The sequence below is a fragment of the Helicobacter cetorum MIT 00-7128 genome, from assembly GCF_000259255.1.
Taxonomy (GTDB): domain Bacteria; phylum Campylobacterota; class Campylobacteria; order Campylobacterales; family Helicobacteraceae; genus Helicobacter; species Helicobacter cetorum_B.
Genome location: NC_017737.1, coordinates 921,103 through 978,773 on the forward strand (window position 1 = coordinate 921,103; position 57,671 = coordinate 978,773).

Annotated in this window: 48 protein-coding genes and 4 pseudogenes (2 of these 52 only partly in view); 8 read left to right on the forward strand and 44 right to left on the reverse strand. The window is 33.8% G+C overall.

Annotation, left to right across the window (positions count from 1 at the left end; genetic code table 11):
* Positions 1–1,065 carry the 5' portion of a type IV secretion system protein gene (locus HCW_RS04285; protein WP_014660994.1) on the reverse strand. The gene continues 171 nt to the left of window position 1, outside the view, so 1,065 of the gene's 1,236 nt are visible here — the first part of the coding sequence; the start codon lies at positions 1,063–1,065; its stop codon lies off the left edge, out of view.
* Between the two features lie 3 nt (positions 1,066–1,068).
* Positions 1,069–1,944, reverse strand: coding sequence for a hypothetical protein (locus HCW_RS04290; protein WP_014660995.1), 876 nt, complete (start codon positions 1,942–1,944; stop codon positions 1,069–1,071).
* 114 nt (positions 1,945–2,058) lie between these two features.
* Here HCW_RS04290 and HCW_RS04295 point away from each other — a divergent pair, with 114 nt between their 5' ends.
* A complete protein-coding gene (locus HCW_RS04295) occupies positions 2,059–3,399 on the forward strand; it encodes a HipA domain-containing protein (protein WP_014660996.1) in 1,341 nt (446 codons plus the stop codon).
* 12 nt (positions 3,400–3,411) lie between these two features.
* On the opposite strand, the gene HCW_RS04300 is transcribed toward HCW_RS04295, so the two are convergent.
* From HCW_RS04300 to HCW_RS04425, 29 genes and pseudogenes are all read right to left on the reverse strand, one after another.
* The gene (locus HCW_RS04300) at positions 3,412–4,746 is read right to left on the reverse strand and encodes a hypothetical protein (RefSeq protein ID WP_014660997.1); all 1,335 of its coding nucleotides are present in this window, start codon (positions 4,744–4,746) and stop codon (positions 3,412–3,414) included.
* Positions 4,747–4,797: 51 nt separating this feature from the next.
* Positions 4,798–6,546: a type IV secretory system conjugative DNA transfer family protein gene (locus HCW_RS04305; RefSeq protein WP_014660998.1), complete on the reverse strand. Its 1,749-nt coding sequence runs from the start codon at positions 6,544–6,546 to the stop codon at positions 4,798–4,800.
* On the reverse strand, positions 6,543–7,076 hold the full coding sequence (locus HCW_RS04310) for a hypothetical protein (RefSeq protein WP_014660999.1): 534 nt from the start codon (positions 7,074–7,076) through the stop codon (positions 6,543–6,545). The genes HCW_RS04305 and HCW_RS04310 overlap by 4 nt, the downstream gene beginning before the upstream one ends.
* A 976-nt stretch (positions 7,077–8,052) precedes the next feature.
* Positions 8,053–9,283, reverse strand: a pseudogene (locus tag HCW_RS09735) (hypothetical protein); the annotation flags it as partial.
* Positions 9,284–9,286: 3 nt separating this feature from the next.
* Entirely contained in the window at positions 9,287–9,505 is a 219-nt protein-coding gene (locus tag HCW_RS04320; protein ID WP_014661001.1) for a hypothetical protein, read from the reverse strand.
* A 12-nt stretch (positions 9,506–9,517) separates the two neighbouring features.
* On the reverse strand, positions 9,518–11,527 hold the full coding sequence (locus HCW_RS04325; protein WP_014661002.1) for a hypothetical protein: 2,010 nt from the start codon (positions 11,525–11,527) through the stop codon (positions 9,518–9,520).
* Between the two features lie 121 nt (positions 11,528–11,648).
* Positions 11,649–13,460 (reverse strand): hypothetical protein, encoded by a 1,812-nt coding sequence (locus HCW_RS04330; RefSeq protein WP_014661003.1) that lies wholly within the window; start codon positions 13,458–13,460, stop codon positions 11,649–11,651.
* Between the two features lie 30 nt (positions 13,461–13,490).
* Positions 13,491–14,639, reverse strand: a complete 1,149-nt coding sequence (locus tag HCW_RS04335; protein ID WP_014661004.1) for an ArdC-like ssDNA-binding domain-containing protein — start codon at positions 14,637–14,639, stop codon at positions 13,491–13,493.
* Positions 14,640–14,654: 15 nt separating this feature from the next.
* On the reverse strand, positions 14,655–14,813 hold the full coding sequence (locus tag HCW_RS09445; RefSeq protein ID WP_155802235.1) for a hypothetical protein: 159 nt from the start codon (positions 14,811–14,813) through the stop codon (positions 14,655–14,657).
* A gap of 133 nt (positions 14,814–14,946) precedes the next feature.
* On the reverse strand, positions 14,947–16,869 hold the full coding sequence (locus tag HCW_RS04340; protein ID WP_014661005.1) for a type IA DNA topoisomerase: 1,923 nt from the start codon (positions 16,867–16,869) through the stop codon (positions 14,947–14,949).
* A 112-nt stretch (positions 16,870–16,981) separates the two neighbouring features.
* Entirely contained in the window at positions 16,982–17,188 is a 207-nt protein-coding gene (locus HCW_RS04345) for a hypothetical protein (protein WP_014661006.1), read from the reverse strand.
* A 6-nt stretch (positions 17,189–17,194) separates the two neighbouring features.
* Positions 17,195–17,953: a hypothetical protein gene (locus HCW_RS04350; RefSeq protein WP_014661007.1), complete on the reverse strand. Its 759-nt coding sequence runs from the start codon at positions 17,951–17,953 to the stop codon at positions 17,195–17,197.
* Positions 17,953–18,159, reverse strand: coding sequence for a hypothetical protein (locus tag HCW_RS04355; protein ID WP_014661008.1), 207 nt, complete (start codon positions 18,157–18,159; stop codon positions 17,953–17,955). Before HCW_RS04355 ends, HCW_RS04350 begins: the two co-directional genes overlap by 1 nt.
* Positions 18,160–18,171: 12 nt before the next feature.
* The gene (locus HCW_RS09450) at positions 18,172–18,348 is read right to left on the reverse strand and encodes a hypothetical protein (protein ID WP_155802237.1); all 177 of its coding nucleotides are present in this window, start codon (positions 18,346–18,348) and stop codon (positions 18,172–18,174) included.
* Entirely contained in the window at positions 18,345–18,626 is a 282-nt protein-coding gene (locus HCW_RS04360) for a hypothetical protein (RefSeq protein ID WP_014661009.1), read from the reverse strand. Before HCW_RS04360 ends, HCW_RS09450 begins: the two co-directional genes overlap by 4 nt.
* 19 nt (positions 18,627–18,645) lie before the next feature.
* A complete protein-coding gene (locus tag HCW_RS04365; RefSeq protein ID WP_014661010.1) occupies positions 18,646–19,092 on the reverse strand; it encodes a hypothetical protein in 447 nt (148 codons plus the stop codon).
* Positions 19,093–19,101: 9 nt separating this feature from the next.
* Complete coding sequence (locus HCW_RS04370) at positions 19,102–19,620, reverse strand: hypothetical protein (RefSeq protein WP_014661011.1); 519 nt, start codon at positions 19,618–19,620, stop codon at positions 19,102–19,104.
* A 106-nt stretch (positions 19,621–19,726) separates the two neighbouring features.
* Positions 19,727–20,251: a hypothetical protein gene (locus tag HCW_RS04375; RefSeq protein ID WP_014661012.1), complete on the reverse strand. Its 525-nt coding sequence runs from the start codon at positions 20,249–20,251 to the stop codon at positions 19,727–19,729.
* Between the two features lie 2 nt (positions 20,252–20,253).
* Entirely contained in the window at positions 20,254–21,195 is a 942-nt protein-coding gene (locus HCW_RS04380) for an ATPase, T2SS/T4P/T4SS family (RefSeq protein ID WP_014661013.1), read from the reverse strand.
* A gap of 1 nt (position 21,196) precedes the next feature.
* The gene (locus HCW_RS04385) at positions 21,197–21,406 is read right to left on the reverse strand and encodes a hypothetical protein (RefSeq protein ID WP_014661014.1); all 210 of its coding nucleotides are present in this window, start codon (positions 21,404–21,406) and stop codon (positions 21,197–21,199) included.
* 21 nt (positions 21,407–21,427) lie between these two features.
* Entirely contained in the window at positions 21,428–22,753 is a 1,326-nt protein-coding gene (locus tag HCW_RS04390; protein ID WP_014661015.1) for a DNA type IV secretion system protein ComB10, read from the reverse strand.
* Positions 22,750–24,240, reverse strand: coding sequence for a TrbG/VirB9 family P-type conjugative transfer protein (locus HCW_RS04395; protein WP_014661016.1), 1,491 nt, complete (start codon positions 24,238–24,240; stop codon positions 22,750–22,752). The genes HCW_RS04390 and HCW_RS04395 overlap by 4 nt, the downstream gene beginning before the upstream one ends.
* Entirely contained in the window at positions 24,237–25,538 is a 1,302-nt protein-coding gene (locus HCW_RS04400) for a type IV secretion system protein (protein ID WP_014661017.1), read from the reverse strand. The genes HCW_RS04395 and HCW_RS04400 overlap by 4 nt, the downstream gene beginning before the upstream one ends.
* Before the next feature lie 15 nt (positions 25,539–25,553).
* Complete coding sequence (locus HCW_RS04405; protein ID WP_014661018.1) at positions 25,554–26,129, reverse strand: hypothetical protein; 576 nt, start codon at positions 26,127–26,129, stop codon at positions 25,554–25,556.
* Entirely contained in the window at positions 26,122–26,286 is a 165-nt protein-coding gene (locus tag HCW_RS09590) for a hypothetical protein (RefSeq protein ID WP_196794371.1), read from the reverse strand. The genes HCW_RS04405 and HCW_RS09590 overlap by 8 nt, the downstream gene beginning before the upstream one ends.
* Positions 26,279–28,855: a DNA transfer protein gene (locus tag HCW_RS04410; protein WP_014661019.1), complete on the reverse strand. Its 2,577-nt coding sequence runs from the start codon at positions 28,853–28,855 to the stop codon at positions 26,279–26,281. The genes HCW_RS09590 and HCW_RS04410 overlap by 8 nt, the downstream gene beginning before the upstream one ends.
* 87 nt (positions 28,856–28,942) lie before the next feature.
* Positions 28,943–29,218 (reverse strand): hypothetical protein, encoded by a 276-nt coding sequence (locus tag HCW_RS04415; RefSeq protein ID WP_014661020.1) that lies wholly within the window; start codon positions 29,216–29,218, stop codon positions 28,943–28,945.
* Positions 29,219–29,554 carry a TrbC/VirB2 family protein gene (locus HCW_RS04420; RefSeq protein ID WP_014661021.1) on the reverse strand — a complete coding sequence of 112 codons (336 nt, stop codon included), beginning with the start codon at positions 29,552–29,554 and terminating at the stop codon, positions 29,219–29,221. It lies immediately after the preceding gene.
* A gap of 25 nt (positions 29,555–29,579) precedes the next feature.
* Positions 29,580–30,293 carry a hypothetical protein gene (locus HCW_RS04425; RefSeq protein ID WP_014661022.1) on the reverse strand — a complete coding sequence of 238 codons (714 nt, stop codon included), beginning with the start codon at positions 30,291–30,293 and terminating at the stop codon, positions 29,580–29,582.
* 241 nt (positions 30,294–30,534) lie between these two features.
* Here HCW_RS04425 and HCW_RS04430 point away from each other — a divergent pair, with 241 nt between their 5' ends.
* Together HCW_RS04430 and HCW_RS04435 are read left to right on the forward strand one after the other, a co-directional pair.
* Positions 30,535–30,876 (forward strand): hypothetical protein, encoded by a 342-nt coding sequence (locus HCW_RS04430; protein ID WP_014661023.1) that lies wholly within the window; start codon positions 30,535–30,537, stop codon positions 30,874–30,876.
* A 129-nt stretch (positions 30,877–31,005) separates the two neighbouring features.
* Positions 31,006–32,206: pseudogene (locus tag HCW_RS04435) on the forward strand (glycosyltransferase family 10 domain-containing protein).
* A 780-nt stretch (positions 32,207–32,986) separates the two neighbouring features.
* Here HCW_RS04435 and HCW_RS04440 read toward each other — a convergent pair.
* The 13 genes and pseudogenes from HCW_RS04440 to HCW_RS04500 all read right to left on the reverse strand — a co-directional run bounded on the left by HCW_RS04440 (position 32,987) and on the right by HCW_RS04500 (position 48,214).
* A pseudogene (locus HCW_RS04440) lies at positions 32,987–33,207 on the reverse strand (type II toxin-antitoxin system YafQ family toxin).
* 42 nt (positions 33,208–33,249) lie between these two features.
* Positions 33,250–33,597 carry a hypothetical protein gene (locus tag HCW_RS04445; RefSeq protein ID WP_014661027.1) on the reverse strand — a complete coding sequence of 116 codons (348 nt, stop codon included), beginning with the start codon at positions 33,595–33,597 and terminating at the stop codon, positions 33,250–33,252.
* Between the two features lie 400 nt (positions 33,598–33,997).
* The gene (locus HCW_RS04450; RefSeq protein WP_014661028.1) at positions 33,998–35,452 is read right to left on the reverse strand and encodes an outer membrane protein; all 1,455 of its coding nucleotides are present in this window, start codon (positions 35,450–35,452) and stop codon (positions 33,998–34,000) included.
* A gap of 17 nt (positions 35,453–35,469) precedes the next feature.
* Positions 35,470–37,098: pseudogene (locus HCW_RS09260) on the reverse strand (outer membrane protein).
* Positions 37,099–37,770: 672 nt separating this feature from the next.
* A complete protein-coding gene (locus HCW_RS04460) occupies positions 37,771–38,460 on the reverse strand; it encodes a hypothetical protein (protein ID WP_014661029.1) in 690 nt (229 codons plus the stop codon).
* A 109-nt stretch (positions 38,461–38,569) separates the two neighbouring features.
* On the reverse strand, positions 38,570–39,721 hold the full coding sequence (locus HCW_RS04465; protein ID WP_014661030.1) for a sigma-54-dependent transcriptional regulator: 1,152 nt from the start codon (positions 39,719–39,721) through the stop codon (positions 38,570–38,572).
* Complete coding sequence (locus tag HCW_RS04470; RefSeq protein ID WP_014661031.1) at positions 39,718–40,185, reverse strand: hypothetical protein; 468 nt, start codon at positions 40,183–40,185, stop codon at positions 39,718–39,720. Before HCW_RS04470 ends, HCW_RS04465 begins: the two co-directional genes overlap by 4 nt.
* The gene (gene gyrA, locus HCW_RS04475; RefSeq protein ID WP_014661032.1) at positions 40,185–42,671 is read right to left on the reverse strand and encodes a DNA topoisomerase (ATP-hydrolyzing) subunit A; all 2,487 of its coding nucleotides are present in this window, start codon (positions 42,669–42,671) and stop codon (positions 40,185–40,187) included. Before gyrA ends, HCW_RS04470 begins: the two co-directional genes overlap by 1 nt.
* A gap of 19 nt (positions 42,672–42,690) precedes the next feature.
* A complete protein-coding gene (locus HCW_RS04480) occupies positions 42,691–43,083 on the reverse strand; it encodes a diacylglycerol kinase (protein ID WP_014661033.1) in 393 nt (130 codons plus the stop codon).
* 4 nt (positions 43,084–43,087) lie between these two features.
* Positions 43,088–44,086: a hypothetical protein gene (locus HCW_RS04485; RefSeq protein WP_014661034.1), complete on the reverse strand. Its 999-nt coding sequence runs from the start codon at positions 44,084–44,086 to the stop codon at positions 43,088–43,090.
* 80 nt (positions 44,087–44,166) lie between these two features.
* On the reverse strand, positions 44,167–45,192 hold the full coding sequence (locus tag HCW_RS04490) for a lipid A deacylase LpxR family protein (protein WP_081478680.1): 1,026 nt from the start codon (positions 45,190–45,192) through the stop codon (positions 44,167–44,169).
* Between the two features lie 34 nt (positions 45,193–45,226).
* Positions 45,227–47,407, reverse strand: a complete 2,181-nt coding sequence (purL, locus tag HCW_RS04495) for a phosphoribosylformylglycinamidine synthase subunit PurL (RefSeq protein ID WP_014661036.1) — start codon at positions 47,405–47,407, stop codon at positions 45,227–45,229.
* On the reverse strand, positions 47,408–48,214 hold the full coding sequence (locus HCW_RS04500; protein WP_014661037.1) for a 3'-5' exonuclease: 807 nt from the start codon (positions 48,212–48,214) through the stop codon (positions 47,408–47,410).
* A 137-nt stretch (positions 48,215–48,351) separates the two neighbouring features.
* Here HCW_RS04500 and feoB point away from each other — a divergent pair, with 137 nt between their 5' ends.
* From feoB to HCW_RS04525, 5 genes are all read left to right on the forward strand, one after another.
* On the forward strand, positions 48,352–50,280 hold the full coding sequence (gene feoB / locus HCW_RS04505) for a ferrous iron transport protein B (protein WP_014661038.1): 1,929 nt from the start codon (positions 48,352–48,354) through the stop codon (positions 50,278–50,280).
* 212 nt (positions 50,281–50,492) lie between these two features.
* Complete coding sequence (locus tag HCW_RS04510) at positions 50,493–52,775, forward strand: TonB-dependent receptor family protein (RefSeq protein WP_014661039.1); 2,283 nt, start codon at positions 50,493–50,495, stop codon at positions 52,773–52,775.
* A 310-nt stretch (positions 52,776–53,085) separates the two neighbouring features.
* Positions 53,086–54,213 carry an outer membrane beta-barrel protein gene (locus HCW_RS09105; RefSeq protein WP_014661040.1) on the forward strand — a complete coding sequence of 376 codons (1,128 nt, stop codon included), beginning with the start codon at positions 53,086–53,088 and terminating at the stop codon, positions 54,211–54,213.
* A 67-nt stretch (positions 54,214–54,280) separates the two neighbouring features.
* Entirely contained in the window at positions 54,281–55,333 is a 1,053-nt protein-coding gene (locus tag HCW_RS09110) for an outer membrane protein (protein WP_014661041.1), read from the forward strand.
* A 269-nt stretch (positions 55,334–55,602) separates the two neighbouring features.
* Positions 55,603–57,671 carry the 5' portion of a TonB-dependent receptor family protein gene (locus tag HCW_RS04525; RefSeq protein ID WP_014661042.1) on the forward strand. 478 nt of this gene lie beyond the right edge of the window, so only the first 2,069 of its 2,547 coding nucleotides appear in the window; it begins with the start codon at positions 55,603–55,605; the stop codon falls past the right edge of the window.

The window sequence follows — 57,671 nt, forward strand, 5'->3', positions numbered from 1 at the left end:
ACCACCTTGCCCTCCACTTGCATTCACATAACCTCTCTTAGCCATACCAGCAACCGCTGCTCCTACCATACCACCAGTTTGAACGATATTAGAAATCATATTGCCTGCATCAGCTATTGTGCCTTGTGTGCCAAAGATAGCGTTAATAACATCTGGGATTTTTTTGGCAAGTAAAATTAAAATGATTGTAAGAATAATGGCAAAAACACAATGCATAAGGATACTAGCAATGTTGGCATGATTATTGTTAACGAACGCAGTTAAATCTAAATTCCCCAAAGCATAATCAATTCCTACCATATTAAAACTTGACACTACCATAATCAACGGCATGTAAAAAGTCAAAGACACTAATTTTTTTACATAAGTCCAAGCAAAACCTCTTGTTTGTTGGAAAAAGACTAAGGGGATAAACAGCACATAGAAAAGCTTGTAAATAGTATATTCTAGGAAACTAATCACAATGTAAAGCATGATAAAAACAAAAAGTGCAACATTGGCAATCAAATATGAACCAATAAATAAAAAACAAATTAAGGGTTTTAAGATATTGTTAATACCAATTTTTATATCCCACATCTTATCAACTATTTGAGAAAAACTTTCCCATGTTTTTTGAATATTCCTTTCTACAATAAAACTTCTATTCTTTAAACTGCTATTAATATTGCCAATATAACCATTAATCTTTCTATCAGCTTTTTGAACAATAGAACTAACCATATTTGCTGGAGTTTCAATTAAAGTAAAAAATTCTTGTTGTGATTGTGTTGGGTTTCTAATGCTCCAATTATAAAATATTAAATATCCTAAAAAGACAGCAATCATAACTAAGTGTTTGCGTTCAACTAAATCTTGATTTTTTACCCTATTGACAATATATAAGACAATAAGAAAGGCAAAAAGACTATTCATGGCGGTATGAACCATACCGCCCAATTCTTTTGAAAAAGTTTCAAGAAGAGTATTAAAAAAAGTTTCTACTTCGCCTATAAAGGCTTTATACCAATTTACATCATTTGCTAGTGGTGTAGATTGAACCCCTAATGGATTACTGCTATCCATGTTTTACTTCTCTTGTGGGACAAAAATAGCGCTTTTGCATTTTATATTATCATCTTTAAGCATAATGCCACTTGATAAAAGATTGTCTGCAATTTGTTTGTAACAGGTGCTGAGAGTATTCTTTCTCAAGGTAGCATCTTTTTTAAAGCTTTCATAATAACTCAGCTCTTTGTCCTTTTCAATTTCTGTTTTTAAATCGTTTTTTAAATCTTGAAGTGCTAATTCATCGTTTTTTAGGTCATAACTATGCTTTAAGATTTCTTCTTGGTCTTTTATGTCTTGTTTGATAGACTTTATTTTTCTTTGTTGTTCTTTAATCTTGTATTTGTAATTTTCTAAATCAATATTTTCGCCATTATAATAATTGCCATAAACATAATCAGCCAATGAAACCAACAAAGCGCATCGTTTATCGCTTTTTAAACCATCATCACCATTCTTAGCTAGGTTTTCGCTCATTTTGGCATAGCAAGGGGCAATTCTTTTGTTAAGCTCAATTACATAACTACGACTACTGCTATTAAAACCTCGCACGCTGTTTTTTATCATCTCTTTGTCTTTTTCGCTGAAAGGTTGTCCTAAAGTGAGTTGTTTATCTAGGTCTGCAAAAAATGCTTTTTTCTTTGTCAATTCTGCTTTTTGAGCTGTAGCGATTTGTGCATTCTCACAATTGCTTTGATAATTAGGGTGTGCCTTGACATAAGCAATTGCTTTTTCTGGGTTCATTTTGTCTAGCATAGCATCAACATTTTTGCACTCCGCAATAGTCTTTTCCCTTTCCTTATCATTTTTTACAAAATAATCCACGCTTTTAGCACTTTCAGCATAGCTCACACCCATTAGACCTACTAAACACAACGAAATGAATTTCAAACGCATTAAATATCCTTTATCACTAATTTTACATTGATTTTCTAAAGTCTTATTTTAGTATAATCTAGCTAATAATGTAGCAAATAGCAGATAAGGGAGTAGAAGAAAAAAGGATTTTTTATGACTATCAAAATCTATAAGAATAAGCAAATGTTTGGGGAGATTGTGGGGGACAATCTCTACTTACTCAATACGCAAGGTGTTTTAGAACTAAATAACAATGCTTGGTATTTATTTGAAGAGCTTTTGCCTGAGGGCATAGATTTAAAGATTATGCGCAAGCGTTTTAGAACAAGCGATAAAGAAATGCTTACTCTTTTAACCAACACTATCGGTGATTTTAGTTTTAATTGCATTAAAGATGAAATTATTCTTTCTCATATAAATACTTCTACTCTTAAATTCCCTACCATTTTAGATTACTCCCTAAATATTGAAAAAGAAAAGCTTGAGATTAAAGAGGATACGATTTTAGAAACAAATATCCCCACACAAAAACTATCCATTAGCGGACACCAACATAAATTGCAAGTCCTACTAAAAGATAAGACCATTACAGAAGGTTATTCTAACTTTATTTTAAAACCTGCGAATGTTGGAGTTTGCTCCATATTGAGCATCAATGAGCATATGCACATGTGCTTTATGAAAGAATTTGGTTTTGAAGTGCCTTTTAACGCCCTGATATATGATGAAAGATTGCAAGATTATCATTATGTAATTCAAAGATTTGATATAGATAATAAGGGGGAAAAATACGCTCAAATAAGTTTAAATACACTTATGCAACATAGAAACAATCAAAAATATCAAGGCTCTATGGAAAATATCTCAAAATTTTTAGCCAACAAATTAAATGAAAAGCAAAAACTAGATTTTTTAAGCTATGTTTATGCGAATGTATTATTAAATAATGGAGATTTGCATAAAAAAAATATTTCTTTCAAACAAAACTTGGATTTAACCCCTGCTTATGATGTGATTAATTGTGCTTTGCTTAATAAGGGTTTTGATAGAAATGCGAGTTGTTTGAGCGTTAAGGGCAAGCTTAATGGTATCAATATCAATAGTTTTAAGGATAGCATTACTAATCTTGGGCTTGATGTTGCAAAAACTTTTGAAAAATTGCAGAGTTTATATGCAATATATAAAGAAAAATATCCTTTGTATATCCAAACTTTTGCTGAACATTTTGATAATGCTAAAATGAAAAATATCATGATAGAAACTTTTTGTAAAAATATTAAAGCCCAAGAAAATATAAAAATCAATGACAAGTTAAAAGAGCGATTTGGCTTTAAAGAGCCTAGCGTTCAACCGATTTTGCCAGCAAATAAGCCTACCAATGCACCTATCCTTAATAACAGATATCGCACAACCAACCCCAAATACCCCTATAACAACCGATTTGCCAACAATAAAAACAAAGGGAGCAGAGATGATGATAGGTTTGGTTTGTAGGCAATTATCTAATTACATTTCCATTCCGCCATTGCTTTTACTATTCTTTTGGTATTTGTTGTATGGCGTGTTGTTTGGGTATCTTGGCGTGTTAGAGTGATTAGTTAAAGGCGTATTGTCATTCTTGTTGTGGCTTAAATCAAGTTTGTTTTCTAGTTTATTTTCTATCACTTTAATGATTTCTAAACTTCTTTGTTGGATAAATTTTTCTCCAGACTTTAGCCACTCTTCAGGTAAATTGTATTTTTCATGGCGTTTAAAGGTAAAATTAGAGAGCTTGCTTAGATTTTTGATGTGGCGTTGTTGTCCAAATAAAGAGGCTTGTTGCTTAAAAGAAAAGTCTAACTGACTCCTACTTGTGCTATTTTTTAAATCAAAAACTTGCAACATTTCATTGAGCTGGTTATAACAAATAATGTTAAAAAAAGAAAATCCATTATCAAAAATAGGGGCAGGTTTTACTAGCTTATTGGTATCATTATCTATGAGCATACCATAATTACCTAGATGTCTGTCGGTATTACAAATGAGAGCATCAAATAATAATAAATCATCTAATTTATCAGGGTTATAAATGGTTTTAATCTTTTCAATTAAGCTAAAACCATCGCTAATTAAATCTTCTCTGTCTAAACAATAATATATTGGCAAGTAGCCATATTGTTCATCGGTAAAAATTTCACAAGAACTCACTAATTGCTTGTGAAATTGTTTTAAATCATAAGTGATATGTTCAAACTCTAAAGCTTGTGCGATTTGAGCCATATAAAATTCAGCATAAGCCTCTTTGCCACCATTAGCATATTCTTGGGTTTGCCCTTTTAATAGTTCAATTTTATTGTTCTCTTTATTTCTATGCCAACATTTTTTAAGCATTCCATTAGTGGTGAGTTCAGGGCTAGTAATAAGACCCTTAATGGTTGTAGAATAACCTGTGAAAGCTACTAAAGCTAAAGTTTCATTAAAAGAGTTGGTATAAAGATTGTAATCTTGCCATTGATAATTGTTATCGCTTGGGATTATCCAAAAAGTATCATTTAGAGATAGGGCTAATGTTATATCTACATAAGACATAAAATTTGATTCATCTAAGCATAAAGAATTAACAATGTCTTCTACAAAGGCTCTGTTTTTGGGGATTTTTCGTTGTTTTATCCATTTTTCTAAGCTTTTTTCTAAACGCATTTCTTTGTCTAAAGATAATGGCAATAAATCTTGTCTAATAACTTGAATATTGTTTAAGCCATAAGATACCGCCTTAATGTTATTACTCAAGTGTGTTTTTTCTACTAGCTCAAATTTTAGCACCTCTACATCTTTATTCTTTAAAACATATTGCTTATTCATTGTTTTCTCTTTGGCTCAAATTTTAATTATTATACTCAAACCTATCTAACCTTAACTCACCTTTCTTAATCCCTTAAACACTTCTTCATTAGGTTTTAAAGGGATGTTTAAACATTTAAGCAATCTTTTGTTTTTGAAATAATAGTTGGCTTTGAGCTTTAAAGGCGTTGCATAATGCCCACTTACTAGAATAATCACTTCATCTTTGTTGATATTCATAATATCTTGCACAGAGACTAATTCATAACCCTCTTCAGAATAAGAGCTTGTGCCACCAAAAATCACTTGATTTTTCTCAGTAGAGCGATTTCGTTTTTCTCGTGTGTATTTGCCTATTTCTTCGCTAAGCTGTTTAGCGTAATCTAAGTCATTCATTTTAAAAACTACTCTATAAGCTACTGTGTTATTAACAATTCTAGCGTCTTCTTTGCTATAGTATTTTTCTATGAGCGCATTAGATTGCGTGATAAACATAATTACTACGCCATAACTCCTACTTAATGCTGGCATTTCTAATAAAAAAGGAAGTTTTCCAAATCTCACAAACTCATCTAAAATGAAATACACTCTTTCATTAAATTTTTTGCTTTCTCTTAGTAAGAGATTTTTACCTATGCTTTCTAAAAGAACTCTAATTAAGGGGGCTAGAATATCAATGTCAGTTTGAGCAATTTTAATATAAAGGCTGATATTTTTACGCCTTAAATCTTCATATTCAAAGCTCATAGAAGAAGTGGCTTCTTTGATAGGATAGCTAGTGAATACTTGTGTGAATTTTGAATACATATTTCTAATGCTTGCAAATTCTTTTTCGTTAGAATTAGCCCATTTATTCGCCTCATTTCTAACAATAGGATCTAACATGCCCTCTTCCACTATAATGTTACCTTTTTTATCTCTTTGTAATCTATTGACTGTGCCATCATAATTTCTTGGGTCATTGACATCTAAATAGACTTGTTCGCTTACTTGCCTATACCATAAATTCTCTGGGTTAGCTTGTGTGTTTAAGATAGGATTTCCACTGCTATCTCTTTCTAGCATAGGCTCATTATTGTCATCTAATATAAAATTACCATCTTGGTCAACTTTATGGATATAAAGTTCTCTATAATAAGGGCTTTTAGGGTGGATTAAGGGAACAAAGTTTTGAATAGGCGCAAAAGCCAAATCAAACAAAAAGCTTTCTTGCTTAACGCATAAATCATAAAGAGCATAAAAGGCAAATAAGTTTCCAGCCTGCTCCCTCCAATAAGAATCGCCCTCTTTGCCATCAATGCTGGTAAAAATAGTTTTACTGACTTCTTCTGCCAATCTTCTTTTTCTGTCAAAATTTAGTTTTTCTACAATGCGCTTATCAAAAGGGTTGAATTTTAAGGAATTGTCATCGCCTAGTGGATTAAAAATATAAATTTCATTGCCTAAGACTTGCTGTCTATAACCAGCTGTTAAATCGCATAATTCTCCCTTAATATCTAGCACCACTACGGAGCTTTTTAAAGTTAGCAAATTAGGAATAGCTACTGCGGCAGTTTTACCACTTCCAGGTGGTGCAATGATTAAGGTGGATAAAGGCGTATCATAATAGACTGGTTTGTTGTTGTGCAAACCCACCACTACGCCTTGTTTGAAATTTAAATCCATAGGGTGTTCTACACTAACGCCTAGAGTTAAAATACCACAAAGTGCTTGGCTTAGATTTTTATAGTAGCTATTATGGAAAGTTTGAATACCTTTAAAACCTTTATTAAAACCTTTATAAAGAATGTTAGAGCTTTTTTTAAGGGTGTTTTTTGTCATGTGTTTTTCCTTTTAAGAGAGAGTTTACTTTTAAGATTTTTAAGCGTTTGTGGGGCTTGTTTGATGCCATAATACACCCCTTTAATCCCCTTAAACACCCCCATAACACAATCTTTAATGATAATAATCAATTGACACGCAAATACTAGACAAGATAGTCCTAAAAATAAGGGTAAGAAAGGTAATCTCAAAATAAAACTAAAAAGAGATTTGACAAACTTTAAGGGGCTATAAGCTAGTTTTTCTATCTCTCTTACACTCGCCCACTTTGCTTTTCCATGCGAAGTGAGGGTGTTATCACTAGAAAGCAAGTAAATGCTTATTGTTAAGGGCATTAGAGCAAAAACAAAGGCTTTATACACTTCAAATTTAAAGCTTGTAAAATGCGAAAGATTAGAAAGTATGAGTTGGCTAAATTGATAGGTTTGGGTGAAATTTTTTAAATCAAATCCTAAAAATAGGCTATACATAAAGATTAAGGGAGCTAAAATGAGAGAGATTGAAATAAAATATGGTTTGTATTGCAACATTTTAATCCTTAAATAGCGTGCCTATTTTGCTTATTATTTAAGTTTTCATTAAAGGCAACAAGCTGTTTTTTAAAGTTAAAAGGTAGGGGCATGAGCCTATCAATTTGATTGAGAGCTTTAAGAGTTTGTTGCTTAAAGGCACTATTGCAAGGTTTTTGTAAAATGCCTATCTTGGCGTTAATGGCTGTTTTAAAATTTTCTTCATTAAGGGTTTTGGTATTTAAGAGTTTGCTAAGTCTTAAATCATTAGAAAAAGATTGACTAAAAGGCGTGTGAATTGTTGGAGGCTTTCTAGTAACATTTAGGGCGTATTTAGTAAGGGGGATTGAAAGCTCATTAGTAGTGCTTAGAATTATCTTAGTATCCTTAGGTATGTTGTAAAAAAGTGAATCTAAAAATGGCTTAGTGGTCTCTAAAAAATCACTTTGAAAAACACTCACAACTAGGCTGTTTTTAGGGTCTAGTTCTTTATGTAATTGCATAAAGCTTAAAGCGTTAGTGGGGTCATCAGCAATGATAATTTGCTTAATGTGTTCTAATTTAGTGGTAGGGTTTTTGAGAATGCTTATGTTTTTAATTTTTGTATGATTTAAGGTGCTTATTTCTTGCATAGCGATTTTATTGTCCTTTGCATTAAACAAAGCCACGCAAACTTCCTTGTTTTCATCTAGCCTAAAGCTTTGTTTATAATTTTCTAGCAAATCAGCATCTAGGTTATTGAAGTAGGGGTGGTTATTTTCTAAGGGGTTCAAGGCATTGAAAGTATCTGTGATTTCATCATACTTACTTTCTATAAAAATAGAAGTGTTGGCAAGTAAATCTAGGGCTTTACTAGGTTCATTTAAGGCTTGTTTGAATGCCAATTTAAAGGGTTTTAGAGAATGGATTGTTTCTAAGACTTCTAAGGCTGTTTGGGTTTTTTCTTGGTTTTGTAAGTCAATGAGTGCGTTTTTTATAAATGCGCTCACACTCTTTAAATTGACTTCCTTATTTTCTATAATATGAGCTAGTTTCAAATCATCATTACAATCTTTTGAAAAAGGTGTATAGATAGTGGGGAATTGTTGTAAAAGGGCATATAAAATACCCTCGCATTTTTCTTTATATCCCTTACCCTTAATATCATTATCAAAGGCTAAGATGATATTAAAACTCTCTTGTGGCTTGCTAACAGGCTTTGGCTTTCTGTATTCTCTAGTTTTTTCTACTTGCTTGTTGTAGATAGGCATATTTTTTTCTTTTTGATAATTTTTGATGGTGTCGGTGTAGGTTTCTACTACCACGCTATTAAAATCATCACTAGCTTTGCCTTGCTTGACTAGCTCTTGCCATTGTTCTTCTTCTCTTAAATAGCTTTTATATGCTCCTTGTTGTCTGCTATGTAATTGCTTAAAAAAGCTTTGAAAAAAGAGTTCTAATTTTTGTTCGTTAAATTGTCCTGCGGTGCTAATTAAAACGCTTTCTTTAGGCTCTAAGCCTTGTAACTCTAAATAAGCCAGACTATCAAAGATATTTTCGCTTAAAATGATATTTTTAACTAAGCTCAAGTCTTTAGGCATTAAGACTTCTATACCTTTACTTCCTTGTGCGATAGATTTTAAGGGTTTGTCTCTTATGTTGCCCTCTTTATCTGTAGTTAAGGGGGTATTTAAGCGTTTGTTAATGCCACATTGATGAATGGGTATGACATTAAGCTTTTTATCTTCAAAAGCTAAGTAGGTTGCAAGGATTAGATTATTAAAGCTATCAGTCTTTAAATGCTCTTTATAAGGTTCTAATAAGCTTGTATCAATCTCACGCTTTTTAATGAGTGTGGCATTTTCTAAATCATAGGGTTTAAGGGCATTAAATTCATCTCTTATCTTTTGAATTTCTTCGTTGTTCTCATTAGAATTATCCCTTGCTTTGAGATTATCTTGTTTGTTAAGATAATCTTCTAACTTCCCAGCGATTAAGTCTTCAATTTTAAGGTTTCTATCCTTACAAAAAGTGATGATATTACCGACCTTGTCTGTATGGGTTTCTTTGTAGGTATAGCTAATGGAGCCATCTTTATTTTGATTTTTAAAGATGACTAAACTTCCCTCTTCATTTTCATGCTTTAAAACAGGATTATTCTTACTTGTCTTGTCCTTGTTATAAACATAGCCATTATCTAATAAAATCTCATGTAAGGGCAAGGCAGTGAGATTAGGGATATAACTCATAATCTAGCTTTCTAGTCTTTTAATCTCTTTAAGCCAAGTTTGTTCAAATTTTTCTATTAAAGCATGCGTTTCTTGTGGGTTATTCATGTTATGAGAAAGATTACTAAAAAACTCCGCCACCTTGTTGTTGCAATCTACATGACTAGCTATTTGGTGCATACCTAAAAAAGATTGCTTGATAGTGTTTAATCTAATTTGTAAGATTTGTTGTTCGGCATTCATTTTTAGCTCCTTTTAATTAGGTTGTGGAATAATGTAATTACCATTTCCATTGCAAGCATAATTGCTATTAGTGGTGGTGTAAGCATGTCCATGACTAGAGGCACTGCCACTCCAAATACTATAGCTTAGACAAGTCCCCTCATTTGGCTTATAGTTGTTTGCCATAAATTGCACATAAGGCGCACTATTTAAAAAGGTGCTGTCTTTATAATAGCCCTGTTGAGCCTCCACACTTGCCATAAAATCATCGCTAAGATTTAGGCTATTACTTGTAATAATAGGGTTTCTATCCACCACTGTGATAGTTTTAGTAATTACATAGTAGGTGTTCTCTGTCGCACCAATTTGAAGGGGGCGTTGGTATTTGGTGGTGTATTGTGTGATAGTTGTTTGATAAGTGCTTTGCCAATTGGCATAATAGGTGTTTTGGCTATAAGCTGTCCAATATTTATACCAACAACTCCAAGTGCCACAAACTTTATGGCTATCTGTAGTTGAGCCTATATAAGAGGCTTGCAAAGAGAAAGAGCCTTTTGTGTTAGTGTTAGATAAAACCTTAGTCATTGTAGGCTCTTCTATATAAGGCTCAACAATAGCCCCTTGTTTAATGCCAGCATTAAAATTACACCCTGTAACATCTTCATATTGTCCTGTGAGTTTATTAAGACTTTTTAAGATAGTGCGTCTTCTAGCTTGCAAATGCTCATCATCATATTCCCAAGGTCCACAACCAAATTGTTGGTATTGAGAAGTTAATAAGGGGTTAGTTACCCCACGATTTAAATAGACTTTTTTCCCAGTTTTTGGATTGATGTAGTATTGGTCTACTAGGGGCGTGGAAGTATGGGTCTTATTGTTATTTTCATAGCCTATGATTTGATTGACTACATTAGCGTATTCAGTGCAACCTAATGCAGTGTGTATCATGCCATCTTCGCCTCTAAATTGGATTTGAGCCATAAATTGTTCGCTCACTCCCATGCCATAACCCAAATCTTTAACCACTTGCAATTTACACTCTGAAGAGTTGTAATACATAGGAAATTCATATTGAGCACCCCTTAAATTAACGCAACCCCCTATGTTTTTACTTTGATTATCTGCATTCACAAAATAAAATTGCGTTTGTTTGATAGCCACCATTTTTTCGTAGTTATAACTATAAGAGCAAGCCGTATCATTTCTTAAAGCCATCATCTCTTGGCAAGAGCCATTCTTTTCTACAATGCTTAAAGAAATTTCATTTTCGCCTGTATAAACAGGGGCTTTACAAAATTCATTAGACCAAGTGGTAGGGCTATTATTAGAGGCTAGTGGGTTATCATTAGTCCCACTACCCCCTCCTTCTCCATAAGGTAAAGGCATAGGATACATGCCATTTCCCATGCCTCCTATTGTGCCACCCCCATAAACTCCGCCACTACCCATACTGCCACTACCTAAACCACTACTATTATCATTAAAGCTATTATTAGAATAGCCTCCAACCCCAGCATTAGCTCCACCACTAGCGCCAGAGCCACTAGTTCCACCAACGCCACCATAAGCAGAGCCTCCATACGCTCCACTAGTTCCACCACTAGAAGAACTAGTCGCTCTTCTATTGCCTACTCCACCACTTCCTTTTTGTTGGTAAGCCTCTAATGAAATGCCTAAAATTTGGGCGATTTCTTGTTGGTTTTCTCCAGCTAGAATGAGTTTAGAGCCTTTTCTTAGTCTTTTATTATTTTTTATTTCTTTAATCGCACTAGCCACAGAGCTTAAAGTATAGGTTTGGTCATCTTTAATGATTTTAGAAACATTGAAAGCGACATTTTTTTGTCTGCTATCTAGCTTGTAAGAGCCAATGGTTTTAATGGGTAAAACCTTATGTTCAAAAATGAGATAACCTTTTAAAATACCTTCTTTTGTTTTATTGAGATTGATTTCTTTATCAGTGATTATCACTAAGGCATTAGCTTGGGTGATAAAAAATGACAGACCCAACATAAGAGCAAGAAAACATTTTAAAACATTAAACATGGTTAAAATCCTTTATAACTATCATCGTTAGCTTTTTATTTTAAAAGGGAAGTGTTGGAGACTTCCCTTCATCATTGTAAAATTATTCATCAATAGTGGAAAAAATAAAATTAACTATTTTTTACATGTCTCTACCTCCTATGTTATGGTTGTTAGTTTGGTATGCGGGTTGTCTATTTGTCTGAGCATAAGAATTAAGCGATTTTATTTGCGTGGTCTTTGTGGGTTCTTGGTTTAAGGAATATGTTTGTAAAGGCTTTTGCTTATCGCTTAAGATAGAGTTTGCCCACTCTAATTCCTCCTTACTTGCATTAAAGCCACCAAAACCACCAATAGCATTATTTTCGTTACCCTTAATCTCTTGTGTAACTTGTTTTTCTAGGCTTGTGTCATTTAAAAAAGCGTCCTTATTTTTTCCTAGAATTTGCTTGTCCAAAGCATTGTTTGAAAATTGCTCTATTAGATTGAGTTTTTCTTCATAAGTTACTTTTTCAATGTAACTTGGGAGTTTATTGTTGTGTTCTAAATGGAGCTTTATCACACTTCTTAAGGGGTCAGCCTGTAAGAGCTTAGGATTATCTAAAGCTTTTAGTAATCCTTGTTCTATCATATCCTTATGTTCTTTAAAAAGTTTGCTTGGGTCTTTATGATAGAGCAAAAATAAGACCTGCATTTCTTTGGTATTCATGCCTTTTTCGCAATGTGCTAAAAAGGACTTGATGAAATCCTTTTTGTTTAAAGATTGGTTTTTATTATTCTCGGCTTGTTTGTCAAAAAAATTCAATAAGGACTTAATGCTTTTTACATGCCCATCTGCATGCCAAAGAGAGTCTGCTGTAACTTCTTTAGCTTTAGGGCTTTCTTCTTCAATTTGTGATACATTCTTTGTGTGAGTTGTGGTGTTTTCTGTCTTGTTAGAAAGCTCTTGTGCTTGTGCAATGCCTATTTCTTCGTATCTTTCAATTTGGCTTTGTTCGTAGTTTTCATACATTTTACTTTCAGCGTCTAAGTCAGCTTGGGTCATGCCTTGAAAAACTTCTTTTTCGTGATAATCTTTTTCAAGCTGTGCTTGTTCTGCATACTCTTTGAATTGATTTACAAAGTTTTCATTACCTTTAAATTTACCATTAGATAAACATTCATCTATTTGCGAGATAAAGAATTTTTGTTCATCTTCTGTCATGTTTGAGACATACTCTAAAAAACTTTCTTTGAAGTCTTTTATTGTTTGGATATTGTTTTCAAGAATTCCACTAGCAATTTTTTCATTAAAAGCGAGCAAATGTTTAGACCATTCGTAATTTGCGTAACTTATATCGCTATAAATATTATGTAGATAACGAGAATTAGTAATAACTTCTAATGTTTCCATATTTAAGCTATAGTCTTTGTCTTTGGCTAGTTTTTCTAATTCTTGTTCCAAAAAATATTTGCAACTTGATGGAACACCTATAGTCTTATTGTTATAGTCTACATTTTGATAATAAATATCTAGCTCATCAGGGGTTAATTCATCTAAATCATCACTAGGTTCATAGTTTTTTAATATCTCTTTAAAATAATATAACTCTTCACGATATTCTTTCTCGTTTTTAGAAACAGATTGTGGAATACCCATCATATCATTTTTTAATTTTTCAAGGGCAATCTCGGCAATCTCACTTTGTTCTTCTTTTAAGTCTTTTAATTCTTCTTGCAAGACATTTTCAAAAGAATAGGATGGTTCTAAATCTTCAAGACTTTCAACAAAGAGCTTTGAAAAATTATCTAAATTAGCATTATTCTCTAATTCAGCCAAGCTATTGGCTTGGGAAAGCTCGTTCATAAACTTGTTGTAATACGCAAAGCTTTGCGTATTACCTCCAAAGAAGTTATAAATATCTAAGAAATTCTTTTTGAAATCAAACCAAGCGTTTCTAGCCTTTGTTATCATATGATTACCCTCATTTTCTTTTACTTGTTTTTAATGCCCAAAGTCTCTTTGGTTGTTGTTTTGATTTTTTGAATACGCATAAGAGCGAGATGGTTGGGCATTTCTTTGATTTTGATAATTAGCCTGTGTGTAATTACCTTGTTTAGCACCCTTTTGTTGGTAATTGCTCTGTTGGTTTTGATAGTTATACCCTTGTTTTTGTGGGGTATTTTGCCTGTAGAGTTGTTGTTGCGATGCTTGGTAATTAGGATTATAACCTTGTTGTTGGGCTACATTTGGCTGGTATGATTGGGCATTTCTTTGATTTTGATAATTAGCCTGTGTGTAATTACCTTGATTACGCCCTTGTTGTTGGTAATGGTTTTGATTGGCATAATTGGCTTGTTGGTTTTGCTCTTTGGTAGGCACAACATAATTCTTGCCATTGTTTTTAGCCACAATGTAGTCTTTGATTTTTTGGCTTATCCCCTCATAAAGCTTGTTTTGTAAATCTTGAAAAATGGGGGATTTAATATTGTTTTCCTTATCAAACAGCATAGCCCTTTTGTCATAATTAGGGTTTAAGGGCTTAATTTTATTTCTGTCTAAACTTTGAAACACCTCCACATTGTAAAGATACTTAAACTCTAAGACAGGTTCAATGTCTATAGTTTGAGTTTTAATCTTGTAATAAGGCTCGTTGGTTTGTGGATTAATAGCTAGATTTCCCTTTTTATCTAAGATAGGCTCTAATTCAAATTGAAACATTGGATTTCCATTGCTATCTACTCTTTGATTGCCTTGATAATCTAAATAGGGTATCCTATTACCTTGATTATCTAGGGCAAATACTGGTATTTCTTCTTTGGTTTTCACCACAGGAATTTTAGCTCTAGGAATACTCTTATTATTAAAAATAAAATCAAGCTCTCTTTCATCAGCACCTAATTTTTTAGCATCAGCAAGACTAATCCATGCACTGCTTTGATAGTTTCCTTGAGCTTGCTTGATGTCTAAAATCAAGTCATTAAGACCATTAAATGCCACGCCATTAAGGGCGTTATGTGCATGAGGCTTTGCTTTTTGGTTTTGATTAAAGGGAGCATATTTTCCTTTAATCGCACTCGCTATTTCAATGACAAGATTATCAATAAAAGCTTCTTTTTGTTGCTCTAATAAAGAGGGGTTATAAGGTTTCATTTGGCTACTCCTTATTTATTTCATAGAATCAAAAAGAGTTGGCTCTTCTTTTTGTGTGTTATCAAGCAAGCTTTCGCTTGTTTTTACTTCTTCTTCAAAACCATATTCTAAAAGCTCTTTGGCTTGTTCTAAGCTCAAAGCTTGTGAGCTTTCTTCTTCAAAATTCTCTAACATAATGCTGTCCTTTATTTAAAGATATTCAAATATTGTAGGATTTTTTGAAATTTAAACAATACCCATAACTCATCGGCTGTAAGCTCGTAATTTAGGGTTCTGTAGCGTTTGGTTTATGGGTCTTGTTTACTTTTTAATTTTTAAATCTAGCCTTGTAGGCTTGTTGCTTGTATTTGTCAATAAACTCAGAACAAATCTTGTAGTTCTTTTCTAAGTCTTTGGGTAGTTTAAGATTTAGCAGATTTGCAATGTCTTTAGCGTATTGCAGTTGTTTTTCATTGGGCGGATAAGCTTGATAAGTTTTGGCTGTGTTTTCAGAATTATTTTCTCTTTTTATCCCCTTATACAAAGAGCTGATTTCATCGCCTAGCTTTTCTTTAATAAGCTCCATAAACTCTACATAGCCCACTTCCCCCATTGCAATCTTATCTAGCACTTCTTCATTTTGCTTGGTAAAATCAACATTTAAGATAAACATGCTCTTGGTATCTTTGTTAAAAAACTCTACAATGCCTTTGCCTAATGCGGTGGGTTCTATCACTCTTTTGTTGCCATTGATTTGAATGTGTCCTTTTGAAATAAGTTCAGGCAAGTAGCTCGCATAAGTGCTAGGGCGACCTATGCCATTTTTTTCCATAACTTCAATAAAATCACTCTCTAAATAGGGCTTAGGGCTAGTTTTAAGAATGTCTTTAATAAAGAGCTCTTTTAAAGGGTGTAGAGTATTGGGGCTAAAATCTTTCAAGTTTAAGCTGAGTTCTTTTTCTTCTTCCTCTTGGTCTTCTGGCTTGTTTTTATCCAACTCTAAAATCTCTAAAAAGCCTTTGAATTTTAGATTTTTAAAACTGCATTTAAAATCATGCATTTTGATTTTAAAATGCATGCTCACGCTTTCATAAAGAGCATTTTTACTTTGAGAGGCAAGGGTGTTAATAAAAATGAGTTGGTATAACCCTATGGCTTTACTATCAGTAATGTTATGCTCGTTACACACCTGATGGATATTTTCAAAAGCATGAGGGTGCGTAATTCTTATAGCCTCATGAGCTTCTGCTTGGCTATTTTTACCAGCTTTATATTCTCTGTATTCATACACGCTAGGGTAGAGCTTTTCAAAAAAGTTTTTATGCTCTTGTAAATATTCCTTGCTTAGTGCCTCACTATCGGTGCGGATATAGGTAATTAGTCCAGCCTCAAAAAGATTTTGGGCTAAGTTTTGTATGGTTTTAGTGTCTAATTTTAAGTTTTTAGAGGCACTTTTTAGTAGTTTTGAAGTAGTGAAAGGTTTGGGAGGCGAACTTTCTGTATCTTTGGTTTCAATGTTATTGAGTAGAACTTTGTCCCCTAAGCCTTGCTTCAAATCATCTAAAAAACTTTGGGCTTGCTCTTTATTGTCAAATTTAAATTCTTTATTGTCTTTAATGTGTTTTAAAATGACCTCGTTATTATTGAGTAAGACTTTAGCTTGGATTTGATAGCTCATCTTATCTTTAATGTCTAGTTTTTCAAAATTTTCTATCTCTAAGGCTCTTTTAACAATCAAATACAAAGCTGGGGTTTTGACTCGCCCTGCACTTTGTGGGTATTGGTTCAAGCCTTTGGCTAAGTAGGGGGAGAGCGTATAGCCCATATACATGTCTGCTACTCTTCTAGCTAAAAAGCTGTCATAAAATTTCATGTTAGATTGAGAGAAAAGCAAGGCAGTTTTTAAGCCCTTGTTAATCCCACTTTCTGTAATTTCGTGAAACTCTGCTCTATAAATCTCTTTGGCTAAGTTTTTAATGAGTTGATAAAACATATAGCCTATGGCATAGCCCTCTCTATCAGGGTCAGTAGCTATATAGACTACCTTATTTTTGCATTCATTGATAATCCTATTGATAGATTGTTTTTTATCTGTGCTTTTATAATCAAACATAGGATTAAAACTTTTTTCTACTTCAATGTGCTTTAAATCCATAAAATGCCCACAAGTAGCAAAGACCTTTGCTCTTGTAATTTCTTGGATTTTTTTAATTTTATTAGGGCTTTCAATAATAATGACGCTGTTGTTCATCTTTACTCCTTAATTTTATTTTCAGTAATTATTTTTCCTAATTCAATTGCAGAATTAGTGATTAGATTTTCTAAATTCCTACAATTTTGGTATTCTTTAAAGTTTAATATCACTACAAAAACCGCCTATTTTCTCTTTCTCTACGCTTATTTTCTTTTTCTAGCTCTTCTGCTTCAATTTCAGTAGACACATCACACCAAACTTTTATAAAAAGAAGTCCTAAAACAGCGAATATAATAGAAAACCATGATGGAGCAAAAGTTGCAAATAAAACAAAAAAAGAGAGACCTATAACGAAACAAATAGAATATAGATACATTTGTTATTACCTTTGAATAATCTCATCAAAGCTCAACATTTCCATTTGAATTAAAAAGTTTTGTTGCTCTTGGTATTGGTGTTCTTGCAAGATTTCCTTGTAGTTATCAATGTCATTGTAAAAATACTCTTCACCTAGCTCTCGTTTTTCATAGTGATAGAAAATTTTTCTCATAGAGTGCATAAGCCTTTGTAGAATAACAAGCATTTTGGAAATGCTATCAAAGGCATTTTCCTTTTCAAAATACACTTCTACAAAGAGCTTAGGGTCTGTATAGTTTTTATAGCTCTCTAATTCCTCTCTAAAGCGTTTGTTAAAATCATCTTTCTCTAATTCTTTCTCTAGTCCAATAAGCGTTTCAATGCGATGTTTGTTAGACAAGTCGCTGTCTTTACCTAGCAATACATCAAAGACAAATGAAATAGTTTTTTCATTCTTGTGGGTCATAGTCTCAAGAACTAGCTCAACGATATTGCCCTCTTTAATAAGTTTTTCTCGCATGTTTTCACTCATAGGACAATCTATTTTTTTAACTTTTTGGATATTTAATTCGCCTTTTTTCTTTAAAGCGTATTCCACAGGGTGCATTCCATGAATGCTACTATCTTGCCCTATGGATTTAGGGGTTAGCAAAATACAATCGCTAGTTGTAACAAATCCATCATAAACGATATATTTAGTCCAATAGTATGTCTCATCAGCCCACCATTCTCTAGCCCATTTGCCGTTGTCGGCAAAGATAACTTCTTTGATACTCTCTTTCATTACCTTAACTCCTTAATTGATTTTTGTTCTAAAATTTCTAATCTCTTTTTGCACTCACTTACATCATCAAGCAAACTTTCTAATAGTTCGCTATGTCTATTTATAAAATTTTCTTGAGATTGCTTGGTGCAATTTAAGGCTTTATACAAGTAGATAGAATTAACAATATAAAGCCCTAAGAATAGAAAAAATCCTAATTCAAACATTGTTTTAACTCCTTATCCATTTTGGTTCTTTTTAAGCCCACAATATTCGCAATAGTTTTCAAATTCATCAAAAGTGTTCTTAAGATTGTCCCACTCACTTTTAAGTTCCTTGAAATCCCTATTTAAAAAGTGCAAATCAACGATAGATTTGATTACAAAGAGTATGTAAAAGAAAATTATCCAATTCATCTTGTTAGCCCTTGCAAACATAAATGCTTTTCTAATTTCATATTATGTTCCATTAAGAGCCAAAAAAACTCATAGGTAATCGTGTAAGTCTTACCTAAGCTTTCAAAGTCTTGTTTTAGTTTTTGATTAGGCTTAGTATCTTTCTTGTCTAGTAAGAGTTTCATAATAGAGCAAAGCGAATGATTAAAACTCTCTTGCTCTTCCTTATTGAATGTTTTTAATAGGTTTTCAAGTTCGCACTGAAACCTAAAATTTATAACACATTGATTTTGTTTCATTATTACCCCTTAATTCAATTTAGCTATGCACTACTTCTATTAAATATTCAGAAGTCTTGAGAATGACTTCTCTATTTTGTTCTGTAGCAATCCTTTTATACAGATTTTCAAATTTATGTCTTATTCTGTATTTTGGAGATAATTCAATAGGGCGTTTTGTTTCTAGGTCTTGTTTAAAATTTTCTATAAAATCTGTATTTTTAAATGTTTTTAGAATGGCAGGGGATAAAATATTATATACCAAATGCGTAAAATCTACATCTTGTAGTTCTACTCTACACCACCCTGATTTGCGCCATTTGTTATTTTCAATAACAAATCTAATGCCAAAAAGAAAATTGTATTGAAATAGTATCTTATTGAAAAGATAGAAATCTCTCTTAGTTTCTAGTTGATTAGGTATTATCAAGTTGGCAAACTTGTCTTTAGTTTTTATTTGTTTGTATGTTTCTAGTAGCTTTTGCATTCTTAGTCCTTAAAAAATATCATCGTAGTCTTCAAGGGGTATCAATGGAGTGGTGCTAGTTAAAAATAAGCCACCATCTATTCCAACTAAATAATTTGTCGTATCCATAATGATTTGAGCGTTATTGCCATCTGCTAAAATTTCTTCGCAAAGCTTACTCAATACTTCTGTTAAGTCCCTTTTTCTCAATTCACTAAACTCTAATAGAGAATTTTCTTGCTTGGCTTTAGTAAAGGAACTTAAAAAATCCTTTTCATCTTTTAAAGTTTGACAAATAGCTTTTTCAAGTAATGTAAAAATTAAATGATTGAAATCAATTTTTTCTAAGGGAACTAAAAGCTGTTTATATGGCTCTAATTTAGAAAATATATTCCTGCTAAACTCCGCCATTAACGAGTGTTTGGAAAACATAATTTTAGTTATTATGCCTTTATTTAAGATTTCTTCATTGACTTCAGGGGGTCTTTGATAATTGGGGCGTTTCCAAATTGGAGGGTATTTTTCTAAAAATTCATATTTTTTTATCATCTTTTACTCCTATTTAAATTTTGCTAAGCGTTTCACTAGCTTGACTACTCGCATAACAAGGCGTAAATCACGCCACTTAATGCCATTCAAAAAGCTAAAGAGTTTGTTAGAGTTCTTTCTCATCTTCTGCCCCTTGATTGAGTTGGTTAAGATTGGTTATAGCCTTTGCTTTCTTTGAGTAGTATTCAATTCTATAGGTGTAGCGCCTTTTATCGCTGTTGTTTAGGCTCAGTGATTTTAAGAGCTTTAAATTGAGTATTTTTAGTTGGATATTGTCGCAAAGATTGTTGCTCAACACTTCAAGCAAATGTTTTAAAAACACTTTATCTACAATATCTTTGTCGGCTATGCGGTTATAATTAAGATGATAGGCAATTTGGTTTAAATTGCTAAAAGTGGCATTAAGTCTTGTATATAATTCTTTATTTTGCTCTATGAGATGGTGCATTTTTTGAAAGCTATGATTATTGGCATTTGCAATGAGTTTTTCTAAAACAATTGTCATGTTGGTTTGGTTGTTTTTGGCTAGTTTTTTTAAGTTTTCTATGGTGTCCTTATCAAAAACAAAACTCATGCGTTTAGCCCCATTTTTAATTTTACAAGTCCTATTCAATCGTGGTGTTTTTTGCATATTTATTCCCTATTGAGAGCAAGTCTCAATTCCTTTTTAACATCTAAGACATCTTCAATAATTCTTTCATTTCCCTTTTTAACAATTTGGATAATAAAATCCATTCCAGCAATGAAAAAATCTAAAAGTGTGCTAGTGTCAATATCCTTACCAGCATTCATTTTGACATTCATGCCAATGGCATTAAAGGCTTCTGCAACGCTATTGGCGTGTAAGGTGCTTATCATTCCACTATGACCAGTGTTTGAAAGCCTTAAAAAGAGTGCGGTATTTCTTGTATCAATCTCGCCTAATAGCACTCTTTCAGGACTCATTCTCATAGCAGAGTTTAGGGCGTTTTCATAGGTAAAATTAGAATCTTCATTTTTACCCACTACAACATTGACTTGATTAGGATTTTCTAGGTGTAATTCTGGACTATCTTCAACGGTGATAACTCTTTGAGTAATAGGGATTTCTTCAATCAAGCTATTTACAAAGCTTGTCTTACCACTAGCTGTGCCACCACTCACTAAAATATTTTTACCAAGTCTCACTAAGTTTAAAATAAAGGCGTAATCAATCCCTTTTTCTTGGCATTTTTGCCCTAAAACAAACGCATTGATTTTAAACTTAAAATTGCTTGGCACACGAATACAAATAGAAATGCTATTATTGGCTGTAACGCTTGGGTGCAAGGCATTGACCCTATATCGTGTAAAAGGGATAGAACAGGCTAAATGAGGGAAGTTGTGATTAAAGAATAAATTCCTATGTGTAGCTAATTGTTCGCAAAAATTCATTAAAAATTTCTCATCAAAGGCTTTGTTTTCAAGCAATTCATAACTAGAACCCCTAACAAGATAAAACTTGTAGGGTTCATTAAAAATTATCTCATTGATGTCTAGTTCTAAATAGGGTCTTAACTTAGAAATTAGAACCTCTAAGATTGCTGAAATTGCCATTTTACTGCTCTTTAAAAAGCTCATCTTCTAATTTTAAGAACTGCGATTTTAAATTCTCAAAATTTTTAACCGCCTTGATAATTTTTTGCTTTAAAGCGCAATATTGCTTTAATTTCTTTTCATCAATGGTGATTTTTTTGTTATTTAAAAAACTCAAATCAATGTTGCTCTCTTGCATTAAATTGTTCTCTGTTAAGTGGTTTTCGTTCATAATGTAACTCCTTGTCTAAAATTAAAATTCATTGTCATCATCGCTTAACTCCTCATCTGAAATTTTTGGCTTGTTTTCTTTGAAAAAGACCGCTAAAACTTCATTATGCTTAGGAATAGGGAAGAAAATATCTGTGTTAGGGCTAATGAATATCCTGCTCCCTTCTTTAATGATGATGACAGCCTTAATTTGAGAGAATTGACTCATTATATTGTTAATGATATTGTTTAAATTCATGCCACTTTGTTGCATAAGTCGCATCATCATATAATCTCCAAAATAGTTATTTGCACCACTTCTTTGTTTTTTCCCCATATTTTCTGTAATGCCAGCTGTCATGCCAATGAGTAAGCCATTAGAAAGCGTTGAAAATAAAAAAGGCATGCCAAATTTAGTGAAATATTTGTTGTGGGCTTTACCAATTAGTCCGTTATAACCCTTAACATCGCTCCCCTTACTATCGCTTAGTATGATATTGACGCCTTGAGGCGTGATAATTCTATTCCACACAACTTCTAAGCGGTATTGCCCCATTTTGCTACTAGAGTTGTAGTAGCCTATGACCCTAGAGCCTTTAGGGATTAGCACGGCTCTTCCCATAGAGGCATAAACATCACTTTCTACTTGAGCTACAATCTTATTGCCTCCAATTGCAGAACTAATTGGGGTTACTAGCGTAGCTGGTATATTTCTATCAGCCGTAATGGTGCGTAAAAGTTTGTTTTCGTGGCTTGCTTTGTCTTTTCTCTCAAAGTTTTCAAAGCTATCTGTGCCATATTCAATTTCTCTGTTATTTTTATCCGCACTTGTCCCATAAGCATTATTCACATCGCTACTATTAAAGCGTTGGCTAAGAAGTGATAGTCTCATCTTAGTTGCAGGGCTTGCCTTAGAGTAATCAAAATTAGGGCTATTAAAATCATTGTTGTTGGGTTGTTGTTTGTCTTTGGATTGGTTGTTTAAAGAGTTATTTTCTTTAGAATGATTGAAGAAATCAATATTTTTTAAGCTATTTAAATAAGCTCCAATATCAAAATTAGATGTTTGTTTATTCTCGCTTGTAGGTGTAGTAGAAGGGGTGCTATTGGCATTTGTTGGGTTAGATGGTATGTTAGGATTATTAGTATTGTTAGCATTATTGTTTGAAATATTAGTGTTAGCTACTTTTTGTTTCTCTTTGTCTTCAGAGTTTTGGTAGATATAATCAGGGATAGGGAATTTACTCTTAAATTGCTCTAGTTCCTCATCAATCACTTCTTGTTTGGCAATATAACCGATTAAAACAATCACAGGAAAAATGCTTAAAACCCACACTTCCTTGCGTTTTAACAACCCCTTAATATTCATTGTTTTGCCTTTGTTTTAAGTGGATTAGTTTTTGAAGGGTTATTTTTTTCTTGAATAGTTTTTTTCTTTTCAATAGGTGGGCATAGTGTGGGGCAGTGCTTGATACCTTTTTTAGTCTTATAAAGCGTTTTTTGGGTAGGTTTTTCTATTTGTTTAGTGATTTTAGGTTTGGGATTGGACACATAATCTTTGATTTTTTGAACTTCCTTTTGTCTTTCTAGTTTAGGATTGACTTGGGGAATTTGAGAAAGGAAGTCTTTGTTGTCTAGTCTTTGTTGCGTGCGTAAATTAGATTTGAGATATTTAATGTATTGTTCGTATTTGAGTTTATGCACACAAACATATTCATCTCCAAGTCTTAGCGTCCATTTATCACTCACATCTTCAGCAATAATGTAATTACCAACAATTTTAGAATTGATAGGGCTATCATATTTATCCACTACTTTATAAGGATAGGGGAATTTAAAGACGGACAAATCCCTATTGAATTTAAAATAAGTGTATTTACCATCATCAAAAATCTCAAAGGCTTGAATATCCTTGCTAGGTTTTAAAGGGCGTTTATAAAACCATAAACTCCACCAAGTTCGTTTGCTTTTAGGCTTTTGGATATAGCCACGACTAATTTTTGATTTTTCTATATAGATATGATTGACTTCATCGCCAATTTTAATGAACTTGCCATCATCAATTTCCTTGCTAGAATAATCAATCTTTTTAAAACTATCATTAGTAAAAAGAGTGTTGGTTTTAATGCCACTTTCTTTTTCTTTTTTCTTGTTTTTATCGCCTACATCAATAGTGCCTATTTTTCTATTGCTAGATACAAATACGCTTAATAGGGGGTTCTTTTTGCTTGTAAAAGTGGTAGAAAAGATGTAAAAAGTATAAACCTTACCGCTAGAGCCAATCACAGTTAAATTGCTATCTACTCCAATAAGCAAAGGCTTGATGATTAAAACATTATTGAGAGCGTATTGCTCATTGTTAGGATAAGAGACTTCAAATCCTGTGGGATCTCCTAAGCTCACATAAATGATGTTATCTTCATCAAAGATGAAAGTGGTTGTCATAGCATATCTTAATCTAATTCTATAAGTATCCCCTGCGTTATAAAGAATGTTTAAATGATTGTCTTGTAAAAGTCTGTCTTTGTCAAAAAATGAATTTTGGATAGCATGCAAATCCATCATTTTTTTAGCTTGCTCTATGTCTTCATCTTCTTTGAACTTGTTTTCATCAATGCCACTTGCACTTAATGCTTTAACGCTATCATCATTTGGTATAGGGGCTTGTTGAGAAGAGCTATCAAAGACATTAGGTGAAGGCGTGGTATTACGCATAGGATTTGGTAAATTATTAGGTTCAGAACTAGGGCTACTAGGAAATGTAGTGGGCGTATTTGGTTGCTCTAAGGTATTATTAGGTTCATTTGCGTTTAAAGCAAGGAATAAGAAAGCTATAGAATAGGTTTTCAAGTTCATTCTTGTGCCTTATTAAAAGGGTTGGGTAGGCTAGGCTGATTATTGGGTAATGAGGGGGTAGAATGGTTGGTGTTTTCTTGCTTAGGCAAAGAACTAGGATTACTTGTGCCTTTTGTATCTTTTTCTTCTGGAATATTTAAAGAGTTACTAACTTCATTGTTATCTTGCTTATACCCATAATCATTGACTTGGTTTGTTTCATTATTGTCTTTATAATGGATTTTAGATTGATTTGAGTTGGGGTTTTCTACTTGATTTTCTTTGTCTAGTTCTTTAATCACTGCAATTTCAGTAACACTATACCCATAAACTTGAAAGCCTGTGGGGTTTTTAGGCATAGAGATAAAGTCAATTTCAATAGGCTCAAAAGTATAACCCACAATTATTCTATAGCGTTTAATACTTTTAACAATACCTGTATCATAAAGCGTAACTTCTACATCAGCATTGGCATAGCCCTTTTTAATTAGTGCGATATTAACGATTTTGACATTTCTAGTTAATTTTTCATTCGTGTAGATACTATTTTCATGGGCGACTAAATTTTCAAAAGTTTGCCATACTTCATTAGAACTTTGCTCCCTTACTATCTCTTGGCGTTCTTTATCATCAATCCTATTGATAAGTTCTCTATTTAAAATATAAGCTCCTAGAAGTTGTCTTACCAATGCTTTATTAGCAGTAATAGAGGAATTTGCTTTTTGGATAAGAGCAAAATTCTCAGTTGAGTTAGCAAAGGTAACTAAATAGGGGTCTTTTTCTTTTAGTGGCAATAAGAAAATAATTAGAATAATAAGAGTTAGCGTGGTTAAAAAGAAAAAGGAGGCAATCAAAATCAAATAGTCGCCTATCTTTCTTTCTACTTTTAAAATCGTGTTGGCATCTCTTACGCTTTCAAAAATCATAGGGGTTTCAAAAGTTTGTTTGACTTTTTTATTTAAAATAACCTTTGAAAGAACTTTTTGTATTAAGTTTTGTTTTTCTAGCTCTAAATTTTCTTGGTTTATTGCGTTCTCTTCCTTCGGAATTTCATTATTATTGTCTATAGAAGAGTCTGCATTATTGTTAATAGCATTATTAAATAATGAATTGTTATCAATAGAATGATTATATTCTTGGCTATTATCAATAGAATTGTTTTCAATGTTCTTGGTCAAAGGTTCTCTATTGTCCTGAGTAGAACTATTAATGTGGGAATAAAATGGTGTATTTATGGGTGTGTTAGGCTCTTCTTCAAGTCTTAAGGGTTTGGCAACATCTACGCCATAAGTTCCCCATTTATTCATTGATTGTTGCATATGACTATTTGTCCCTTAAATTACTTCTGTAACAGGCTCTAAAGGTTCTACAAGCATAAACACACACAAGCTATTGTCTTTTAGACTAAACACTATGACATGGTCAAAAAATTTAACTTCTTCATCATGTTCATTGACCTTATTTAAAAGTTTGAAGATTAGCTCCGCTAGACTATCAAGCATTTTTACGCTATTAAACATGTGGCTTTTGTTATGCAAGTTGTTAGTAATATCTTTGATGACTTGATTATTTTCATCTAAAGCCTCGCATTTTAAAGACACAAGGTATAAATCTTGCTTTCTTGTTTGAGTTTCAAAGAAAATATCAATCACTGCTTTTTCAAGGTTTCCAATACCATAGGCATCTCTACAACCATCTGCTCTATCACTATACATACCCCTTAGTGTTTTAGGATAGAAAGCTAAGTATTTATCATCATATAAATCTTGAGAATTGCTTTTGATAAGGTCAATAAATTCTTGAACCTTAGTGGCATTGTCTAGATTAAGGCAATCAAAATCTTTGGTATTAACCCTTAAGGATTTAAGGGGGTTTGTAACCTCTAAGATGACTTGTTCTTTTTCATTCATATTTAACTCCTTTGTTGTGGTTTTTAATAAAAACTCTTATTTCCTTGTCAAAATTACATGCACAAGGGCTTTTAAACATCTCGTATCGTTTGTTGCTCGTGCAACCTGCAAAAGCAAATAGGATAGTCAGCAGTGCCACATAAAAAGGCTTATTCATAAGCTAAAAACCTCTCTTTGTAGTTATTGGGGTATTGTTGTTTTAGTTCTAAAAGTTTTGCTACACTTGGAGCTGAAGAGCTAAGGATTTTTAGGTATTTTCCAAGCTTAGACAAATTCACATCTAAGATATTAGAAGTGCCATCAAGCTTGTTTTTAACTAAGACCTTATAGTTACTAGGGCTAGTTAAGAAGGCTTTTTCACTAGGGGTTAAGTTTATGCCATAGCTTTCTAATTTGTCTAAGTTGCTTGTTGGGAATAAGACAATATGTGCCATATTATCTACCATACTTCTTGCATTAGACATGCCATCAAGTTGGTTAATGTCTTGAAAAGCAAGAGCCAAAACCCCATTAACCTTTCTAGCTTGTGTTAAAGTGAGATTGATTTTATCCATCATCACTTCATTTTCAATATAACTTCTTGCCTCATCAATAAAAATGAAAAAGCCCTTAGCGTGTTTTTTAGCCTCATAAATCATAGTATGGAATAGTATAAGAGCAATGAGTGAGGCATTTTTAGCGTTTTGCACAATGCTATCCATATTGATAGCTGTGAGTTGTTGGCTAAATTTTAAGCTACTTTCTAATTGATTGAATAAGGGATTATCCATAGCCCTATCTAATTGCATAGAAATCGTTTCGTTACTCGTTTTCACAACGCTATCTTTTAAGTCTTTTAATCCAAATTTAGTTCCTGTATCATAGAGATTGTGATATAAATCATTCACGCATTTTTCTATGGCTTTGATATTTTCTATATCACCTTGTTTGTTTTCATCTAAGCCGATTAAATAACTTGCCCAAGAGCTTAAAAAGGTAATATTCTCACTAGATTTTTCTAAGCTAAAAGGATTGAGAGCAAAATTTTCTGAGTCGTTGTATTCAGCGTTTAAAAACTCACTCATTATACGCATGCCATTAAGTCTGTCTAAGGCTAGAATGTTAATGTTGTATTTAAAGCAATTAAGAATTAAAAAGCTCATTAGAGTGGTTTTACCTGCCCCTGTGCCTCCTAAAATCATTGTATGCCCTAAGACCATATCCGTGTCTTTTAACACTTCTTGAGCGTGGAAGTTAAATAAAAAGAGTGATTGAGATTGGGTTTTAAACATTGTTAGAGGCATTCTACCCCAAGAGTTTCTATCTCTTCCATTATGCTCTTTGTCAAACATAAGCATAGTGGCAACATTATCAGAGCTTTGCAATCTCTTTCTAGCGTTTAAATTGTTTCTGTTAGGAAAGAAACTAAAAAAGATAGGTTTTAGATTGATAGTTTCATGGATAGCAATAAGTCCATGATTTTTAAAAGTATTGACAACTTCTAAGCTTTTTTTGTCTAATTCTTGCTTATTGGTAGCCTTTAAAAGCACCATTAAAGACACATACTCTATTAAAACTCTATCCGTTTTTACTAGGTTGTTTAAATTTTCAATAGTAGGCTTAATAATCTCATTAGCCCTTTTTCTTTTTTCTTCAATTTTGCTTGTTGCCTTGTCCTTGTTTAGGGCATCTATGCTAATGATAATGTCAAAATCACTTTTAAAGCTTAAAATAGTGGATAATGGCACAGAAGTGATTTCATCAGTATCATACGCTTTAATAGAAATAAAGCGATTACAAGTCGTATGCCCATTATATTCTTGGATAAAGTAATCTTTATGAAAATGCACATTAGAGGCAATATAACTATCTCTTAGTAAGCCATTATGCACCTTAAAGGGCAGATATACCCCATTGATATACTCGCCATAAAACCTTAAAATTTCAATGCTTGGCATTTGCTTGGGTTTTAGAGGGCTTAAAACTTGCAAAAAGGAATTGACAATAGATTGCAAAAGCGTTTCTTTATTGATAAAGGTTAGCTTTTTGCTAGATTTAATGGTTGCAAATTCGGTTGTATTACTCTCTTTGTTGATTTCTTGTTTTTCATTGGTCTTGCTATCAGCTGAATTATTGGTTGTTTCTTCTTTGACTTCTTCTTTATCTTCAGCTATGGTCTCAGTAGAGCTGTCTTTGATTTCAGAGTTTGTGTTGTTAGTATTTTCATTAGATCTGGTGCTAGTCTTTACTTCTTTAATGCTTTCTTCTTGCTTGTTTTCTTGTTCTTTGATTGAAGTTGTCCATTCTTGCTTTTTTCTTTCTAAAAAGCCTTTTAGATAGGTATCTTTGGTTTCAAAGATTAAATAATAGCTATTGGTATAAACTTCCTCATTGCTTTCCCATAGATTGATAATGGTTTTAGCGTAGTGGTTTTTGATATGTTCGTATTGCTGATTAAAGTGCGCTTTTCTTCGCTTGGCTATGATTTTCATTTCTACATCACTAGAAATGAGATTAAAAGCTACAACCCTTTCATTAAAGAGTTTGGCAATTTGTTCATCATTCAAATCGGCATAGCTAATTCCCTCTAAGGCTATCATACCGACTAGATTTCCCTTTTTAGTAAGGATAAAATCATCATTGTAAAGCCCTAAAATATTGTTTTCTTCTGCCATAGAATAATGCTTGGGTAATGCACCAAAAAACATTGAAGAGGCTTTGTTCTTTAAAAACTCAACAAAATTCATAGGGTTTTTTCCTTTAGAAAGCTAGAGTTTAATAAAGGAGTGGCTAAGATTATTTTTGAAACCATTAAAATGTCTTTGGTAGAAATCTTAAGCATAGTAATCCTCAATATCGCTTTCTAGGGTAAAAATCCCAAAAAGAATGTCTGTTATATCTTCATCAAAGAATTCAGCGATATAAAAACTAATGAACATGGTTACAAATACAATCAAAGCATAAAGGGTTGAATACGCCATAGTTACACAGCCTAACATAGCTGAAAGTATCCAAGACATAAAGTTTAAACCCATAATCTTTTCTTTTTTAGAAAGCTCTCTAATGTTTGTAGAGCGCAATACCACAAATTGATAATCTGCTTTAGCCATTTACACATAAATCCAACTAGCAATTGTGCGAGCATTCAATAAGCCAATCAAACCAGCCAAAATAGACCCCCACATCCAAATAAACTCTTTCCATCTTTCATGGTTTTTAATCAAATAACCAAACATAAACACAATAATAATAGCTACTACTGAGCGTGCTTCACCACTTTGCAAGAATTGAAAAAATCTGTTGGTAAAATTTTGTATGCCTTGAGCGTATAAAGTGTTTAATCCTAATAGTGAAAATAAAAACAATCTTGCTTTTAAACTTAAGCTATTAACTTTATTGTTAATGCCTTTAATTTGATTTTTAAAGTGTTTTAAACTCTCTAACATTATCGTTTCCTTTGTTTTTTGTTAACTAAGCCACACTCAAGTCCTTATGTGGATTAGTTTTTAAGGCGTTGATTAGAGAGACCCTAAAATTCTTGTTGATAATATTTTGGTGGAAGTGGCATTTCAAACTAGGGAGCGCCTTACTCGTTAGATACTCATAAGATACTGGGATACAGACTTGATTATTATTTTTTTGTTTGAGTTTGACATACAGCTCTTTGCTGTTTGACAATTCTTTTTTAGAACTATAATCTTCTAATACCCATTCGCCCTCAAAATCGTTGAGTTTAAATGTGCTTGCTTGTTGTTGTCTGATAAAATGGGTTAATCTAAGCTGGGCTTCTTTATAGAAACGATTAGGCAGGATTTCTTTATTGTATTCATCTACTTTTGGTGGGTATAGTGCTTCTATCTTGGTGTAATCTAACATAGTAATTGACACAAGGTCATGCTTTAAGTAGCTAAATTTAATAAAACCCTGTTCTTGTAAGATGTTAAGCCAATTACGCACGGTTCTTTGAGTTACATCAAATTCGTATGATTTATCCTGCTTGTTAATATAGAAAGTATCGCTATTAAGGCACTTTTGCTTAGTTTTGCCCCTTAATACTTCTACAAACTTATTTCTTAGAGCGGTATAGAAAGTATAAAGCTTAGAATGCTTGTCTTTGGCAAAATAGGCTTGTAAATCTTTGTTTTCTAAGAAAAACTCGGCATTAAAAACTGATATATCCAACATAATCAAGTCTCCACTATTTGAGATAGCCGAAACTTAAAGGTTACTGAAAGGGCAAATTATATGAAAAAAGCTTAAAAAGGAAAAAGATTATTAAAAATTGGGTAAAATGGCTTTTTCTAAGATTTAGGGTTGGCTTAATAAGGTCTTAAGAAAGTTTGAGATACATTTATTCATTCTTGAACCAAGCAGTAAATAAAGGATAAATCATGGGGTTAGGACGCTAATCATTTTAGGGGTTTTTTTGGGTATTGTGCATGCAGAAGAGATTAGAGGGATTAGGTTATTTTATTCAAATCCTTTGGTGTCATCTGTGAGCGATGGGATTATTACTATTCCTATTCATAAGCGTGTGTTTGCCTCGGCGATGAAATCGCTTTTTGGAGAGGGGATTTTTATTAAACCAAGCAAGTTTGAGCTAGATAAAAATCTCCCCGCACCCTTAGAACACCACCATTCTTTTGAAAAAAGGTATGATAAGGTCGTTAATGGGTGCTTAAAATATGTGCATATCAAATTGCCAGAGGGTGCACCGAGCAATTTCAAAGGTGGGGCTTATAGCGCTACTGTAACCTTGGCTTTTTAGTAGCTTAGGTTCTTTTTGAGATTGTTTAAGATGTTTTTATGACTTTTAAGTTGGCTCATTTTCAAATCAGATAATTTTAATGGCTTTTATGTCAAAATGGCTTTTTAATATAGATTTTTAAGGATTATTTTGTTCCAACCATTATTAGATGCATATATAGAAAGTTGTGCGATTGATAAAGTTTCTCATAAACCTTTATTGAATATTGCTGTAGCAAATTGGGCAGATTTTTTTGCGGATTTATTTGATTCTTATAAAAAAGCCAAAGAGGAAGAAGATAAGCATTTTAGGGGGTCTGTGTTATATTTTGTTTTGAGCTGGCATTATAATATCACTAAGGATGCCAATAAGCCTATAGACTTGGTTATTGGCACTCCTAATGGGCATACTAGAAAGATTTTTTCTTACAAAGAAACAAAGCGTTTGTTTTATACTATAGAAAATCAAGCGCCCGATTTTAATCTTTTTGATTATGCTATAGGTTTTGATGAATTAGAATTTAATAATCGTTATTTGCGCTTGCCTCTCTACTTTGATACCTTGCACCGACTTGCAGAGCTTTGTGCTAATGATAGCACTTCGCCTTATAAACTCAAATCTAATAACCCTTACTTTCAAAATAAACCTACAAATCATTTTAAAACAAATCACCCCAATTTATGCTCTGTGGTAAATGAAGAAATTGACCCCTTTAAAAGAGAATTTACGAGTTTTGTGGCAAGCCATAAGGGCTGTTTAGTGCGAGAAAACTTCCATGATGCTTTAAGTTCTGTAGGTGCGATTGCGGGGGGGGGGGGTAAATAATACCTTAGGCTATAGGGTCAAAAACAAGCTAGAATTTTTAAGTCAATACAAATTCAATCTGTGTTTTGAAAATGCTAAAGGCTATGGCTATGTAACAGAAAAAATCATGGACGCTTATTTCAGCCATACTATTCCAATCTATTGGGGGAGTCCTAGTGTAGCTAAAGAATTTAATCCTAAGAGTTTTGTGAATGTGCATGATTTTAAGGATTTTGATGAGGCGATTGACTATGTGAGATATTTACACACACATGAAAATGCGTATTTAGACATGCTGTATGCAAATCCTTTAAACTCTGTTAATGGTAAGCCTTGCTTTTATCAAAACTTAAGTTTAAAAAAAATCGCCCATTTTTTTAAAACAATGATAGAAAGCGATGAAATCTATCATAATAATCCTTTTATTTTACAGCGTGATTTATATGAGCCATTATTATTTGCAGAAACCAAGTCTTATAAAATTTTTCATAAAATTTATGAGAAAGCATTGCCACTAATACGCATTCTTAAATCTCTTAAAAAATAAAAGATTAGCTAAAAGATTATGGCATTTTTTGTTTTTTGCATAGCGTTGATTAAAACGCCTTTTAAGATGTTTTAAAGCGATTTAAAAACTATTTTTAAGACTTAGAAAATCAATCAAAGAAGTTTGAGAGAATAGGCTCTTAAAACTCTTTTTTTTGGATTAACATTTTTAAGGGAGTGCAAGCGTTTTATCTTAGAGAGTCAAAATCCATTGCAAAATGTTTTTAAGCTTTTTTAAAATGGTTCTAAAAATCTAATCATTGGATTTTTTAGCTTATGCTCTTATTTTTACTATAAGCCCATAAAACTTTTGGGGCGGTAATAAAAACTATAAAACGAAGTTAAAAATAGGCTTTTAAACAATGGCTTGTTAAGATTTATGGCAACACAATTCCAAAAATATTAAACAATCAAACTTGGTTAAAAAACAAAGGATTGATAACGCTCGCTTAAAAAATGCTACAAAAAACTTATTTTTAGTTCATGCTCTCACACTTCTTAGCGTGTCCCATTAAAGTAGATAATTGAGAATGATATTTAAAACTTTTTTAAAATTTTGAAATATTGATTTCTTGGCGTATTCTATTAAAATAGATATTTTAGAGTGATAGTTAAACTTTCTAAATTTTGAAACATTGATTTTTAGTATTTATTTTAAGGGATAGTTATTCTTAGATAAGTTTTTTTCTCAATTCTAGTAAACTCTAGTTTCAGCTAAATATTCAAGCGTTAGCTCATCAGTCTTAATTTTTAGGCTTTTTAAGGCTTGTTTTTAAGCTTTTTAAGATAATTCACTATGGCTACCAAGCCTTACTAAAATAAGCTCATCATCTTTCACTAGATAGACAAGTAAAATGTCAGTTTTTATATGACACTCTCTAAAAGGTTTCCATGCCCCTTTTAATTCGTGGTCTTTAAATTGTGGTTTTTTAGTGGTTCTTTCTTTCTTAAAGTAGTAATAACTTCATTCAAAACGCTATCATCAAAACCATTTTTAATCAACTTTTTTAAATCCTTTTTATAAAAGCTGTGGTGCTTAATTTTTTAGTATTCACTTCCTTTTTTTACTTCATCGCTAAATTGGGAGTAATTTTCAATGATTTCTACATTTTTACCCATTAAAATATCTCTCATAGCTTGCTGTGTTTTAAGGTTTGGGTTTTCATGCCCCTTGCAACAATCGGTAGCCTTTTTTTGATTAAGAGTAAGGTTGATTTCTTGTAAAAGTTTGGTGAGTTCATCTAGTTTGTCATTCAAGCTAGGGTCTTTTGTTCTAATTCTATGGAGACCATTTTTTTTAAAATCCATAAGGTTATTTTGTATCTTTTGGAGTTCTTGCTCTGTCTTATCAATCAAATGAGAAAGTCGCTTAGGTAATCTTGTATTTGGCATGGTTAAACCCTTTCTTTATTCTTTAAAGATAAATTTTATACTAAGGTTTTATGATGGCAAAATTTAAATTACTTTATTGGCAGAAAAACCAACAATAGAGATTTAATAGTAAAAATATAAAAGAGCTTGACTTTAGTCAAGCGATAACTTTATAAGCCTTGCGGGTGTTTGGGGGTTGTTAAGGGGGATAAGGACACAATGAAGAGTGTCCTAAGTCCCCCTTAAATAAGCGCTTTTAGCGCTTATAAAATTGATATAGTCTTAACAAGCAAGGCGTAAGCCTTTTAAAAAACAAGTTTTTGCAATCAAAAGAGATTTAACGATACACAGAGTAATTATAGTCTCCCCCAAAGAAAAAAGAATTTTTTTGGGGTTTTTAGAAAGCAATAGCTAGAGTTAATTAGAACGCATACCCATAAACCCAATATACAGAATAAGGGCGATAGTATTTCACTTCTGTGCCACCACTACTATAATAGGTGTTATAGATAGTAGGGATTTGAACCCCAATTTCAATAGAGTGTTGGTTATGCTTTTTCATATCTTTTTTTAAAATACCAAAATTCATACGCATGCCCACATCAAAGAGGAATTGGAATTTGGTCGCAGTAGGCTTATGAACGAGCTGAGAATTTTTAGCTAAACTTGTGATATAGCTATCTCCAGCAAGCTGAATCCCTGTAAAGAATCCTGCATCAATACTCCTAGAACCAAACGAACGAGAGAACACATTATAGAGTGCGTCTGTTCCTACACCATAGGTGAGTAGATTCACTTGATTATAAGTAGGGCCATTACCCACACCTGCTCCATTATAAGAGAAGAATCCATAGTATCTTAGACCAAACGCCTTTTTCTTACCAAAGAATTGTTTGTAACCAATCTTAGTGTAAAATCCGCTCATGGAGTTAGTCTGCTTGCTATTGCCGGCGGCAAATTGCGCTAAATAGGGGTTATTGATAATAGCGTTGTTTAAGCGCTGGAGCTTATCAATCGTATTTTGGACATTAGTGGTGTAAGAGGGGAGTTGCTTGCTAGTAGCCTCAACATTCTTTTTAGCGTTTGATTCTTGAATCTTATTAGGATCAATCTCTGCATCTTTAATGGCATCTAAAGTCTTTTGCGAAGAATCAATGATATTTTGAACAAGCTTAGTAAAATCCTTTTGGGGCAATTCATTGCCCGCATTAGCGGAGTTGAAAAGCTGTAATTGCAAAATATTATTGATAAAGGTGTTATTAACATCTTTAACCTTATCGGTTTGAGACATAACATAAGGTAAATTACCATCCTGACCACTCGTATAGCCATTTTGTGCTTGCCATTGATTGATGAAGTCTACATAAGTTACAAAAGAATTGATGTAGCTCGTCTCTTTGGCTAGAGTAGGGTAGTTGGTCTTATAGGCGTTATGTGACAGAGCCTCTAACGCATCTATGATGGTATTTACTTGTTGGGTATATTGTTGATAAGGTGTGTTATCTGACCATATAACACCCTTAGTTCCAGGTTGATACCTTAAGTAGGCTGCAGGAACGGTTTGGATATAGTTTGCCATCATATTTCCTAGCAAAGCGACAATATTGCCCCCTTCATTATTGCCGGGCAAATTATTGGTTGTTTCCGCATTTAGCTCGCTCGCTAAGTTTATGGCTCTAATCTTGCCAGGATTCTTCACACTCTGCACTACTTGACCTAATTCATAACCAAAGGTCATAAAGCCTCCATCTTCTTCAGCATTTAAGGGGCTTAGAGATAAAGAAAGCACTAAGCTTAAAGGGGCTAAAAATTTGATATTGTTTTTAAAATGTTTCACAGAATTTTCCTTGTTAAACTTTGTTGTTGTTATTTTCATCTTTCTTTTCCCCTTTCTTAGAATGAATACCCATAAGACCAATACACGCTATAAGGACGGAAGTATCTCACTGTAGTTCCAGCAGACTTATAATAGGTGTTATAGATAGTAGGCACTTGAACACCAATTTCAACAGTGTGTTGGCGATGACGCTTAGTCTTTTGACCTAATTTACCAAAGTTCATACGAAAGCCTAAGTCAAAGAGGAATTGAAAATGCGTGCTATTAATATCTTTCTTATTGACATATTGGCTATTTTTCAAAGAAGAGTTAAAGGTCTCTCCTGCTAATTGAATCCCACCAAAAACACCCATATTCACAGACTTGTTTTGATAAGACCTTTCAAAGATGTTATAAAGCACATCAGTGCCTACCCCATAAGTGTATAGACCTACAGAATTAGAAGTCTCTCTAAAGCCAACACTTGCTCCATTATAAGAGAAGAATCCATAGTATCTTAAACCGATATTACGCTTTTTACCAAAGAATTGTTTGTAACCCCATTTGGTATAAAAGCCATTCATAATGTTAGTTTGTCGGCTATTACCAGAGCGAAATTGTGGGAGATAGGGGCTTGCTTTAACTTCGTTATTGAGATTTTGAAGTTTAGTGATAGTGTTTTCAACATTGGCTAAGGCACTTGGTAAATTGGTGGCAACTTGATTATTGCTACTACCACTTCCTTTTAAAGACTCATCATAAGCTTGTTGGAGTAGCCCTTGAGCTTGCTTGGATATATCAATGACTTATTGCACAAGCTTTGTTAATTCGGCGGCGCTTGGGTTAGAGCCAGAAACTAAAGCATCTAAGCTTGCTAGAGCTGTAGCGCTTTCTAAAACGCTACCACTAATTTTAGACATGCCCTTAGTTTGAGTGGTTAGAGATTGTGCTACTTGTGTGGTCATGCCTGTGATTTGTTGGGTAAGGGTTTGTAAGGCTGTTTCTGTCATATTAGCTGTTTCTTTGTTACCACTAGATATGGTAGGGGCGCAAGTACTATCGGGAGTGATGCAATATTTTTTTTCTAATTCTAATGTTTTTGTTGTAATTTGATTGTTGTTTTGATAACTTTGATAATTACCAAGTTGACTGCCATCAAGAACGCCATTAAGATTTTGTAAAAAGAGTGGTAAAGATTGGAAATAAGCGATTTGATTGATAAGCTGGGGGTAGGTGGTAATGCCCGGTTGGGTTACGCTTAGAATCCTGCTCACTAAAGAATTGGGGTTAGAGGCATTAAGCATGTTTTGAACAGAATTGATGAAAGGCACTTTAGCGGGGTCATTGCCTTGTGGATTCATATGTGGATTTAGAGTATTCCAAAAAAATACGGGTAGTTCAACCATTTTTTGAGGGCTAGTATAGTTCCTATAATTTTGCAAAAAAGAATTTAAGTAGGTGCTAAAAGCATTGCCTAAGCTTCCTACTACATTGCCCCCTATATCTTGACCGGCAACATTTAGGGTAACTCCAGAATTGAGCTGTTGCATCAAATAATCTGCCTTGGCTTTGCCCGGGTTTTTGACATCTTGCATCACTTGCCCTAATTCATAACCAACGGTGAAAAAGCCTCCATCATCTTCTGCGTAAGCTAGACTAACACAGCAGATGAAACTTAAAAACAGCGTTTTATTTTTGTGTAGCATAAAATTCCTTTAAAATCGTTAATTTTTAATAACTTCATAAACATTCAACAACACATATGTGTATGTGTATGTGTATGTGTATGTGTATGTGTATGTGTTAAAAGTTTGACCTAATTATAGCAGATTTAAGACAATAGGCATTGCATATCAACTTAATGTGGTAAAATTTGTTCTTTTAGGTAACTTTTTTACACAAGCTTAGATTATCTCTGCAAGATAAGGGCGTGAGTAGGGGTTGGGCATGATGATTTTTCTAAGCCTTTGTAATAGCAGGATTGCATGATAGCTTTAATTAAGGTTTGCTTCTTGAAAATATCATCGCACAAATGAGCTTTGACTAGCTCTCTTAAACTTTTGAAGTTTTTCTTTAAGTCTCTGTGAATTTGTTTGGTTATATTTGATTATTAGTTATATTTGACTATTGGTAATGATTTGGCTATAATACGCCTACATTCAAGGGCTAACGGAAGCCCACTTTTTTCTTATAGATTACTTAGTTTCTCTAAACCTTTATTCCCAATGCTTCTGATTAAGTCATCTAAAAACAAAGCAATTTTGTTTGGCATAATCCCTACAATAACCCCATCAATTTCATTAGTTACATTTGACTATTGGTAATGATTTGGCTATAATACGCCTACATTCAATGGGCTAACCGAAGCCCAATCTTTTCTATATCTGTAGGTTACTTAAATCTTCCAAGTCTTTGTTTCCAATACTCTTAATCAAATCATCTAAAAATAAAGAAATTTTACTAGGCTCTATGCTTATATTCATAGGCATTTTTGTCTTATCATTGTCTTTTAATCCAGTGAAATAAGTCGTAATGCGTGGGCGGTTGTTTGGCTTGATTTTTAATAAATTTTCCCAATGATACGCACGATTTCTAATTGTCCATAGCAAGTTTAGGGCGATATGAACCTTTGAAGCACTAGACAATGGATTTTTCTTATTGTTGATAAGTAGCGCACTTTTATTATTGGAGTAATAGGATTTGAAATTAATATGCTTTAAATCTAATACTATTCCCTCTAATTTATAAAAAAAGATAAGCTTAATTACTGCTCCTAAAGACATTTTAGATAAGATTAGAGAATGCGTGATTTCTTTTTTCTTTTCTTCTAATTCATTGATTAAAGGGATTAAAGAGTTTTCATTAAACACCCACTCATTCCCCTTAATTTGAGTTAGGCAATAATCTAATGCGTTACGCAAATAAATCTCTAAATTAGAGATTTTAGGCGTGATTAGGCTAATGAGTTTTAAATTTTCCTTGTATTGCTCTAGGTTGTCATAAGTCTCTAGCCTGTCTTTGGATAGAATGAGCGTAATATCATTTTTAAAGTTTTGTAAATCGTGCATGGTGTTTCTTAAATGGATTGTTAAACTAACGCAAACAAAAATTGGCTACAAAAAAGATTGTTATGACTCATTATTGTGGAGCAAGGGATTAGAAATGACATGCTGGCTTTTATCTTTCCAAAAACAAATCTTTTTCTTGGATTTCATTTTCTTCGCTTAAAATCGCCGCCCTTTCTACTACGCCTAAAAGCTCTCGCACATTTCCATGCCACGAATATTTTAAAAGGCATTTAATAGCGTTCTTTGAAAAAGATTTTTGCCCTAGATTATAAGCATTACACACTTCTTTAAGCTTAATTTCAGCAATGGGTAAAATCTCTTCTACTCTCTCTCTTAAAGGGGGGATGGCGATAGGCACAATTTGTAAGCGGAAAAACAAATCTTCTCTAAACTCTTTTAAGGCGATTTTTTCTTTCATGTTAGCATTGGTGGCTGAAATGAAACGCACATCAATTTTTATGCTCTTATTATCGCCAAGTCGTGTAACTTCTTTTTCTTGAATGACTCTTAAAAGCTTGCTTTGTAATTGAATAGGCATTTCAGCGATTTCATCTAAGAATAGCGTGCCTTTATTGGCACTCTCAAAAAGCCCCATTTTAGGGGTGGTAGCGTCAGTGAAAGCCCCTTTTTGATACCCAAAAAGCTCGCTTTCTAATAAATGCTCTGGAATTGCAGACATATTAATTGCCATAAAGGGTTCTTTAGAGCGGCTAGAATTTTGATGGATAAAATGAGCAAAGACTTCCTTGCCTACGCCACTTTCGCCTAATAACATGACATTAGCATCAGTGCTTGCGACCTTTAAAGCTTGGCGTTTGACTTCTTCTAGGGCAGGGGAAGTGGCTAAAAAGCTGTGTTTTTGAGCGGGAGTCTTTTTTAGGGGTTTCTCTAGGGGGTGCTTTTTTTGAAATTCTAAAACCTTTTTGGTGCGGTATATGGATTCTAAAAGCAATTCGGGTTTGAAGGGTTTTTGGAAAAAGTCTTTCACGCCTAAGCGGATAGAATCAATGGCTTTATTTAAGGTTGCATTGCCGGTGATGACAATGGATTCATACTTGCCCTCTAAAAGGCGTAAAAATTCTAAGCCATCCATATGGGGCATGTTAATATCGGTGATGATTAAATCAAAGCTTTCATCTAATTTGGCTAGGGCGTCTTTGGGGTTTTTGAAACTCACAATTTCTAAGTCATCTTGGAGTTCAAAAAAAAGCTCTAGGCTTTTACGCATGTTGATATCATCTTCTACAATGGCGATTTTCATTCTTCTTCCTTTCTAAAAATATCTAAAGACAGCACATTTCCCGCTAGGCTCGCTCTAACGCTTAGGGCTTTGAGATTGAGTATGCTTGTGGTGGTGGTGCCATTTTTATAGCTATTGTCATAATGCGTGATAGCGACTTGGCTTTTTAAAAGACAATCTATGATTTGCTCTTTTTCTTTTTTTAGGGCTCTTTCTAAGAGTGAATTTTCTAATCGGGCTTGAAGGTGGGGGTCTTTGGAATTAATTGTAGGTAAATTATGAGCTATGATTAAGCAATGATAGTCTAAGACATAGGGGGCTGTTTTAATACGGCTTGCTATGGGTTTAGAAATAGAATATTCTTCGCCCACAGCCACAGAATCTATAATCTTTAAACGATACGAGATTAAAAATTCTTGGTTTTCTAGGGGGCTAAGAGCTTTTAAAAAAGCCCCTAGCAAATAAAAGAGTAAAAAGAAACGCATTAGTCAAACAAGCTTTGAGAATCTGAAGTTTCAGTAATCTCATTATCTTCTTCTTTAGGGCAAGAATTGACATACACGACCTTATCAGCGGTGTCTATGAGTTTCACCCCACTAGCATTTCTTCCGGTCTCTCTAATATCTTTGATAGAAACCCTAATCATTTTCGCGCTTGCAGTGAGTATCATTAAATCTAGGTTCTCATCATCTACGCTAATAATACCCACTAAATTGCCGCTCTTTTTAGTGAGTTTCATACCAATCACACCCTTACCCCCACGAGATTGCTCTCTATAAGACTCCGCTAAGGTTTGCTTACCTAGTCCGTTTTCACTCACGCTTAAAAGCTTGTTATTATCATCACAAACAACAACTGCACCCACAACAAAATCATTTTCAGCAAGTCTTATGCCCCTAACCCCACGACTCACTCGCCCGATTTCTCTCACATCTTCTAAAGGGAATTTAATAAAAGTGCCAGAATGTGAAGCGATAAGTAAATGCTTGGAGTTTTTATCCACAATTTTTGCGGTTACTAACTCATCATCTTCATCTAAATTAATCGCTTTGATACCACTATAACTTCTATTACTACCAAACTCGCTTAAATTCGTGCGTTTTACGACACCATTTTTAGTGAAAAAGGCTAAAGAGCGTTCATCGCTAAAATCTTTGGTGCTTAAAGTTGCCATAATCTTTTCATCTGGAGCTAATGAGATTAAATTAACTATGGCTTTACCCATAGCGGTTCTGCTAGCTTCTGGGATTTTATAGACTTTCAAATGATACAACTGACCTTTATTAGTGATAAAGAGCAAGATATCATGCGTGTTAGCCACAAAAAAGCTCTCAATAAAATCATCTTCATAAGTGCTACCAGATAGCTTGCCCTTACCGCCACGATTTTGTCTCTCATAGACTTTTAAATCCACTCTTTTAACATAGCCTTTATGGCTCATACTCACCACCATAGGCTCATTAGCGATTAAATCTTCTATATCAATATTTTCATAGGATTCTTGAATTTCGGTGCGTCTTTTAGAAGAAAACTGCTCTTTGACTTCTAAAAGCTCTGTTTTTACGACTTCATTTAGGCGGGCTTCACTCTTTAAAATGCCGTTTAAATCTTCAATCAGCTCTAGTAAATTCTGATATTCTTCTTTGATTTTATCTCTCTCAAGTCCGGTTAAGCGTTGCAAACGCATTTCCAATATGGCTTTGCTTTGAATTTCGCTCAAACTAAAACGCTCCATTAAAGCGTTTTTAGCCACTTCGGGGCTAACACTAGTTTTAATGAGTTGCACGATTTCATCAATATTGTCTAGGGCAATCAAATAACCTTCTAAAATATGAGCTCGTGCTTTGGCCTTTTCTAATTCAAATATGGTGCGTCTGATAACTATGGTTTTTCTATGGCTTAAGAAAAGGTGTAAGAGTTCTAAAAGTGTGAAAATCTTAGGCTCTTTATTGTAAATAGCGAGTAGGATAATGCTAAAAGTGGTCTCCATTGTGGTGAGTTTGTAGAGATGGTTTAAGACAATTTCACTCATCGCATCTCTTTTTAACTCAATCACCACTCTAATGCCTTCTCTATCAGATTCATCACGCACTTCAGAAATGCCTTCAATTTGTTTGTCTCGCACTAAATCGCTGATTTGTTCTACTAATTTAGCTTTATTGGTTTGATAGGGCATTTCATCTAAAACAATGATGTCTTTATTTTTAGTCTTTTCCACATGCACTTTGGCTCTAACTTTCACACGCCCACGCCCTGTTTTATAGGCTTCAATAATACCCGCCTTGCCATAGATGATTCCGCCGGTAGGAAAGTCTGGCCCTTCAACAAATTCTAAAATTTCATTCAATTCAGCGTTAGGGTTTTCTAACACATGCACTAAAGCGTCTATGATTTCATCAATTCTATGCGGTGGTATAGAAGTAGCCATACCTACTGCAATACCATTAGCCCCATTGACTAAGAGATTAGGCAGACGGCTTGGTAAAATATCAGGCTCTTTTAAGGTATCATCATAGTTAGGCACAAAATCTATGGTGTCTTTGTCAATATCTCTTAAAATTTCTTCACTCGCTTTGGTCATGCGAGCCTCGGTATAACGCATAGCAGCGGCATTATCGCCATCAATAGAGCCAAAGTTTCCTTGCCCATCGACTAATTCTAAACGCATAGAAAAATCTTGTGCCATTCTAACTAGGGCATCATAAACAGCAATATCGCCATGGGGGTGGTATTTACCGATAACATCACCCACAATCCTAGCACTCTTTTTGTAAGCGACTTTAGAAGTGAGACCTAGCTCGTTCATCGCATATAAAATACGCCTATGAACAGGCTTTAAGCCATCTCTAGCATCAGGTAAGGCACGCCCAATGATAACACTCATAGAATAAGCTAAATAACTCTCTTCAATAGAAGAATCAATTCCTACTTCTATAATATTTTTGTCTTTCTCAATCAAGCTATCTTGCATGTTTCTCCCTAAAATTTAATTACTTTGATAGAGCGCAAAAAAGATAACGCCCCCAAATAAAAGCCCAAAAAATTAGCCCTATGAGCTGAGCTGAACTAGCAATATCCTTAGCCTTTTTAGCTAGGGGGTGAAATTCTGTGCCGGTATAATCTACAGCCTTTTCAATGGAACTATTTAATAATTCAATAACCACGGATAAAAAGCAAGGCAAAATCAATAGCCCCCATTCTAAAAAATCCTTGGTAATATAGCTTGCTAGAATAATACAAATTAGAGCTAGAATCAATACTTGTCTAAAAGCACTCTCTTCTACCCATGCACACTTAAGCCCATCTTTAGAGTAAAAAAAGGCTTTAATAATGCGTTTAATCCCTTTTGCTTTAGGGGGTTTTATAGGGGGGGTTGTATTCATCAAATTACTTCACACTGAATTGATAGGATTTAAAAAGATTTTGACTAAGACTTTCTAACATGGCGTTAAAACTAAGCTTAGTGGTGTCTTTAACTTGAGCATCAAGGATAATCTCAGAGCGTTCATTTTTAGCCATAGATACAAGCGCTTTTAAGAAGTCTTGATAAAAAACATTGTCTTTAGCATTAAAAAGGGTTATAAAATGCTTTTCCAAAAAGAGTAAGGCGCTATCATAGGGGATATTAGGCGTTTGAATAGGGCGCAAGCTAAAATAAGGCGAAAAAGATGACAAGCTTTCTTTATTTTGGTTATAAAAAGGCTCTAAAATACTTTTGAGATGTTTAGATTCTAAAGAAAGCCCCAAATGATAGAGCGAAAAGCGTAAATTTTCTTCTAAATTGCCTAATGCCTCGCTATCTTTAGAGGAAAGCGTTTCTAGGACATTTCTAAGGGATAGGTCATTTTGCGTAGTAACTTTAGTGTCTTGAGAAAAGCTATAAGCAAGGACTTTTTCTTTGTTGGTTAAATGGCATTTTAAATGGCTATCTAGGGTTTTAGCATCTAGGGCGCTAAATTGTAAGGAGCAATTTAAAAATTCAGGCTTGATTTGACCTAAGAGGGTGTTTAAATTTTTCAAAGGAATATGGGCTAAATCTTGTGCTATCAAGCGCTCTAAAATAGGGGATTTTGCTTGAGATTTGATAGAAAGGGTTAGAGTGCTTTTATCCATAGATTCTAGCCCCAAAACTAAGTTCTTAAAATTAAGCAATTCTAAAGATTTTGAATCTAAAAGGCTAAGGTCTTTAGAAGTGCATGAGATTTTAAAAAGTCCTTGACAAGCAAAGGGGGTAAAGCGCACGCTTGCTTGGTTTTCTAAGGCATTATTAATGTGAGTGTTTAAGAACTTTTTAACGGAAATACTTGTAAAAACAATAAAACCACCTAAAAGCACGCAAACTAAAGCGCCAATGATTAGAATCCAACGCATAAACTTTTTAGTCAAAAATCCCCTTTTTAAAAACAAAAAATCGCTCTAATTGTAGCACAAAATTATTTAAAATTAGTAACGCTATTTTTGAGAGCTTAAAAAGCAAAATTAAGCTCTAAAGTGCCAATTTGGTGGTGTTTGGGCTGGGATTGGAAAGTTTTGCTAATATCTGTAATTGTGAAAGCTACTCTAAAGCCTCGCCACATCATAGCCGCTCCTACTTCGCTACTATAAACAAAGTATTCTAAATTAGCAATGCCCCTAGTCTCTGGGCTATTGCCTTGAATGAAGACATTAAAAGGTTGGAAGCGTCCAAAAGCTCCTACAAAAAAATAGAGCGAAAACCTATCGCTATAAGGCATTCCACCATCAAAGGCGGTATTAACCTTATTCACACCATAATCTGCATCTAGGTTGTATCCAAATCTAAAAAGAGAGCCTAATTGGAAATAATCTCTTGCATTGCCTAATTCTACATTAAGCCCGGGCATTAGCTCCATAGAGAAAAGGCGTGAGGTATAAAGAGGGACTTTTTTAAGCAATTGGTAGTGGAATTCAAAAATAAATTCTTGCTTAATTTGTGTATCCCAGCCAAGAAATTGGGGGTCTTGTCCCCATTTGTGGATAAGCTCTTGAGTGCGCTGTGCTAATGAGCCTCTGCCGGTTGTGCCTAAAGAGAGTGTGAATAATTCCATAAAAGTTTTATGGCGGTTATAAACATTGAGATTCACTCTTAAATAGCCCCCATAAGGGTGGTTATGGTGTAAGTCTTGTAGTTTTCTATTATTGAGTGAGGGGGTATACATATCTTGGGCTAGAGAAAGACCAAAGCGAGTAACTCTAGGGCTTTTATTGAAAAATCCAAGATATGAAGTCCATTTCATGTATTTATTTTTAGAAAAATCAAATTCTTTGGTAGAAAAGCCTATTTGAGTGCCAGCGGTATAGTATTCATCAATATAGGGGTTAATATAGCCATCATTTTCAGTTAATAAATTAATGGAGTAGCGCTTAGAGGGCGTTAGGGTGTTGGTATTATCAATATCTTTAAGAGTATTGTTAGGGTGTTTAGCCCAAGCTATCGTGCTAATAACTAAGAAAAAAATAATTTTAAATCGCAAAAAAATCCTTTTAATTAAAATGATGATTAAGGCGCTAAAACCCACTATTATAAAGCGCTTTAGCAAGTTTGAAAGAAAGAGAGACTTTGTTATTTGGTGTTTGAAACATAAGCCCTTGTTCTTTGGAAACTACTTGCCCTAAAAACAGCGTTTCAATCGCATAATTTTTAGCTAAAGCAAGAAATTCTGCTTGTTTTTCTTTAGAAACTTCTAAAATCACAGCGCTTGTATTTTCGCTAAAAAGTTGGGCATTATCTTTAACTTCAATTTTAACGCCTTTATTACCTAAAAATGCCATTTTGCTTAAGCCTATACTTAAGCCCCCCTTGCCTAAATTTTTAGAAGATACAACTAATTGCTTAATAATAGCATTTTCTAAAAATTCCCATAAAGTTTTTTCAAGCTCTAAATTGATTTTTAAAACTTCCCCCTCTAAAGAATTGCCAAAAATCTTTTGAGTGAGACTGCCTACAAAATTTATAGTGCTATCGCCCACTAAAAAAAGAGCGTTATTTTCTTGTTTTAAAGCAGAACTTATAGGATAGTCATGCTTAATTAAGCCTACAGCTACAATGCTTGGTGTAGGATAGATATTGTGGTTTAAAGTTTGGTTATAAAAAGAGACATTGCCACTTACTATAGGGGTTTTTAAGATTTCACAAGCCTCTTTAAGCCCCTCAATACTTTCTTTAAATTGCCACATCACTTCTAAATCATTAGGGTTGCCAAAATTCAAGCAATCGCTAATGCCTAATATTCTAGCCCCTCTTAAAACACCATCTCGAGCTACTTTAGCTAGAGTGAGCTTAGCGCCTTCTTTTGGGTCTAAATAACATAAATCTTCTAAGCACCCTATGCTTATACTTAGTTTTACGCCATTTTCTTCTACTTGAATAATGCTTGCATCACAATTTCCATTGCCTAAAATAGTATTTAATAAGATGGTGTCATCATATTGCTCATAAATCGCTCTTTTATCCACCACTTCTATAGCGCTTAATAAGGTCTCATAGATTTTTTGCAAAGAAATATTAGGAAGTGTAAAACTAGGCTTATTTTTAAGCTCTTGGTAATAGGGGGGTTCTTTAAAAGGGCGTTTTAAAGGTGGTATGTTTAAGCATTGGGTGGGCATGTTAGCAAGCAATTGATTATGATAAAAAAGCTTAATGTTAGGCTCTTTTATAACATGTCCTATAACACAAGCCTCTAAATCCCATTTTTTAAAAATCTCTAAAATTTCTTTGATTTTATCTTTTGAGACACAAAGGAGCATGCGTTCTTGAGATTCGCTTAACATAATTTCTAGGGGGGTTAATTTTTTTGTAGTTGGCACATTATCAAGGTGTAGTTCTATGCCACTTTTTCCTTTTAGTGCCATTTCAAATGAGGCATTAGCAAGCCCTGCAGCACCCATATCTTGAATGCCTATAATGAGATTTTTATCAAAAGATTCTAAGCATGCCTCTAAAAGTAATTTTTCGCTAAAAGGGTCGCCAATTTGAATGCTTAAATGGGCATTTTTAGAATCTTCATCAAAGCGATTACTACTCATAAGCGCCCCTAAAATGCCATCAGTTCCAGTCTTGCTCCCTACATAAATAATGGCATTGCCCTCGCCTATAGCTTGGCTATAAAAAATCTTTTCTTTTTTGACAATGCCTAAACAAAACGCATTCACTAAAATATTATTTTCATAGCAAGCATTAAAATTCGTTTCGCCATTTAAAGTAGGCACACCCATGCAATTGCTATAAGAACTAATTCCTTGTGCTACGCCCTCAATTAAATGGCGCTGATAAGCACTTATTTTGGGGCGTGCTTTTCCAAAGCGTAAGAAATTGAGATTAGCAACTAATCTAGCCCCCATAGCAAAAATATCACGCATAATTCCCCCAATTGCTGTTGCAGAGCCAGCTACTGGCTCAATAAAGCTTGGGTGGTTATGCGATTCAATCTTAAAGACTGCTCCATAGCCTTTGGTAATATCTACAATGCCTGCATTTTCGCCCGGCCCTTGAATGACTTCTTTAGTGGGCGAAAAAAGAGTTTCTAAAAAAATTTTGCTAGATTTATAACTGCAATGCTCACTTAAAAGCGCTCCTAAAATTTCAAGTTCTAAAAAATTTGGCACACGCTTTAAGGATTTTTGGATATGGTTATATTCTTCATAACTTAGTTGGTATTGTGTGAGAAGTTTTTCTAAATCATTGTGCATTCAAACTAGCTCTGTAGATATTTCTTTTTCTAAGGCATTTATAAACACACTAGAATAAGACATATTTTTAGGAAGTTTTTCTAAAAAATCTTGCAACATTTCTATATATTGCTCTTTTGAAAGAGCGCCTTTTAGCACTTCGTATTTTAAAAAAAGCCAATAGGTATTTAAGACATCACTTTGACAATAACTATCAATGGTGCTCTTTTTTTCAACTTCATTTAAAGTGGTGTTATAATAGATTGCATGCACTAAATCCCCACTCATATCAAACTTACCCGGAATGTTTGTCATAGCACAAATGCCATTTAAGTTTAAGCCCCTAACTGAGCCATAATGACTCAAGCTATCCATTAAGTCCAAATGGAACTGCTCGCTATAGCGTGAGCGATAATTCTCCCATTTATTTTCTTGATTATAAAACGCATCTAAAGTTAGATTATATTTAAGGGCTTTTAAAGTGAGTAGGGGTATATCAAAGCCTCTTCCATTAAAGCTTACAAGGCGTGGTTTTTTAGAGTTGAAATAATGAAAAAAGTCTTCTAAAAGCTCTTTTTCGCTTACAAAATTTTCTTTATCCTTGCCAAAATTCCCTACTTTGATAAACTTCCCATAATCATCGCCTATAACGGCTGAAATAGAGATAACCTCATGTAAATAAAGGGGCAAAAACTCGCTCCCACTTTTTTCTTTTTGCTTTTCAAAACTCAATTCACAAATCTTTAAAGCGTTTTCTTCTTCTATAGAAAAAGCTTGTTTGCATAAGTCAATATTAGGGATAGTTTCTATATCAAATACGCACAACATGACACATTCTCCTATTTAATGGGGTGTTCTTTTATGATTATTATAATAATTAGTCTTATATTGCTATAATGTCGCTTTGATTAAAAAACTATATAACAAAAAAGATTAAAAACAACTCAAATTGGTTGGAGTTTAGAATGGAAGAAATTGTTGTTGCGCTTGTGGGACAGCCTAATGTAGGGAAGTCTTCTCTTATCAATGCACTAAGTGATGCGCATTTGAAAGTGGGGAATTTTGCTGGAGTTACGGTGGAAAAAATGGAGGTAAGCCTAACTTATGGTAATCATAAAATCACTATTATTGATTTGCCCGGAACCTATGCGCTTAATGATTTTACTACTGAAGAAAAAATCACTAAAGATTTTTTAGAAAATGAAAAATATGATTTAATTGTCAATGTAGTGGATTCTACGAATTTAGAGCGCAATTTGGCTTTAAGCGCACAATTATTAGAGACTAATAAAAAAATGCTTGTGGCATTAAATATGTGGGACGAGGCTAAAAAAGAGGGGCTTGAAATTGATACTAACAGACTTTCTAAAGAGCTAGGGTTAGTATGTGTGCCTATAAGTGTGCGCTCTAAAGAGACTAGCTTAAATACCACAAGCTTGTTGCAACAAATTGTAGCGCTCTATTTACAAAAAGATATTAATCATTATCCATTAAAGCTTAAAGAGCAAACTTTAAATGATTGCTTAGAATACGCTAGTATTGCTAAAAGAATCACAGATTTAGTGCTTAAAAACACTCATAAAAACAAGAGTTTTGAACGCACTTATAAGATTGATAAGATTTTAATGCATGAGCGTTATGGTATTTTGATTTTCTTGGGGTTTATGCTAATCATTTTTTCTTTGAGCTTTTTAATAGGGGGGGCGTTGCAAGAAGTGGTGGAAGTTGGGTTTAATTTTTTAACTGATAGTATCAAAGAGCATGTGGCTAATGAAGATTTAGCGTCTTTAATAGGCGATGGGATTATTGGGGGAGTGGGGGCTACGGTTTCGTTCTTACCCTTAATCGTGGTGTTATATTTTGGGATTTCTTTACTAGAGACTACGGGCTATATGAGTAGGGTGGCGTTTTTACTAGACGGGATATTGCATAAATTTGGCTTGCATGGAAAGAGCTTTATCCCTTTAATTACAGGTTTTGGTTGCTCTGTGCCAGCTTACATGGCAACAAGAACTTTACAAAATCATAATGAACGCTTAATCACGCTTTTTGTGATTGGTTTTATGAGTTGTTCTGCAAGACTTCCTATTTATGTGTTGTTTGTTGGCTCATTCTTTGCGCCTAGTTATGCAGGATTTGTGTTGTTTTGCATTTATGTTTTAGGGGCAATTGTCGCACTAATTATGGCAAAGCTATTAAAACTAAGCGTGTTTAAAGGACAAACTGAATCTTTTATTATGGAAATGCCAAAATACCGCTTTCCTAGTGCTAGAATGGTTTATTTTAGTATCTATACCAAATCGCTTTCTTATCTCAAAAAAGCTGGGACTTATATTTTAATGGGAGCGATTTTAATTTGGTTTATGTCTCAATACCCTAAAAATGATGTGGCTATGAAAACTTATAAACAAGAAAGCTTGTTAGTCAAAAAAGATACTAGCCTTTCACAAGAAGTTAAAGAAGAAAAATTAAAAGAATTAAAAGCAGAGCTAGATAAAAAGAATTTAGAAAATAGTCTTGTAGGAAGAATAGGGGTGCATTTAGAAAAAGTCTTTAGCCCTATGGAGTTTGATTGGCGTTTGAGCGTATCACTTGTTACCGGATTTATGGCTAAAGAAGTGGTAGTCTCTACTCTTGGGGTGTTATTTTCTTTAGAAGATGAAGATGAAAAATCTAGTGCCTTTAGAGAGATAATAAGAAAAGATGTGAGCGTGCCTAGCGGGATTGCTTTTATCGTGTTTGTGATGTTTTACATTCCTTGTTTTGCGGCTACGATTACTTTTGGCAGAGAGGCTGGAGGGATAAAGTTTGTGGCGTATTTATTTGTGTTTACAACAATAGTTGCGTATGTGTTTTCACTCATAGCTTTTTATGCTACCAAGCTTTTTAGTTAAAATAATCAATTAGCTCACTTTAAAAATGTTTTTACATTTTCAAAGGAGCTTAAAATATTTGTAAAAACTTGTTAATATCACTTTGATTAGTAATAGGTTTTTTATGTAAAAAATAATACTTACCGCTCAAAGAATTTTTAAGGTAGAAATAATAATAATTATCATAGAATTGCGCTGTTTTTTGTAAAAATGATTATCATAAAAGGCAGTAAATGAAAAAGGTTATTATTGTAGCTTTTATCTTTGCTAGTGATTTGTATGCTATAAAAACGCATAGATTAGGCAAGGTTGAAACTTCTGGTGTTGCACAAAATGAGGAGGCGCCTTTAAATTGGAAAAGCAAAGAGGTTAGAAATTATATGGGTTCTCGCACGATTATTTCTCATAAGCAACTAACCCAAACCGCCAATCAAAGCATTGAAGAGGCTTTGCAAAATGTGCCGGGTGTGCATATTAGAAATGCTACAGGTATTGGAGCGGTGCCTAGCTTTTCAATAAGAGGTTTTGGAGGTGGTGGACCGGGTCGTAACAATACGGGCATGGTTTTGGTTAATGGTATTCCTGTCTACATCGCCCCTTATGCTGATATTAGCATGCCAATTTTTCCTGTAACCTTTCAATCTGTGGATAGAATTAGTGTAACCAAAGGTGGGGAGAGTGTGCAATATGGGCCTAACGCATTTGGTGGGGTCATAAATATTATTACTAAAGGTATTCCGCATAAATGGGTTAATCAAGTAAGCGAACGCACGACCTTTTGGGGTAAGGCTAAAAATGGTGGTTTTGTGAATAAGGACGCCAAAAATATCAATAAAAGCTTAGGCAATAACATGCTTTTTGATACCTATCTAAGAACAGCAGGCATGATAAACAAGCATTTTGGGGTGCAAATCCAAGCTAACTGGATTAAAGGACAAGGCTTTAGATACAATAGCCCTACAAGCATTCAAAACTACATGCTAGATTTGCTCTACCAAATCAATGATAACAATAAAATCACTGCTTTTTTTCAATACTATAATTTTTTTATGACAAATCCGGGTTCTTTAGGAGAAGAGGCTTATGAAGAAAATCGTTTTCAAAACAATCGCCCTAATAATGCCAATAGTGGACGAGCAAAACGATGGGGAGTGGTGTATCATAACTTTTTTGGCGATACGGATAAAATAGGGGGGAATTTTACTTTTAGCTACTATGGGCATGATATGGCAAGGGATATAAAAATGGATTCTAATTATTTGAATGTCAATGATGGCGCTTTTAAAGGTCCAATTTATACTGACCAAAATTATCCGGGATTTTCTATATGGAATTACCCTAGGCGTTATATAATGAATGCGTTTGAGCCTAATTTAAACTTGGTTGTAAATACTGATAAAATCAAGCAAACCTTTAATGTGGGTATGCGCTTTATGACTATGGATATGCAGTTTAAGGCTCTTCAAAGCAGTTGTAATTATTCCAATAAAATGTGTCATATGTCCCCGCCTAGCTTTTTGACAAGTCCTAATAGCAACCTAGAAATGTTTAACAACTATACAGCAGTATGGTTAAGCGATAAAATAGAGTTTTTTAAAGGCAAATTAGTCTTTACGCCCGGGGTGCGCTACACTTTCTTAAACTATGATAGCAAGAAACCTATTAAGGGGGCTTGGACTAATAAAAGACAAAAGCAAAATGAATGGAGTCCTGCCTTTAATATTAGCTATAAGCCTATGGAAAATTGGATATGGTATGCGAATTATCGCCGCAGTTTTATCCCCCCACAACATAAAACAATAGGGATTTTTAGGACTAATTACAATCAGATTTTTGATGAAGTTGAGGTGGGTCAGCGCTATAGCTATAAGGATAAATTAAGTTTTAATGCAAACTATTTTGTGATTTTTGCTAATCGCTATTATGCGGGTGGGTATAGTCATCAGCCTGTGAATGCTAGAAGTCAAGGTGTGGAATTAGAATTGTATTATACGCCTATTAGGGGCTTACAATTTCATATGGCTTATACTTATATAGATGCAAGGATTACCTCTAGGGCTAAGGATAAGGGGGTGTATTTTAAGGGGATTGTCAATCACCCTTTTGATATTTATAACAAGCGTTTGCCCTATGTAAGCCCCAATCAATTCATCTTTGATATGATGTATACTTACAAGCAAACGACTTTTGGCTTGAGCAGTTATTTTTATAGCCGTTCGTATAGTTCTATCCTAAATCAAGTTGCGAATGACACGGTGTGTAGCGAAAAAATTGGGGAGTCAGTTGGGTTACCATATGGTTGTAATTCAGTGGGGCTATTGCCATGGTATTGGGTGTGGAATATTCAAGTTAGCTCAGTGTTATGGCAAAGTGGTAGGCATAAAATCACCGGAAGTTTGCAAGTGAATAATCTTTTTAATATGAAGTATTATTTTAGAGGGATTGGCACAAGCCCTACAGGTAGAGAGCCAGCACCCGGAAGAAGTGTTACAGCGTATTTAAACTATGAATTTTAAGCTTATTTCCCTTTAAATATTTGCTCCTTTAAAACTCTTTTTCATTGATTAAACAACATTTTTGATGAAACAAGAGTTTTTAAAAAGCTTTATAAATACATACTTTTTATAAGGCTTGATTGCTTAAAAACTAATTTTTATCAAAATCAAAGGTTTTTAATATTAAAATACTTCTTTTTTGTAAAATCACATTAAACACAAGGAATAAAAATGCGTTGTCATTCAATTACCCCCCCCCCCACTATATCTAACCTATTCTAAAACACCCTCTTACACTTTCACACGACTTTTTAAGCAAAGTGCTTTATGTTTGTTGTTAGCCCAATCGCTTGGTTATGCCTTAGATGATTCTCAAATCCAAGAGATAGTTAATAAAAGAGTGCAAGAAGAGCTTTTAAAACAGCAAAAAGAAGAGCAGGCTCAAAAAGAAAAACTAGATAAAGCCAAAGAGCAAGAGCTCATTGAAAAGAAAGTTCAAGAAGCCCTTTTAAAAAAGAAAGAAGAACAACAAAAAGAGGCATTAGTTATAAAAGCTGAAAAAGAACAACTTGAAAAAGAACAACAAGAAAAGGCGCTTATAGAGGCAAAAGTCAAAGAAGAGTTAAAAAAGAAAAAGCTCGCCAAAACTAAAAAGCCTAAACACCATTCAAATTATAATGCAATCAATAATGATTTAGCTGATAAGAGCGCCTTTTTTGCCGGTTTGGGCTATATGGGTATGGCTGGAGGTTGGAATGGCATAATGAGTGCTAATAGCCCTTCTTTGAAAAAAGCTCATGCCACTTTAAATGGTTTTGATGTCAAGCTTGGCTATCAATATATCAGCAAGAGACACCCTCATATTGGTTTGAGAGCGGGGTTTATGTATGCGTTTAGGGGAGGGACTTATTCGCAAGATTATTCAGTGCAAAAACAAATACCAGATTTTATTTTTAATCCTTATTCTACGCCCCATATGGTATTTGGTGGCATGACTACTGAAAATCAATCAATGACCTCCACTTTAAATGCCATTATGAATACCTATAGCTTTTTTATGGATTTTTTGAATGATTTCTATCAAAGTTCAAAATTATTTTTGGGTTGGTATCTTGGATTTGGGATAGGCGGAGAGAGCGTGAGCTTATCAAACATTAATCCATCAATGACCCAAGCAGGTTTGAGTGCCATTAATGCGGTGCAGTTTCAAGGCTATGGTGCGTTGGGGCTAAGGGGAGGGACAAAGCACCACACTTTTGAAGTAGGGGTCTCTATCCATGGCGATGCGGGTGGCTGTAGTCATATCTACACTGAAATTGCAAGCTATACAATAGCAACTTGCAACGAAAAAGACCCAATAGGTGCAAAGAATTTTTCAAAATCACCCAATGTCTCAAGCCCTAGCGGTATTTTTGGGAGTTATGTAACTTGGAGTGCTAATTATATTTATCGGTTCTAAATCTTTTAAGCTTGGTTTTTAGCCAAGCTCTTTTTGCTTTTTACCAAACCATAATTAAAGGAAATTGATGAAAATTCAAATTGCTACTACTATATTATTGCCAATATTTTTGTGTTTGAGCTTTGTTAATGCAGAAACTTACGAAGAAATGAAAGAACGCATTACTAAAGAGGTGCTCCAAGAAATCGCTCAAAAGAAAGACCAAGAAAAGGCTAAAGAAAAAGCCTTGCATGACAAAATTATGCAAGAAGAATTAAAAAAAGAGATTTATAGAGAGGAGTTAGAAAAAGATAATCATAGCAAAACACATCTTATAGATAACTCTCAAACTAAACCAAATTCTAGCCATTCGCAGTATGAAAGGATTTTTAATACCAAAGAAATTCTTGATTACAATATTATGAAAAAGCCAAATAGTAACACCAGCACAAATACAACCACAAATGCAACTAGCCAACAGCCTCATTCTAGTTCTAATCAATCTCAGCCTGTCAAACAAAGTCAAAAAGTATCACGACAGACCATCACCTATAACCCTACTAAAGATGCCTATGAGGGCAGTGATTATGTGGATACCAACTCGGTGTATTTTGGTATTGGTTATGAATATGGCTCTGTTAATTCTAATGGGTTTGATATTTTGCTAGGGTATAAATGGATGGGGCAACAAGAAAATACCAAATGGACGGGTGCTAGAGTAGGGGTATTTTCAAGTCTTTCTTTTTATACTTCAAGTTTATTTAATAGTGTTGTTAACAATGGAATTTATCCTGTATATATCAATTATGGGGTGTATTCAGATTGGCTCATTGATGCTTATAATGGCGAGAATTTTTTCTTTGGTTTTAGGCTTGGAGGGGCATTAGCTGGGACAAGCTATTTTGCACTCAATGCTAATGATTCTCTTGAATCTTCTAATGCTGTTCCTATACTAGGTTCTTCATTCCAATTTTTAGTTGATTTAGGAATGCGCTTAGGAATATTTCATCATTCTTTGGAGCTTGGTGTAAAAATCCCTACGCTTAATGATTCCTTAGATTTCAGTAATTATGGATATGGCAATGTGCCTATACCACGCAACTATACTTTTTATCTCAATTATATTTATAATTACAAATAGGGGCTAATAGGCATGTTGTATTAAAACATGCTCATTTTATTGGCTTAAACTCTTTAAAACCCCCAAAAACACCTTTTTTAAAAAAATCTCGTTCTTTCACTCCAATTCTTTATGGGGGGCTATTTGTCTTAATATTTTTTGTAATTTTTTTAAAAAGTTAAAAATAGCTATTTTTTTATTTTGATATTGACTTTTAAGATTATTATCATTATATTGTATTCGTTCTGTATATAATAATTGCAATTATCATTATAATTTTTGGTGGGAATATGAAGTATAAGCATTGGTTATTATTGGTATTATTTGGAGTGAGTGCTATTCAAGCTAAGAGTGATAAAAAGTCCTATACACTAAGCAAGGTTCAAGTTTTAGGAACAAATGATATTGATTCTAGGGGGTATGGAGGCATTGATACGCCTAAAAATTGGCAAAGCTCTAGTGTGAAAAATTTTGCCGGTAGTAGGAGTATTATTTCACATAAGCAAATCACGCAAACTGCAAATCAGAGTATTGAAGAGGCTTTGCAAAATGTGCCGGGCATTCAAATTAGGAATTTTAATGGCACAGGTATAGAGCCATCTATTAGTGTAAGAGGTTTTGGGGCAGGGGCAGCTGGACATAGTGATACGGGTATGATTTTAATGAATGGTATCCCTATTTATGCTGACCCTTATTCTGCAATTAGACTTCCTTTATTGCCTGTCAATTTTTTGAATGTAGATAGGATTGATGTGATTAAGGGGGGTTCAAGCGTGCAATATGGCCCTAATACCTTTGGGGGCGTGATGAATATCATTACTAAAGAAATTCCTAAAAAATGGGTCAATGAAGTAGCTGAAAGGACAACTTTTTGGGGGAGGGCTAAAAATAGTGGCTTTGTAAGCGTGCAAGATAAACCTATCAATAAGAGTTTAGATAATAACATGCTTTTTGATACCTATTTGAAAAGTGGGGGCATGATAAACAAGCATTTTGGGGTGCAAATACAAGCCGATTGGCTTAAGGGGCAAGGCTTTAGATATGATAGTCCTACCAACAATCAAAACTATATGTTAGAGGGGATTTATAAAATTAATGCGAGCAATAGCATTAAAGCCTATTATCAATACTATAGTTTCTTTTTTGCTGACCCGGGAAGTTTAAGCATAGAGGCTTATAAAGAAAATCGCTTTCAAAATGACCGCCCCAATAACACTAAAAGCGGTCGTTCTAAGCGCTTTGGTATTGTGTATCAAAACTATTTTGGCACAAGTGAAAAGGTTAATGGAGATTTTAGTTTCACTTACTATACGCAAGATTTAAGTAGGGATTTTAAATTTGATACTAATTTTTTAAATGTTAATAGCAATCCTGAAAATGGAATAGTCTATACTGATGATAATTATAATGGCTTTGCAGTGTTTCAGCACCCAAGAAGATTTGTATTCAATGCGTTTGAGCCAAAACTGCATTTAAATATCAATACCCAAAAAGTTAAGCAAACTTTTACAACGGGCTTAAGATTTTTTTCATCAGATTTGTATTTCCCGCCCGCTTTAAGAAATACCACTACTTGTAAAGGGGGTTGGATGCCCCTAAAAGGCACTATCTATAATGAAAGCTTGCAAGATTTAGAGGATAATGGTGTGAGTGTTAAAGCAGGTGTTGATACCACAGGAAAGAGCGTGCAAGAATTGCAACAAGCTGGGGATTTAGGGTATAACACTAGCGATTGTTCTCAAAGTGGCTATCAGTGGAATTATGCTTTCTTCCCTTATCAACGCTTGAATAATAATTTTACCGCTGTGTATTTAAGTGATAAAATTGATATTTTAGATGGCAAGCTTGTGATTATACCGGGTATTCGCTATACCTTTTTAAACTACCACTACCATGTTAAGATGCTTAATCCTAGTTATCAATACAATGTAGAAGACATTCATTCTAAAGAGAGTGATGATTACATTATACGAGACTATCCTAAACAAAGTAATGAGTTTAACCCCGCTCTTAGCATTGCTTATAAGCCTATTAGTAATTGGGTGTTGTATTTTAATTACCAACGCAGTTTTATCCCACCTCAACAAGGCATGGCTGCTTTTTATAATGGGTTTTATAGGCAGTTTTATACCCAAACTTTTAATGAAATAGAAGTCGGCTCTCGCTATTCTTATAAGGATAAATTGAGTTTTAATTCTAATTATTTCATTACTTTTGCGCATGATTATAACTCGGGGGGTTATACTTCTGTGCCTATTGATGGGCGTTCTCAAGGTGTGGAGCTAGAAGCGTATTATGCTCCTATTAGGGGGTTGCAATTTCATATGGCTTATACTTATATTGATGCAAGAATTACAAG

What these genes read in the sequence shown, in the direction of transcription:
- HCW_RS04290 (WP_014660995.1), bottom strand. Translation starts at nt 1,944, where the DNA reads ATGCGTTTGAAATTCATTTCGTTGTGTTTAGTAGGTCTAATGGGTGTG.
- HCW_RS04295 (WP_014660996.1), top strand. Translation starts at nt 2,059, where the DNA reads ATGACTATCAAAATCTATAAGAATAAGCAAATGTTTGGGGAGATTGTG.
- HCW_RS04300 (WP_014660997.1), bottom strand. Translation starts at nt 4,746, where the DNA reads ATGAATAAGCAATATGTTTTAAAGAATAAAGATGTAGAGGTGCTAAAA.
- HCW_RS04305 (WP_014660998.1), bottom strand. Translation starts at nt 6,546, where the DNA reads ATGACAAAAAACACCCTTAAAAAAAGCTCTAACATTCTTTATAAAGGT.
- HCW_RS04310 (WP_014660999.1), bottom strand. Translation starts at nt 7,076, where the DNA reads ATGTTGCAATACAAACCATATTTTATTTCAATCTCTCTCATTTTAGCT.
- HCW_RS04320 (WP_014661001.1), bottom strand. Translation starts at nt 9,505, where the DNA reads ATGAATGCCGAACAACAAATCTTACAAATTAGATTAAACACTATCAAG.
- HCW_RS04325 (WP_014661002.1), bottom strand. Translation starts at nt 11,527, where the DNA reads ATGTTTAATGTTTTAAAATGTTTTCTTGCTCTTATGTTGGGTCTGTCA.
- HCW_RS04330 (WP_014661003.1), bottom strand. Translation starts at nt 13,460, where the DNA reads ATGATAACAAAGGCTAGAAACGCTTGGTTTGATTTCAAAAAGAATTTC.
- HCW_RS04335 (WP_014661004.1), bottom strand. Translation starts at nt 14,639, where the DNA reads ATGAAACCTTATAACCCCTCTTTATTAGAGCAACAAAAAGAAGCTTTT.
- HCW_RS09445 (WP_155802235.1), bottom strand. Translation starts at nt 14,813, where the DNA reads ATGTTAGAGAATTTTGAAGAAGAAAGCTCACAAGCTTTGAGCTTAGAA.
- HCW_RS04340 (WP_014661005.1), bottom strand. Translation starts at nt 16,869, where the DNA reads ATGAACAACAGCGTCATTATTATTGAAAGCCCTAATAAAATTAAAAAA.
- HCW_RS04345 (WP_014661006.1), bottom strand. Translation starts at nt 17,188, where the DNA reads ATGTATCTATATTCTATTTGTTTCGTTATAGGTCTCTCTTTTTTTGTT.
- HCW_RS04350 (WP_014661007.1), bottom strand. Translation starts at nt 17,953, where the DNA reads ATGAAAGAGAGTATCAAAGAAGTTATCTTTGCCGACAACGGCAAATGG.
- HCW_RS04355 (WP_014661008.1), bottom strand. Translation starts at nt 18,159, where the DNA reads ATGTTTGAATTAGGATTTTTTCTATTCTTAGGGCTTTATATTGTTAAT.
- HCW_RS09450 (WP_155802237.1), bottom strand. Translation starts at nt 18,348, where the DNA reads ATGAATTGGATAATTTTCTTTTACATACTCTTTGTAATCAAATCTATC.
- HCW_RS04360 (WP_014661009.1), bottom strand. Translation starts at nt 18,626, where the DNA reads ATGAAACAAAATCAATGTGTTATAAATTTTAGGTTTCAGTGCGAACTT.
- HCW_RS04365 (WP_014661010.1), bottom strand. Translation starts at nt 19,092, where the DNA reads ATGCAAAAGCTACTAGAAACATACAAACAAATAAAAACTAAAGACAAG.
- HCW_RS04370 (WP_014661011.1), bottom strand. Translation starts at nt 19,620, where the DNA reads ATGATAAAAAAATATGAATTTTTAGAAAAATACCCTCCAATTTGGAAA.
- HCW_RS04375 (WP_014661012.1), bottom strand. Translation starts at nt 20,251, where the DNA reads ATGCAAAAAACACCACGATTGAATAGGACTTGTAAAATTAAAAATGGG.
- HCW_RS04380 (WP_014661013.1), bottom strand. Translation starts at nt 21,195, where the DNA reads ATGGCAATTTCAGCAATCTTAGAGGTTCTAATTTCTAAGTTAAGACCC.
- HCW_RS04385 (WP_014661014.1), bottom strand. Translation starts at nt 21,406, where the DNA reads ATGAACGAAAACCACTTAACAGAGAACAATTTAATGCAAGAGAGCAAC.
- HCW_RS04390 (WP_014661015.1), bottom strand. Translation starts at nt 22,753, where the DNA reads ATGAATATTAAGGGGTTGTTAAAACGCAAGGAAGTGTGGGTTTTAAGC.
- HCW_RS04395 (WP_014661016.1), bottom strand. Translation starts at nt 24,240, where the DNA reads ATGAACTTGAAAACCTATTCTATAGCTTTCTTATTCCTTGCTTTAAAC.
- HCW_RS04400 (WP_014661017.1), bottom strand. Translation starts at nt 25,538, where the DNA reads ATGCAACAATCAATGAATAAATGGGGAACTTATGGCGTAGATGTTGCC.
- HCW_RS04405 (WP_014661018.1), bottom strand. Translation starts at nt 26,129, where the DNA reads ATGAATGAAAAAGAACAAGTCATCTTAGAGGTTACAAACCCCCTTAAA.
- HCW_RS09590 (WP_196794371.1), bottom strand. Translation starts at nt 26,286, where the DNA reads ATGAATAAGCCTTTTTATGTGGCACTGCTGACTATCCTATTTGCTTTT.
- HCW_RS04410 (WP_014661019.1), bottom strand. Translation starts at nt 28,855, where the DNA reads ATGAATTTTGTTGAGTTTTTAAAGAACAAAGCCTCTTCAATGTTTTTT.
- HCW_RS04415 (WP_014661020.1), bottom strand. Translation starts at nt 29,218, where the DNA reads ATGGCTAAAGCAGATTATCAATTTGTGGTATTGCGCTCTACAAACATT.
- HCW_RS04420 (WP_014661021.1), bottom strand. Translation starts at nt 29,554, where the DNA reads ATGTTAGAGAGTTTAAAACACTTTAAAAATCAAATTAAAGGCATTAAC.
- HCW_RS04425 (WP_014661022.1), bottom strand. Translation starts at nt 30,293, where the DNA reads ATGTTGGATATATCAGTTTTTAATGCCGAGTTTTTCTTAGAAAACAAA.
- HCW_RS04445 (WP_014661027.1), bottom strand. Translation starts at nt 33,597, where the DNA reads ATGCCAAATACAAGATTACCTAAGCGACTTTCTCATTTGATTGATAAG.
- HCW_RS04450 (WP_014661028.1), bottom strand. Translation starts at nt 35,452, where the DNA reads ATGAAAATAACAACAACAAAGTTTAACAAGGAAAATTCTGTGAAACAT.
- HCW_RS04460 (WP_014661029.1), bottom strand. Translation starts at nt 38,460, where the DNA reads ATGCACGATTTACAAAACTTTAAAAATGATATTACGCTCATTCTATCC.
- HCW_RS04465 (WP_014661030.1), bottom strand. Translation starts at nt 39,721, where the DNA reads ATGAAAATCGCCATTGTAGAAGATGATATCAACATGCGTAAAAGCCTA.
- HCW_RS04470 (WP_014661031.1), bottom strand. Translation starts at nt 40,185, where the DNA reads ATGCGTTTCTTTTTACTCTTTTATTTGCTAGGGGCTTTTTTAAAAGCT.
- gyrA (WP_014661032.1), bottom strand. Translation starts at nt 42,671, where the DNA reads ATGCAAGATAGCTTGATTGAGAAAGACAAAAATATTATAGAAGTAGGA.
- HCW_RS04480 (WP_014661033.1), bottom strand. Translation starts at nt 43,083, where the DNA reads ATGAATACAACCCCCCCTATAAAACCCCCTAAAGCAAAAGGGATTAAA.
- purL (WP_014661036.1), bottom strand. Translation starts at nt 47,407, where the DNA reads ATGCACAATGATTTAGAAAAACTTCTCACACAATACCAACTAAGTTAT.
- HCW_RS04500 (WP_014661037.1), bottom strand. Translation starts at nt 48,214, where the DNA reads ATGTTGTGCGTATTTGATATAGAAACTATCCCTAATATTGACTTATGC.
- feoB (WP_014661038.1), top strand. Translation starts at nt 48,352, where the DNA reads ATGGAAGAAATTGTTGTTGCGCTTGTGGGACAGCCTAATGTAGGGAAG.
- HCW_RS04510 (WP_014661039.1), top strand. Translation starts at nt 50,493, where the DNA reads ATGAAAAAGGTTATTATTGTAGCTTTTATCTTTGCTAGTGATTTGTAT.
- HCW_RS09110 (WP_014661041.1), top strand. Translation starts at nt 54,281, where the DNA reads ATGAAAATTCAAATTGCTACTACTATATTATTGCCAATATTTTTGTGT.